51 protein-coding genes and 1 pseudogene (1 of these 52 running past the window's edge) are annotated in these 57,671 nt (G+C 63.0%); 26 read left to right on the top strand and 26 right to left on the bottom strand.

From position 1 onward, the window contains the following. The 3 genes in view from AWB80_RS19400 to AWB80_RS19390 are tightly spaced (at most 11 nt apart) and all read left to right on the top strand, a layout consistent with a single transcriptional unit that may run on beyond the window. On the top strand, nt 1-1,560 hold the final stretch of the coding sequence (locus AWB80_RS19400) for an efflux RND transporter permease subunit (RefSeq protein WP_061176288.1). The gene continues 1,632 nt to the left of window position 1, outside the view; 1,560 of the gene's 3,192 nt are visible here — the last part of the coding sequence; its start codon lies beyond the left edge, outside the window; the stop codon is at nt 1,558-1,560. A gap of 8 nt (nt 1,561-1,568) precedes the next feature. Further along, on the top strand, nt 1,569-2,750 hold the full coding sequence (locus AWB80_RS19395) for an efflux RND transporter periplasmic adaptor subunit (protein WP_061176287.1): 1,182 nt from the start codon (nt 1,569-1,571) through the stop codon (nt 2,748-2,750). 11 nt (nt 2,751-2,761) lie between these two features. Continuing rightward, a complete protein-coding gene (locus AWB80_RS19390) occupies nt 2,762-4,189 on the top strand; it encodes an efflux transporter outer membrane subunit (protein WP_061176286.1) in 1,428 nt (475 codons plus the stop codon). A gap of 69 nt (nt 4,190-4,258) precedes the next feature. On the opposite strand, the gene AWB80_RS19385 is transcribed toward AWB80_RS19390, so the two are convergent. The 6 genes from AWB80_RS19385 to AWB80_RS44940 form a co-directional block, all read right to left on the bottom strand. After that, nucleotides 4,259-5,089 (bottom strand): FTR1 family iron permease, encoded by an 831-nt coding sequence (locus AWB80_RS19385; protein WP_061176285.1) that lies wholly within the window; start codon nt 5,087-5,089, stop codon nt 4,259-4,261. 118 nt (nt 5,090-5,207) lie between these two features. Further along, nucleotides 5,208-5,477 (bottom strand): DUF4148 domain-containing protein, encoded by a 270-nt coding sequence (locus AWB80_RS19380; RefSeq protein WP_061176410.1) that lies wholly within the window; start codon nt 5,475-5,477, stop codon nt 5,208-5,210. 67 nt (nt 5,478-5,544) lie between these two features. Further along, nucleotides 5,545-5,817: a DUF4148 domain-containing protein gene (locus AWB80_RS19375; RefSeq protein ID WP_061176284.1), complete on the bottom strand. Its 273-nt coding sequence runs from the start codon at nt 5,815-5,817 to the stop codon at nt 5,545-5,547. 182 nt (nt 5,818-5,999) lie between these two features. Continuing rightward, nucleotides 6,000-7,436, bottom strand: a complete 1,437-nt coding sequence (locus tag AWB80_RS19370; RefSeq protein WP_061176409.1) for a heavy metal sensor histidine kinase — start codon at nt 7,434-7,436, stop codon at nt 6,000-6,002. Then, nucleotides 7,436-8,113: a heavy metal response regulator transcription factor gene (locus AWB80_RS19365; protein WP_061176283.1), complete on the bottom strand. Its 678-nt coding sequence runs from the start codon at nt 8,111-8,113 to the stop codon at nt 7,436-7,438. Before AWB80_RS19365 ends, AWB80_RS19370 begins: the two co-directional genes overlap by 1 nt. A 52-nt stretch (nt 8,114-8,165) precedes the next feature. After that, nucleotides 8,166-8,618 (bottom strand): hypothetical protein, encoded by a 453-nt coding sequence (locus tag AWB80_RS44940; protein ID WP_244206607.1) that lies wholly within the window; start codon nt 8,616-8,618, stop codon nt 8,166-8,168. On the opposite strand from AWB80_RS44940, the gene AWB80_RS19360 reads away from it, so the two are divergent. From AWB80_RS19360 to AWB80_RS19330, 7 genes are all read left to right on the top strand, one after another. Next, nucleotides 8,592-10,124, top strand: coding sequence for an alkaline phosphatase family protein (locus AWB80_RS19360; protein ID WP_244206604.1), 1,533 nt, complete (start codon nt 8,592-8,594; stop codon nt 10,122-10,124). The two genes, AWB80_RS44940 and AWB80_RS19360, sit on opposite strands and share 27 nt — an antisense overlap. A gap of 219 nt (nt 10,125-10,343) precedes the next feature. After that, nucleotides 10,344-11,072, top strand: coding sequence for an IclR family transcriptional regulator (locus tag AWB80_RS19355; RefSeq protein ID WP_061176281.1), 729 nt, complete (start codon nt 10,344-10,346; stop codon nt 11,070-11,072). A gap of 109 nt (nt 11,073-11,181) precedes the next feature. Then, entirely contained in the window at nt 11,182-12,762 is a 1,581-nt protein-coding gene (locus AWB80_RS19350) for an OPT/YSL family transporter (protein ID WP_061176408.1), read from the top strand. Nucleotides 12,763-12,795: 33 nt separating this feature from the next. Next, a complete protein-coding gene (locus tag AWB80_RS19345) occupies nt 12,796-13,980 on the top strand; it encodes an aminotransferase class V-fold PLP-dependent enzyme (protein ID WP_061176280.1) in 1,185 nt (394 codons plus the stop codon). A gap of 33 nt (nt 13,981-14,013) precedes the next feature. Next, on the top strand, nt 14,014-14,769 hold the full coding sequence (pepE, locus tag AWB80_RS19340; protein WP_061176279.1) for a dipeptidase PepE: 756 nt from the start codon (nt 14,014-14,016) through the stop codon (nt 14,767-14,769). 61 nt (nt 14,770-14,830) lie between these two features. Further along, nucleotides 14,831-15,976, top strand: a complete 1,146-nt coding sequence (locus AWB80_RS19335) for a porin (protein WP_425266869.1) — start codon at nt 14,831-14,833, stop codon at nt 15,974-15,976. 64 nt (nt 15,977-16,040) lie between these two features. Further along, the gene (locus AWB80_RS19330) at nt 16,041-17,006 is read left to right on the top strand and encodes a DUF1177 domain-containing protein (RefSeq protein WP_061176277.1); all 966 of its coding nucleotides are present in this window, start codon (nt 16,041-16,043) and stop codon (nt 17,004-17,006) included. Here the strand turns inward: AWB80_RS19330 and AWB80_RS19325 are convergent. Together AWB80_RS19325 and AWB80_RS19320 are read right to left on the bottom strand one after the other, a co-directional pair. Further along, nucleotides 16,997-17,566 (bottom strand): sugar O-acetyltransferase, encoded by a 570-nt coding sequence (locus AWB80_RS19325; RefSeq protein ID WP_061176276.1) that lies wholly within the window; start codon nt 17,564-17,566, stop codon nt 16,997-16,999. The two genes, AWB80_RS19330 and AWB80_RS19325, sit on opposite strands and share 10 nt — an antisense overlap. Before the next feature lie 90 nt (nt 17,567-17,656). Further along, entirely contained in the window at nt 17,657-18,559 is a 903-nt protein-coding gene (locus tag AWB80_RS19320) for a LysR family transcriptional regulator (RefSeq protein WP_061176275.1), read from the bottom strand. Nucleotides 18,560-18,654: 95 nt separating this feature from the next. Between AWB80_RS19320 and glaH the strand changes: the two genes are divergently transcribed. The 4 genes from glaH (at nt 18,655) to AWB80_RS19300 (ending at nt 22,994) form a co-directional block, all read left to right on the top strand. Beyond that, nucleotides 18,655-19,575, top strand: a complete 921-nt coding sequence (gene glaH / locus AWB80_RS19315) for a glutarate dioxygenase GlaH (RefSeq protein WP_061176407.1) — start codon at nt 18,655-18,657, stop codon at nt 19,573-19,575. After that, the gene (gene lhgO, locus AWB80_RS19310) at nt 19,572-20,822 is read left to right on the top strand and encodes an L-2-hydroxyglutarate oxidase (protein ID WP_061176274.1); all 1,251 of its coding nucleotides are present in this window, start codon (nt 19,572-19,574) and stop codon (nt 20,820-20,822) included. The genes glaH and lhgO overlap by 4 nt, the downstream gene beginning before the upstream one ends. Nucleotides 20,823-20,851: 29 nt before the next feature. After that, on the top strand, nt 20,852-22,060 hold the full coding sequence (gene pcaF / locus AWB80_RS19305) for a 3-oxoadipyl-CoA thiolase (protein ID WP_061176273.1): 1,209 nt from the start codon (nt 20,852-20,854) through the stop codon (nt 22,058-22,060). 91 nt (nt 22,061-22,151) lie between these two features. After that, on the top strand, nt 22,152-22,994 hold the full coding sequence (locus AWB80_RS19300) for a TauD/TfdA dioxygenase family protein (RefSeq protein WP_061176406.1): 843 nt from the start codon (nt 22,152-22,154) through the stop codon (nt 22,992-22,994). 95 nt (nt 22,995-23,089) lie between these two features. Here AWB80_RS19300 and AWB80_RS19295 read toward each other — a convergent pair whose 3' ends face one another. The 5 genes from AWB80_RS19295 to AWB80_RS19275 all read right to left on the bottom strand — a co-directional run bounded on the left by AWB80_RS19295 (nt 23,090) and on the right by AWB80_RS19275 (nt 28,496). Continuing rightward, a complete protein-coding gene (locus tag AWB80_RS19295; protein ID WP_061176272.1) occupies nt 23,090-24,148 on the bottom strand; it encodes a beta-keto acid cleavage family enzyme in 1,059 nt (352 codons plus the stop codon). A 111-nt stretch (nt 24,149-24,259) separates the two neighbouring features. Continuing rightward, entirely contained in the window at nt 24,260-24,841 is a 582-nt protein-coding gene (locus AWB80_RS19290) for an RBBP9/YdeN family alpha/beta hydrolase (RefSeq protein WP_244206603.1), read from the bottom strand. Further along, nucleotides 24,838-25,809: a quinone oxidoreductase family protein gene (locus AWB80_RS19285; protein WP_061176271.1), complete on the bottom strand. Its 972-nt coding sequence runs from the start codon at nt 25,807-25,809 to the stop codon at nt 24,838-24,840. Before AWB80_RS19285 ends, AWB80_RS19290 begins: the two co-directional genes overlap by 4 nt. 55 nt (nt 25,810-25,864) lie before the next feature. Continuing rightward, entirely contained in the window at nt 25,865-26,986 is a 1,122-nt protein-coding gene (locus AWB80_RS19280) for a porin (protein ID WP_061176270.1), read from the bottom strand. Nucleotides 26,987-27,179: 193 nt separating this feature from the next. Further along, a complete protein-coding gene (locus AWB80_RS19275; RefSeq protein ID WP_279628662.1) occupies nt 27,180-28,496 on the bottom strand; it encodes an acetyl-CoA C-acyltransferase family protein in 1,317 nt (438 codons plus the stop codon). A gap of 153 nt (nt 28,497-28,649) precedes the next feature. On the opposite strand from AWB80_RS19275, the gene AWB80_RS19270 reads away from it, so the two are divergent. The 3 genes from AWB80_RS19270 (at nt 28,650) to AWB80_RS19260 (ending at nt 32,152) form a co-directional block, all read left to right on the top strand. After that, the gene (locus tag AWB80_RS19270; RefSeq protein WP_061176268.1) at nt 28,650-29,492 is read left to right on the top strand and encodes a TauD/TfdA dioxygenase family protein; all 843 of its coding nucleotides are present in this window, start codon (nt 28,650-28,652) and stop codon (nt 29,490-29,492) included. Between the two features lie 35 nt (nt 29,493-29,527). Continuing rightward, nucleotides 29,528-30,877: an MFS transporter gene (locus AWB80_RS19265; protein ID WP_061176267.1), complete on the top strand. Its 1,350-nt coding sequence runs from the start codon at nt 29,528-29,530 to the stop codon at nt 30,875-30,877. 66 nt (nt 30,878-30,943) lie between these two features. Then, nucleotides 30,944-32,152, top strand: coding sequence for a CaiB/BaiF CoA transferase family protein (locus tag AWB80_RS19260; protein WP_061176266.1), 1,209 nt, complete (start codon nt 30,944-30,946; stop codon nt 32,150-32,152). A 10-nt stretch (nt 32,153-32,162) separates the two neighbouring features. On the opposite strand, the gene AWB80_RS19255 is transcribed toward AWB80_RS19260, so the two are convergent. Continuing rightward, entirely contained in the window at nt 32,163-33,185 is a 1,023-nt protein-coding gene (locus AWB80_RS19255) for an AraC family transcriptional regulator (protein ID WP_061176265.1), read from the bottom strand. Between the two features lie 225 nt (nt 33,186-33,410). Between AWB80_RS19255 and AWB80_RS19250 the strand changes: the two genes are divergently transcribed. The 3 genes from AWB80_RS19250 to AWB80_RS19240 all read left to right on the top strand — a co-directional run bounded on the left by AWB80_RS19250 (nt 33,411) and on the right by AWB80_RS19240 (nt 36,885). Then, a complete protein-coding gene (locus AWB80_RS19250) occupies nt 33,411-34,160 on the top strand; it encodes a GntR family transcriptional regulator (RefSeq protein WP_244206601.1) in 750 nt (249 codons plus the stop codon). Nucleotides 34,161-34,522: 362 nt separating this feature from the next. After that, entirely contained in the window at nt 34,523-35,728 is a 1,206-nt protein-coding gene (locus AWB80_RS19245) for an MFS transporter (RefSeq protein ID WP_061176404.1), read from the top strand. 98 nt (nt 35,729-35,826) lie between these two features. After that, nucleotides 35,827-36,885, top strand: coding sequence for a beta-keto acid cleavage family enzyme (locus AWB80_RS19240; RefSeq protein ID WP_061176263.1), 1,059 nt, complete (start codon nt 35,827-35,829; stop codon nt 36,883-36,885). Between the two features lie 51 nt (nt 36,886-36,936). Here AWB80_RS19240 and AWB80_RS19235 read toward each other — a convergent pair whose 3' ends face one another. From AWB80_RS19235 to AWB80_RS19205, 7 genes are all read right to left on the bottom strand, one after another. Continuing rightward, nucleotides 36,937-37,839, bottom strand: a complete 903-nt coding sequence (locus AWB80_RS19235) for a LysR family transcriptional regulator (protein WP_061176262.1) — start codon at nt 37,837-37,839, stop codon at nt 36,937-36,939. Nucleotides 37,840-37,868: 29 nt separating this feature from the next. Further along, the gene (locus AWB80_RS19230; protein ID WP_061176261.1) at nt 37,869-39,203 is read right to left on the bottom strand and encodes an MFS transporter; all 1,335 of its coding nucleotides are present in this window, start codon (nt 39,201-39,203) and stop codon (nt 37,869-37,871) included. A gap of 105 nt (nt 39,204-39,308) precedes the next feature. Continuing rightward, entirely contained in the window at nt 39,309-39,995 is a 687-nt protein-coding gene (locus AWB80_RS19225; protein WP_061176260.1) for an isochorismatase family protein, read from the bottom strand. Between the two features lie 197 nt (nt 39,996-40,192). Continuing rightward, the gene (locus AWB80_RS19220) at nt 40,193-41,200 is read right to left on the bottom strand and encodes a porin (protein WP_061176259.1); all 1,008 of its coding nucleotides are present in this window, start codon (nt 41,198-41,200) and stop codon (nt 40,193-40,195) included. A gap of 64 nt (nt 41,201-41,264) precedes the next feature. Next, nucleotides 41,265-42,563 (bottom strand): MFS transporter, encoded by a 1,299-nt coding sequence (locus AWB80_RS19215; protein WP_244206600.1) that lies wholly within the window; start codon nt 42,561-42,563, stop codon nt 41,265-41,267. 119 nt (nt 42,564-42,682) lie between these two features. Beyond that, nucleotides 42,683-44,437: a hydantoinase B/oxoprolinase family protein gene (locus AWB80_RS19210; RefSeq protein WP_061176258.1), complete on the bottom strand. Its 1,755-nt coding sequence runs from the start codon at nt 44,435-44,437 to the stop codon at nt 42,683-42,685. A 13-nt stretch (nt 44,438-44,450) separates the two neighbouring features. Continuing rightward, complete coding sequence (locus tag AWB80_RS19205; protein ID WP_061176403.1) at nt 44,451-46,544, bottom strand: hydantoinase/oxoprolinase family protein; 2,094 nt, start codon at nt 46,542-46,544, stop codon at nt 44,451-44,453. A 355-nt stretch (nt 46,545-46,899) separates the two neighbouring features. On the opposite strand from AWB80_RS19205, the gene AWB80_RS19200 reads away from it, so the two are divergent. After that, nucleotides 46,900-48,198, top strand: coding sequence for an MFS transporter (locus tag AWB80_RS19200; RefSeq protein ID WP_061176257.1), 1,299 nt, complete (start codon nt 46,900-46,902; stop codon nt 48,196-48,198). A 63-nt stretch (nt 48,199-48,261) separates the two neighbouring features. On the opposite strand, the gene AWB80_RS19195 is transcribed toward AWB80_RS19200, so the two are convergent. Both AWB80_RS19195 and AWB80_RS19190 read right to left on the bottom strand, forming a co-directional pair. Continuing rightward, nucleotides 48,262-48,669: a hypothetical protein gene (locus AWB80_RS19195; protein WP_143328085.1), complete on the bottom strand. Its 408-nt coding sequence runs from the start codon at nt 48,667-48,669 to the stop codon at nt 48,262-48,264. Between the two features lie 36 nt (nt 48,670-48,705). Then, nucleotides 48,706-49,629, bottom strand: coding sequence for a LysR family transcriptional regulator (locus tag AWB80_RS19190; RefSeq protein ID WP_061176255.1), 924 nt, complete (start codon nt 49,627-49,629; stop codon nt 48,706-48,708). Between the two features lie 144 nt (nt 49,630-49,773). Here AWB80_RS19190 and AWB80_RS19185 point away from each other — a divergent pair, with 144 nt between their 5' ends. From AWB80_RS19185 to AWB80_RS19165, 5 genes are read left to right on the top strand one after another with little or no spacing between them, the layout of a single operon-like run. Further along, nucleotides 49,774-50,949, top strand: coding sequence for an L-rhamnonate dehydratase (locus AWB80_RS19185; protein WP_061176254.1), 1,176 nt, complete (start codon nt 49,774-49,776; stop codon nt 50,947-50,949). A gap of 47 nt (nt 50,950-50,996) precedes the next feature. Then, nucleotides 50,997-52,295: an MFS transporter gene (locus tag AWB80_RS19180; protein ID WP_061176253.1), complete on the top strand. Its 1,299-nt coding sequence runs from the start codon at nt 50,997-50,999 to the stop codon at nt 52,293-52,295. 26 nt (nt 52,296-52,321) lie between these two features. Next, nucleotides 52,322-53,323 carry a 4-hydroxythreonine-4-phosphate dehydrogenase PdxA gene (locus AWB80_RS19175; protein ID WP_061176252.1) on the top strand — a complete coding sequence of 334 codons (1,002 nt, stop codon included), beginning with the start codon at nt 52,322-52,324 and terminating at the stop codon, nt 53,321-53,323. A gap of 4 nt (nt 53,324-53,327) precedes the next feature. Continuing rightward, nucleotides 53,328-54,284 (top strand): amidohydrolase family protein, encoded by a 957-nt coding sequence (locus AWB80_RS19170; RefSeq protein WP_061176251.1) that lies wholly within the window; start codon nt 53,328-53,330, stop codon nt 54,282-54,284. A gap of 24 nt (nt 54,285-54,308) precedes the next feature. Next, nucleotides 54,309-55,229: a dihydrodipicolinate synthase family protein gene (locus AWB80_RS19165; RefSeq protein ID WP_061176250.1), complete on the top strand. Its 921-nt coding sequence runs from the start codon at nt 54,309-54,311 to the stop codon at nt 55,227-55,229. A 19-nt stretch (nt 55,230-55,248) separates the two neighbouring features. Here AWB80_RS19165 and AWB80_RS45440 read toward each other — a convergent pair. The 3 genes and pseudogenes from AWB80_RS45440 to AWB80_RS19150 all read right to left on the bottom strand — a co-directional run. Next, nucleotides 55,249-55,445 (bottom strand): annotated as a pseudogene (locus tag AWB80_RS45440) (DUF1016 N-terminal domain-containing protein); the annotation flags it as partial. A 17-nt stretch (nt 55,446-55,462) separates the two neighbouring features. Further along, complete coding sequence (locus AWB80_RS19155; RefSeq protein WP_061176249.1) at nt 55,463-56,545, bottom strand: transglutaminase-like domain-containing protein; 1,083 nt, start codon at nt 56,543-56,545, stop codon at nt 55,463-55,465. A 210-nt stretch (nt 56,546-56,755) separates the two neighbouring features. Then, the gene (locus tag AWB80_RS19150) at nt 56,756-57,331 is read right to left on the bottom strand and encodes a Fic family protein (protein WP_244206598.1); all 576 of its coding nucleotides are present in this window, start codon (nt 57,329-57,331) and stop codon (nt 56,756-56,758) included. Nucleotides 57,332-57,671 lie beyond the last annotated feature (340 nt).

Here is a 57,671-nt window from a genome sequence, read left to right as displayed (position 1 = left end):
TGCGCGGGTTCGATGGCGCTGGTTCCTTTCACGGGACGCGACTTCTTTCCCAGTGTCGATACCGGCGAGATTCGCCTGCACATGCGAGCGCCGACGGGCACACGCATCGAAGAAACGGCGCGCCTCACCGACGAAGTCGAGGCGAAGATCCGCACCGTGATACCGAAGTCCGACGAGGCGTCGCTGCTCGATAACATCGGCCTGCCGGTGAGCGGCATCAACCTCACGTATTCGTCGTCGGCGCCGATCGGCTCGGAAGATGCCGACATCATGATCGCCCTCAAGCCCGGTCATGCGACCACCGCATCGTACGTCGCGAAACTGCGCGGCGTGCTGGCGGCCTCGTTTCCCGGCACCACGTTCTCATTCCTGCCCGCCGACATCACGAGCCAGATTCTCAACTTCGGCCAGCCCGCGCCGATCGACATACAGATCGTCGGCAGGAACCTCGCCGCCAATCGCGCGGTGGCCAACGATCTGCTCGCCCGGATACGCGGCGTCCACGGACTCGTCGATGCACGCATCCAGCAGCCCGCCGATGCCCCGGCGATCAACGTCCGTGTCGATCGCACCAAGGCCATGCTGGCCGGGCTCACGCAGAAGCAGATCGCGCAGGACATGCTGATCTCGCTCTCGGGCAGCTCGCAGACCACGCCGAATTTCTGGCTCGACCCGAAGAACGGCGTGAGTTATCCGCTCATGGCACAGGTGCCTCAGTACGACATCCACTCGTTGCAGACGCTCGCCAATCTGCCGCTCAGCCAGCACACGGCGTCGAGCGCGCCGCAGAGCATCCTGGCGTCGCTCGGCAGCATGCAGCGCGGCTCGCAGCAAGCGGTGGTGTCGCATTACAACGTGCAGCCCGTGATCGATATCTACGCCTCGGTGCAGGGCCGCGATCTGGGTGGCGTCGCCGCGGACGTGTCGCGCCTGATCGAGCAGAGCCGGGCGCATCTGCCGGGCGGCTCGACCATCGTCATGCGCGGGCAGGTCCAGTCGATGACGCAGTCGTTCAATGGACTCGGCTTCGGACTGATCTTCGCCATTGCGCTCGTCTACCTGCTGATGGTCGTGAACTTTCAGTCGTGGCTCGATCCGCTCATCATCATCGGCGGATTGCCTGCATCGCTTGCGGGTATCGCGTGGATGCTCTTCGCGACGGGCACCACGCTGAGCGTGCCGGCGCTGACCGGGACGATTCTCTGTATCGGCATCGCGACGGCCAACAGCATTCTGGTGGTCAACGCGGCGCGCGAACTGTTGAGCAATGGCATGGCGCCGGTGCAGGCCGCGATCGAAGCGGGCTTCTCACGCTTTCGCCCGGTGCTGATGACCGCGCTCGCGATGCTGATCGGCATGCTGCCGATGGCGCTCGGACTGGGCGATGGCGGCGAACAGAACGCGCCGCTCGGACGCGCGGTCATCGGCGGCCTGATGCTCGGAACGGTGTCCACGCTGTTTTTCGTCCCCGTGGTGTTCGGCGTCGTGCACGCCTGGCTCGCGCGCCGGCGCGCCGCGCGAGGCTCATCGGACCTCCATCCTTCCATCGACGCCAAATAACGACCTTCATGAGCCAGCAAGACGAACACACCACCAAGCCGCGCATGCCACGGCGCATGCTGCCTCCGCTGATCCTGCTCGGGATCGCCGCCGCACTGCTCGCCGGCGGCATCGTGCCGCGCCTGCACGCACAAAGCGCGCTGGCCGCGCAGGCCGACGTGCAGAGCGTGATGAACGTCTCGGTCATCGCGCCGCGTGCAGCGCCCGCCACGCAGGAACTGCTGCTGCCGGGCGCCGTGTCAGCGTTCTCGGACGCGTCCATCTACGCGCGCACCAGCGGCTATGTTCAGCACTGGTATGCCGACATCGGCGCGCACGTGAAGCAAGGGCAACTGCTCGCGGTGATCCAGACACCCGAAGTCGATGCGCAATTGCAGCAGGCACGCGCCGACGAAGCCACCGCGCGTGCGAACTATGTCTACGCCAGGGACACGGCCGCGCGCTGGCAGGACATGCTGAAGACGCAGTCGGTCTCGCAACAGGACGCCGACACGAAATCCGGCGACATGCTCGCGAAGCAGGCCATGCTGTCATCCGCGCAAGCCAACGTGCGCCGCCTCACTGAACTCGTGTCGTACGAAAAAGTGCTCGCGCCGTTCGACGGCGTGCTGAGCGCGCGCCGTGTCGATGTCGGCGCGCTCGTCACGGCAGGCGGCGCACCGGGACTCGCCGGCGCCACGGGCGAACTCTTCCATGAAGTGCAGAGCGACACCCTGCGCGTATTCATCGACGTGCCGCAGGGCGACGCGCCTTACGTGACCTCGACGACGCAGGCGTATCTCACCGTGCAGCAGTATCCCGGACGACGTTTCCCCGCGACGGTCGCGCGCAATGCCGGCGCGATGGACCCGGTAACGCGCACCCTGCGCGTCGAGCTGGATGTCGCGAACCGTGATGCCGCGCTGTTGCCGGGCGCGTACGCGCAGGCGCATCTGGAACTCGTCAGTCAGTCGCCGAAACTGGACCTTCCGGTCAGCGCCCTGCTCTTTCGGCCGAACGGCGTGACGGTGGCGACGGTCGATACATCGAATCGGGTCAGCCTCAGGACCGTGACGCTCGGTCGCGATTTCGGCACGCATGTCGAAGTCGTGACCGGCCTGCAGGCGTCGGACAAGGTGATCGACAATCCCGGCGACGCCATCACGAGCGGCGAAGCGGTGAAGATCGCGAAGACCGCCAGCGCGTCGTGAAGGAAAACAGAATGAATCGCATCCCTTTCGCCCTGCACCGTTGCGCCGCCGCCCTCGTCTGCGTGGCGTTGGCCGCCTGCTCGACGGTGCCGCCGTACCATCAACCCGAGGTCGCAGTTCCGGCGCATTTCGCGGGCTCACCACAATGGTCCGTTGCCCAACCTGCCGATTCGACACCGCGCGGCCCATGGTGGACGGCATACAAGGACCCGCAGCTCGATGCGCTCGAAACGCGCGTGAACGTCTCGAATCAGACGCTGAAGAAGGCCGTCTCTTCGTTGCAGGAAGCGCGCGCCATGGTCGACTATCAGCGCGCGGGCTTCTTGCCGACGGTGAGCGTCGGCGTTGCCCAGAGCCGCTACCGCACCTCGCAGAACCTGCTCGGCAAATCGCTGGCGGGACAGACCATCTCCGACTATTCGGCGGGCGTATCCGCGTCTTGGGAACCGGATCTCTTCGGGCGTATCCACGATGCCACCCTCGACGCGCAAGCCAGCGCCGAGGCAAGCGCCGCCGATGTCGAAGCATTGCGCCTCTCGCTCTCGAGTCAGCTCGCGGTGGACTACTTCAATCTCCGCTCGCTCGATACACAAAAGCAGCTTCTCGACGATTCCGTCACTGCCTACGACGCTGCCCTGCAACTGCTGAAGCGGCAACTTGCCAGCGGCGCAATCGACGCATCGGCGGTCGCTCAGGCGCAGGCGCAACTGGAAAGCACGCGCACGCAGGCAACCGAGGCCGCGTCTCAACGCGCCATGCTCGAACATGCGATCGCGACGCTCATCGGCGAACCGGCTTCGACGTTCTCGATTCCAGCGCGCAAGCAAACCTTCCTGTTGCCGGACATTCCGCATGCCGTGCCTTCGCAATTGCTCGAACGGCGGCCGGACATCGCCGCGGCCGAACGCCGCGTGTTCGCCGCCAACGCGCAAATCGGCGAAGCGCGCGCGGCTTTTTTCCCCAACCTGATCCTGAGCGCGAGCGCAGGTCTGGAGTCGAGCTTCTTTGCGCCCTGGCTGACCGCGCCGAGTCTCTTCTGGTCACTCGGTCCGCAGCTCGCGGGCACCTTGTTCGATGGCGGGCGTCGGAAGGCTTCGTTGGAAAGCGCGCATGCCCGCTATGACGGCTACGTCGCGGATTATCGGCAGACCGTGCTGACGTCGTTCCAGCAAGTCGAGGACAACCTCACAGCCCTGAACGCACTCGCCGACGAAGCGCACAGTCAGCGCGTCGCCTCGGACGCGGCGGCGCTCTCCCTGAAGCTCGTAAAGAATCGTTTCGATGCTGGCGCGGTGAGCTATCTGGATGTCGTGACCGCACAGACCATTGCGCTCACGAACGAACGCACCGCCGAGCAGATCGACGCGCGTCGGGCCGTCGCCTCCGTGGGGCTGCTGGTCGCGTTGGGCGGCGACTGGCGGGTCAGCGCCGATCAGTGATATCGGACTTGTGATTGAGGCGGCACGAGAGTCCGGCATTTCGACAAATGCCGGCGCACCCTGGACAACTCAGCGCGGCACGGCGTGCCCATGCGCTTCCCGCCCGGCCGCAAAGCGAGACAGCAGGACGATGGTAACGGCTGTAGCAACGTACGCGACGATTTGCGTACCCGCAGGACGCGCCGTGTAGCCGATGAGCGCATGCAGCATCTTGCCGATCAACGAGGTCTCGTCGAGCAGGCCGGAGGTGTCCCAGACGGCGTCGCCCCAGGTCGGCACGAAATCGGCCGAGATGAGGAAGCCGATACCCTGGCTTGCCATGCCCGCGGCAAGCAGGACAATCAGCGCGTTGGTCACGGTGAAGAGACGCTTCAGCGGAATCTGCAACAGGCCCGCATACATGGCATAGCCCAGGAATACGCCACCTGCGAGACCAAGCACCCCGCCAAGCGCCATTTCGGGCTTCTGACCCGGCGAACTGACGAGCACGCCGTAGAGAAACAGGACGGCCTCGGCACCCTCGCGCAGCACGGCCGCCCCAACCACGATGGCAAGGCCCGCCAGCGGCCGGGTTCCGCTGGCCACCGCCTTTCCGACTTCCGCGATCTGCCGCGCCATCTCGCGGCTATGCCGGCTCATCCAGATGCTGTGCCATCCGAGCATCGCGACCGCGACGAACATGACGGTGGCGTTGAAGTATTCCTGTCCGAATCCTGATGCAAGATTCGACAGCACATCCGCGAAGAGCGCGAGCAGCGCCGCGCCGGCCAAACCGCCAATCAGTCCGCCGCCGACCCACCATCCACGTCCCGCGACGCCTCTACTCGCCGCAAGGACGATGGAAATGATCAGCGATGCTTCGAGCACTTCCCGAAACACAATCAGAGCGGTGGGCAACATGGCGGAGGTTGGCAAACGAGGAAAAGCTACGAGCGTAAACAGATTGCAAGCAGAAAGGCTTAGCGTTTGCTTACGCGACGTGGCGTTATCGATGAAGCGATTCCCCGCGCGTCCGCGTTCAGTTCGACGTCTGACCGTCCGTTGCGCCGCCGTAACCCGTTGCCGAGGCATGCGCTTGCTCTCGTGCCTGGAAGGCAGCCTTGTTCCGTGCCATGGCGGCTGAACTCGGCGGATAGTCGACGCCGCTCGACGGCAACTGACCCTGCGCTTCGGCTTGAACCAGTTGTTGCCTGACCTCGGCGCGCGTCAATCCGCTGGTCTGCGCGGACGCCTGACCCGCCACACCGATAGCCAATGAAGCGAGAAGAAACATAGCAGTCTTTTTCATGATCCTTAAATCCATTAGGAATACGTAAATAAATTAATTGAGTTTCGCGGCGATGCCGCTTCAAACGCTATTGCGCAGCGGTGCCCGTTTGATGCGCGCCGCCCTGATCGCCGCCATACGCGCCGTTGTGACCTTGCATCGCTGCGACTTTCGCCTCGGCGGACATGAGCGCATTGGGATAATCCGCGTCATGCGTGCTCGGCCGATACCCGACCGCTTCCAACTGCGCGAGATCGGCGCGCACTTCCGCGCGTGTCACCTGGCTACCCGTGGTTTGCGCGAACGCGCTGAACGGCAGCAATGTGCTCGCTACCAGTACCGCACATGCCATGGCTTTCATGGTGTTCCCTCTCCGAAATAGAAGACGAGGGTCTTGCCCGAGTGCAATTTACCCTCCCGACACCGGCTTCAATGAATGCCGACGCTGGAGTCATTCTGGATTCGGAGCGCTGCCGAGAGTCTGACTGTGACGTTACAAGTTTGAAATCTGAGGGCGCAAAACCGCCGCGGCCTGTGGATCGCTTATTCCTGTCTCGCGGGCAAGCCAGGCGCTTCCACCACCGGGAAGGTCAGTATGAACCGCGTGCTGCGCGCATCGCTCTCGGCGTGCGCGCGGCCGCCGTGCAGGTCCATGATGGTGCGAACGATCGCAAGTCCGAGTCCGGCCGATCCTGCAGCCGTTCCTGACGCACCACGCGATGGATCGGCCCGGTAGAAGCGATCGAAAATCCGCTCGAGCAAGGAAGGATGAATGGGCGCGCCTTCGTTCTCCACGCATACGCGGATCATGTCTCCCGCGTCGTGGATCGACAGCGTGATCGCGCCTTGCGCCGGCGTGAATCGCATGGCGTTGGCGAGCAGGTTGCTGACCGCGCGCCTGAAGAGTTCCACGTCGACCCGCAACGTCGCGGACCCGCACACGACGATATGAACACCGGCATCGTCCGCCAATCCCTCGAAGTAATCGCCGATATGCTGCAATTCCTTGCCGCCGTCGATGACGCGCATGTTCTTCGAAAACTGCGGATGCTCGGCGCGCGCGAGAAACAGCACGTTTTCGATCATCCGCGAAAGCCGCTCGCACTCTTCGAGACTGGACTCGAGTGTCGCCTGATATTCCTCGACGGGGCGTGGCCGCGCGAGCGCCACCTCCATCGCGCCACGCATGTTGGACAGCGGCGTACGCATGTCGTGTGCGAGATCGGCGGTGAACTGCGAGAGTCGTTGAAAGCTGCTCTCCAGTCCGGCGAGCATCCCGTTCAGCGAGACGACGAGCGGTTCGAGTTCGGTGGGAATGCGCGACATTTCGATTCGGGTATGGAGCTTGTCCGAGGTGATGCTGGCCGCATCGGTAGCCATTTCACGCACCGGCCGCATGGCACGACGCACGAGAAAGTAGCCGATGCAGAACGCCAGCAGAACGCCTAGCATGCCCGCCACATTCAGCTTGTCGCGGTATCGATCCAGCAGTACCCAACGGTCATGCATGTTGCGCATGACGACGATGGTCGCAGTCGTTCCGTTCTGCAGCAAGGCATCGACCGCGAGCGCGCGAATCGGCTCGCCGGCGGCCGTGGCGAGCGGCAGGATCGATCGTTCCGTGATCTGTGCGTTGGCGGGCACCGCGGCGGCCGGACGCTCCAGTGCGGCGATCGCTGGATTGACGTTGTGTTGCACGAGCGTCTTTCCGGCCGAGTCCAGGATTCGCAGCGATAGTGCTTCGTTTCCGAGCACCTGGCTTTCGAGTCGTTCCTGATGCTGCAGAATATCCCCGTAGTCGGTCAATTCGTCGGCGAGGCGGCGTGTATGCCGGGCCGCGAGAACGATATCGAGATCATCCTGAACCTTGACCTGCTGTTCCAGCGCAAAGTAGACGAACGTGCCGACCAGCCCGAATACCGCCAGTGTGGTCGCCGCGAACGCCAGAGCAAGTGTGGTGGTAAGCGAACGTGGTCTGATCACGCAGAGTCTTCCAGCGCGATGACGTAACCCACACCGCGAACGGTCTGAATCAGTTTGGTGGCGAATTCGTCGTCGATCTTCGCGCGCAGTCTTCGAATGGCGACTTCCACGACATTGGTATCGCTGTCGAAGTTCATGTCCCAGACGTATGACGCTATCTGCGTGCGGCTCAATACTTCGCCGTGCCGCCTGGCGAGCAGTTGCAGCAACGCGAATTCGCGCGGCGTGAGGTCGATGCGCTTGCCCGCGCGCTTGACGCGCCGCCGCGTGACGTCGATTTCCAGATCTCCGAGAACGATGAGGTCGCTTTCCCGAGGGGGACCGCGGCGCGCAAGCGAGCGCACCCGGGCGAGCAGTTCGACGAAGGCGAAGGGCTTGACCAGATAGTCGTCGGCACCCAGTTCCAGGCCGCGCACGCGGTCGGAAACGTCGTCGCGGGCGGTCAGAAATAGAACGGGCGTCGACTTCGACTCGCGCAGGTTCTTGACCACGGACCAGCCGTCCATCGAGGGCAGCATGACGTCGAGAACGATCACATCGTAGTTCTCTTCTTTCGCGAGAATGAGGCCCTCGGCGCCATCGCCGACGACGTCGACAAGGTAACCCGCTTCCTCGAGGCCCTTTTTGATGTAGGCGCCCGCCTTCTGCTCGTCTTCGACAATGAGTACCCGCATCGTGGCCGTTCCGTTTGCTCAAAGTTCGTCTGCAGGCAATTTTACGCGCGCCTCACGCAAGCTGAATTACAAATCTGTTATCTGGGGATGGTTCAGCGAGGACGGGTTTTCCTGCAAATCCGGACGGAGAAAAAGCCCCGGCGATGGTCGGGCTCATCCTGCGACGCACACCGATCCTTATGACATCCTTAACAAAGCCTGCAATCAACGAAAATAAAGTACGCAGAAGACAGTCAATCGAAAGCGCTTGTTCATGGACACGCCCCAATCGCACCGCAAATTGATAGGCCTCTGAAAAGAGGTTCATCAATTGACAAAAAGGTGAGACATGAAGAAGACGAACAGGCGCACCCTCGCGCAAAACCCTTTCCTCGGCGCGATTCTCGCGGTGGTTGCTTGTCACGCGTCGCATGCGAAGGCGGACGACCGTGATCATCGCCGTCCGGATCATGACGACCGCGCTGTCGCCAGGCATGTATTGCTCATCAGCTTCGACGGTCTGCACGAACAGGACGTCGCGCGCTGCGTGGCGTCCAATGCGTGTCCCAACATCGCGCTGCTCGCGAAGGACGGCGTCACTTACACGAACGCTCACACGCCAGGGCTGTCCGATTCCTTTCCGGGTCTCGCCGCACTCGTGACCGGTGGCTCGCCCAAGACGACCGGACTCTTCTACGATGTGTCGTACGACCGCACCCTGTACGCACCGTCCGATGCCAACTGCAGCGGCGCGCAGGGCTGGAATGTAGTCTTCGACGAAACCACCGGCATCGATGGCCAGAACGGCGGAGCGCTCACACATCTCGACGGCGGCGGCGCATTCAATCCGCAGGCGATTCCACATGCGAAAGTCGATGGCGTCTGCAAGCCCGTTTATCCGCACGATTATGTGAAGACCAATACCGTCTTCGAAGTCGTCAAGGCGAGCGTGCCGCAAGCGCGCACGGCATGGGCCGACAAACACGCGTGGGGCTACGACTGGCTGAACGGACCGTCGGGCGCGGGCGTCGACGATCTGATGCGTACCGAGATCAACGCCATCGACCCGAAGACGAACTCGAACTACACGGATATCTACACGCATACCGAAGTTTTCGACGATCTCCATGTGCAGGCGCTCGTCAATCAGATCGACGGCAAGAGTTCGACAGGCGATGCCTCGCCTGGCGTGCCGACCCTCTTCGGCGCGAACTTCCAGACGCTGAGCGTCGCGCAGAAGGCCACAGTGGCGACGAACGGCGGCTATCTCGACGCCAGCTTCACGCCGGGTCCGCAGGTGAGCGCAGCGATCGCTTATGTCGACGCATCCCTTGGGCGTATCGTGTCGGAGCTGAAACAGCGCGGCCTGTATCGGTCCACCTCGATCATCGTGACGGCCAAGCACGGCCAGTCGCCGACCGATCACAGCAAGCTCGTCAAGAACGGCGATACCGTCGCGGCGCTGCTTCAGGCGAACAACTATCTCGATCCGAAGGGCAACTACGGCCAGAACGCGACGAAGACCGGCAACCTGAACGACGGCAGCGGGCTGGCCGACACCGGCTTCGTCCAGAGCGACGACGTCAGTCTCATCTGGCTGCGCGATCAGCATCAGCTTGCGCAGGTGGTCAAGTCGCTCAAGGACAATCTGAGCTGTAACGCGCCGGGCATCTGCGCGGACGGACCGTATGCCTATCTGCTTTACGGTCCGCGCATCGCAGCCGCGTTCGGCGATCCGAAACAGGGTCGCACGCCGGACATCATCGTGCAGCCGAATCCGGGCGTGATCTACACGTCGAGCGCGTCGAAGGATGAAGAGCACGGCGGCAACGCGCCAGATGACGGCCACCTCGGCCTGATCGTGTACGCGCCCGGCATGAAGCACGCGGGTCGCACCGTCGATGAACGTGTGCTGACCACGCAGGTCGCGCCGACCATGCTCAGGCTTCTGGGCGTGAACGCCAGACGCCTGCATTCCGTCGAGATCGAAGGCACGCAAGCGTTGCCCGGTTTCGACGGCGAGCGCTTCTAGTCGCGCGCACGCGCCGGGAGCTGGCGCGCTCCCGCCACCAATTGCTGTCGCCCTTTCGATTTGCCCGCCCGGATGGACGGGCATTTTTTTTGGTCGCGGAGCTTGTAGCGACACGTTACCCGACCTTTCCGTCGCGTAAACCCTTGATTGACTAAACCCACCCATCGCAAATATCATTTTTTCAAAGAGAGACACTGTCTCTCATAGAGAGACAAAGAAATGCTCAAAACACTCGATAGCGCATTGGCCTTGCTTACCCGATTCACACTTCAGGAACCCTCGTGGGGCGTCAGAGAACTAGCGAAAGCTACCGGCGTCCACTACGCCGTGGTTCATCGCGTGCTTGCGTCGTTCGCGGAGAATGGCTTTTTGAGGCAGGACAGCGCCGGCAGATATTCGCTGAGCTTGCGGCTGTTCGAGCTTGGTCAGGTCGCGCACCGTACCTTCGCACCGTCCGACGTCGTGCAACCCGCGCTCGATGCGCTGGCCCAGACGAGCGGCGAAACCGTGTTCCTTTCATTACTCGACGGCACCGACGCGGTTTGCACCGACATGGCGCAGAGTCAGCAGCAGTTGCGCTTCTCGATCGAACTGGGTCAACGGTTCGCGCTTGTCGCCGGCGCTCACGCAAAGGCAATCCTGGCTTTCCAGCCCGATGCGTTCCGCGCCACGATCTATCAACACACACAAACCGCAGGCGACGCGAAGCTGGAAGAACAACTCGCCAAGGTGCGGGCGGACGGCTGGTGCCACACCCGGGAAGAGGCGGCCGCGACGGTCGCCGGGCTTGCCGTCCCGCTATGGTCTCGCGACCGCCGCAGCGTCATCGGATCGCTGGGCATCGCCGGGCCGGTCCAGCGGCTGGATGGCGAGGCCATCCCGCGACTCATCGAAGCCCTGAAGAAGACCCGCGAAACGATCGAGCCCGTGGTCGGGCTGACCGGTTGACCCTTCCGACGACTCATCAAACTTATTCCCTGAGCCGCGCCACTCGAGCCGGCGGAGACACGACATCATGAAAGGATCAATCGACATGCCTGCCGATTTCGACACATCCATGCCAGCAGACGCGCCGCGCCCGCGCGTGTCCTTCTTCGAGCCTCTGTTGCTGGTCGTGTCGATGGGCCTCTCGGTGCTCGGCGCGATCATCGGCATGCAGCTCATCGTTTCGCTCGGCATATCGGCAAACACGTCGATCATCGGCGCGTTGATCGCGATCGTGTTCTCGCGCATTCCGCTGCAGGTCACGCGCCGCTTTCGGGTGCTCGAACGACAAAACCTCGTGCAGACGGCCATTTCGTCGGCTACCTTCGGCGCCGCCAATTCGCTGATGATCCCGCTCGGCGTGCCGTTCGCGATGGGCATGCCCGAGCTCGTCACGCCGATGCTTATCGGCGCCATTGCGGCGATGCTCGTCGATGGCGCGATGCTTTATCACCTCTTCGGCAGCAAGATCTTTCCGGCGACGGGTACGTGGCCGGCAGGCGTCGCGACCGCCGAAGCCATCTGGGCCGGCGATCAGGGTGGCCGCAAGGCCGCCTTCCTCGGACTCGGCGTTGCGGCTGGCGTGGCCGGCGCGATCATCGGCGTGCCGATGTCCGCCTTCGGCGCGGCCTTCCTCGGTAATCTCGCTGCGCTGACGATGTTCGGCCTGGGTCTGCTCATTCGCGGCTATTCGGTTCCGCTCCTCCATGTCGACATCGCGGCGGCCTACATTCCGCACGGGCTGATGATCGGCGCGGGCATCGTCGCGCTGTTTCAGGTGGCGCGCGAGATTCACCGCTCGCGTTCGAGCAACGACGCCGATCCGCGCAATCTGGAAATGTCGGGCGCGCGCGCAACGCGCGTGCTGTCCGGCGGATTCATCGCCTATATGCTCGTCGCGCTATTGATCTCGGTGCTTGCAGGTCACATCACCGAGTTGTCGCCGGGGATGCTGGTCGGCTTCATCATTTACGCCGCGCTCGCCGCTTACGCGCACGAACTGATCGTCGGCATCGCGGCGATGCATTCAGGCTGGTTCCCGGCGTTCGCCGTCGCGCTCATCACGTTGACGATCGGCATCGTGATCGGCTTTCCGCCCTCGGCGCTGGCCGTGCTGGCCGGCTTCTCGGCCGCGACGGGCCCGGCGTTCGCGGACATGGGCTACGACCTCAAGACCGGCTATCTGCTGCGCGGCGAAGGCCGCGACATGGACGCCGAACTGGCAGGGCGCCGGCAGCAGCTCATTGCTGCGATGGCAGGCTTCATCGTCGCGGCGATCGTCGTGATCGTGTTTCACGATCACTTCTTCTCGCGCAACATGGTGCCGCCGGTCGACCGCGTTTATGCGGCGTCGGTCAAGGCCGGCTCGTCGATGGAAATCGCACGCAATCTGGCCATCTGGGCGATTCCGGGCGCGCTCCTGCAATTGCTCGGCGGCGCGAAGCGCCAACTCGGCATTCTTCTGTCGACCGGCATGCTGATCGCTTCCCCGCTTGCTGGCTGGGCCGTGCTTGCCGGACTCGCGATCCGCTTCGTCGTCACGCGCCTTCGCGGCGAGCGCCATACCGCCGAGATGAGCGCGTTCGCGGGCGGCGTGATCGCCGGAGACGCCCTGTTCAGCTTCGGCGGTTCCGTCAGCCGTCTGCACAAGTAATCCGCTTCCCTTCTTCTGGACTTGAAACACAGCATGAATATCGAAGCCATCCGCGCAGCCACGCCGCTGACCGCCACCACCGTCTACATGGACACGGCCGCCGCGTCCCTGCCGCCCGATTCCGTGCTCGAAGAAGCGCGTCGCTATCTGCTCGACACGGGGCACGTGGGCATCTACCTGCCCTCGTTCCGCAAGGAAACCTATGCCCGCGTGGACGCCGTGCGCGGCGAGCTCGCCGCGTTCATCGAGGCGGGCCCGCATGAGATCGCCTTCACCAAGAACGCGACGGAAGCCATCTCGCTCGTCGCGCACGGCATTCGCTGGCAACCGGGCGACGAGATTCTCGTCGCCGATACCGAAATGCTCAGCAACCTGCTGCCCTGGCGCCGCCTGGAACACACGCACGGCGTAGTGGTGAAGATGATCGCGGCTGACGCGGCTGGCATGCTCGCGCCGGAATCGTTCGCCGACGCCATCACGCCACGCACGCGGCTCGTCACGTTCTCTCACGTGCCGAATTCGACCGGCGCGGTTCAGCCCGCCGCGAGCATCTGCAAGGTAGCGCGCGAGCACGGCGTGATGTCGCTCGTGAATGCATCGCAGAGCGTCGGCATGTTGCCGGTCAGCGTCGCGCAGCTCGACTGCGACTTTCTCGCGGCATGTGGGCGCAAGGCACTGCGCGCGACTGAAGGCTCGGGCTTCCTTTACGTGCGGGAGGCGCTTATCGACAAGCTGGAGCCGGTGCTCGCGGGCTGGTGGAACGGCGCATACGACCGCACGACGGGCGCGCTCTCGTTCGTGGCGGGCGCGCGCCGCTTCGAAGCCGGATGCCCCGTCGTGCCGGCCATTCTCGCGCTCGGCGCGGCGGTGCGTTACGCCCGGGAAATCGGCATCGATGCGATCGCCGAACGCGTGCGGGACTTGACTGCATACGCGGTCGACCGGTTCTCGACGCTGCCCGGCTTCGAGCTTTACGGGCCAACGGATGTCGCGCAACGCATCGGCATCGTGCCGTTCAACCTGCGCGGTGTCGACCCTGCCACGCTGGTGTCGGCGCTGGAGGCGCAGCACTGCATCATCGAGGCAGGCGGCTTCATGGCCGACACGATCCTCGCGCGATACGGCGTGAGCACGATGGCCCGCGTGTCGCTGCACTACTTCAATACGCACGACGAGATCGACCGCGTCGTGCAAATCATCCGCACGACGCTCGCCTGAGCGCCGGCATCCGATTCGATCAAGGAATACGCCATGACCCAACGCATCCTGCTGATGAGCAGCTCCCGAAAGGACCAGCTCGGTTATCTCGAACACGCCACCGCGCAGATCCACGCGCTCCTCCAGCACGAACCTCGCAAGGTGCTTTTCGTGCCGTTCGCGGGCGTGACCTTCAGCTTCGAGAGCTACGAGGCAATCGTCAAGCCGGTGTTCGAACGTCTCGGCTACGCGCTCGAATCGATTCATCACAGCGCGGACCCGCTGGCTGCGATCGAGGCGGCGCAGGCCATCGCTGTCGGCGGCGGCAATACGTTCGCGCTTCTCAAGCGCATGTATGACGCGGGCATCGTCGATGCGATCCGCGCGAAGGTCGCGGCTGGCACCCCGTACATCGGCTGGAGCGCGGGAAGCAACGTTGCGTGCCCCACGATCCGCACCACCAACGATATGCCGATCGTGCAGCCGCCGACGCTGCGCGCGCTCGGGCTCGTGCCGTTTCAGATCAACCCGCATTTCATCAGCGGCAAGCCGGCCGGGCACAACGGCGAGAGCCGTGAGGAACGGCTTGCCGAGTTCCTTGACATCAATGCGCCGGAACAGGTATTCGCGTTGCCGGAAGGCTCCGCATTGCTGTCCGACGGCGCCACCGGCACGGTCCTCGGCGAACGCGGCGCGCTGCATTTCGTCAGCAAGACTCAGGTCGAGACGTTGGGCGAACACGCGACCTTCCCGTTGAGCTCGATCACGGGTCCGTCGGATATCGATCAGTGGCCGATGTTCCGGCGTTGATTGCCCGCCGCCTTTCTTTCAGAGGCGGCAATTTTTGCCGTTAACGATTAGGATGTCTAAATTGAAGACAAAGATCATTGCGCTCGCCGTGCTTACGGGCTTCGCGGCTGGCGCGCAGGCCCAATCGAGCGTGACGCTGTACGGCGTCATGGACGTTGCATTGAGCTATCAGACGCACACTAACCCGTCCGGCGATTCGACGATCGGGTTGCAGCAGGGCAACGAGGGCTTTCTCTCGGGCAGCCGCTTCGGGCTGAAAGGTGACGAGTCGCTCGGCGACGGCTGGCGGGCCGGCTTCACGCTCGAAAACGGCTTTCTTGCGAATACCGGCAAACTGGATCAGCAAGGACAGCTATTCGGACGCCAGGCGTTCGTCAAGCTTGGCCGTGAGCGCTGGGGCGACCTCGCGCTCGGACGTCAGTACACCACCGCGAATACCATGCTGTACTACGTCGATCCGCTGGGCGTCGGCGCCGCACCGAGCAACTCGTGGCAGGTGTATCTGGTTGGCCAGCGCTACGACAACGCGATCAGCTACACCGGCGCGTGGGGGCCGATGCAGGTGATCGCGGAATTCGCGGCAGGCGGCATTGCCGGCGAAACGCGCGCGCGTTCGTCGATGTCGCTCGGCGTCAAATACGCGTCCGGACCGATTACCCTGATCGGTGACGCGCAACAGACGAACGACACGCAGAGCCGTCGTGCGCGCATTTATCTCGGCGGTGTCAAGGCGACGATCGGCAATGCGAGTCTGTATGCGAACTACCTGCATAGCAATCGCGACGCGGGCTTCGATTCGTCCAACGGCGGCACCGATACGGCGTCCATCACCAGCATGGCCTCGGGCTCACCGACCGCGGCTGTCGCGATCAACTCGGTGTTCAACCAGCGGCGCAGCGACGATTTCTTCACGCTCGGCGCAAGCTACCGCGCCACGCCGAGCTGGCTCTTCACCATCGGCGGGATGCAAGACCGCACCCACGCCGACGGCTTCGATGGCACTCGCACGACCACCTACGGCGTAGCGGACTACAGCCTGAGCAAGCGCACCGATGTCTATCTGGCCACCGCCTACGAGTGGACGAGTGGCGGATGGTCGGGGCTGTTCGGTAACACGACCACGAATGCATCGGCGGCCAAGGGCGCCACCCTCAACGGCCGCAGCGAGCAACTCTCCGTCATGCTCGGTCTTCGGCATTTGTTCTGACTCCCAACAAACTATCGATGCGGCCCAATGGGCGCCGCGTCAGTTCTCTATTGAGGTACTTCACATGGCATTGAAACAGACCCTCGTCATCTTCGACGCGCTCGACAGCGCTACCGTTACTGGTCACTCCATCGCCGAGATTTTCGAGCCCTATGCCGGCCACGGCGTAACGGTGGAAGTCAGGTCCGTCAAAAACGAACCGCCCGGCAATCCCGCGAAAAGCACCGACTTCATCACGATCGTGATTCCGGGCACGCACGGCAAAAAGGCTGGTGGCCAGGCACGCACGCTCGGCGTGATCGGCAGGAATGGCGCGATCGGCGCGCGGCCGGCGAAGCTCGGCATGGTATCGGACGCGGACGGCCCGATCGGTGCCCTTGCCGCAGCGCTCAAGCTCGCGCACATGAAAGCGAACGGCGACGCGCTGCCCGGCGACGTGATCGTGACGACTCACCTGTCGACCGACGCACCCATGAGCGAGAACAACGGCGTGCCGTTCATGGGAATGCCCGTCTCCTCGGCCACGATGAACGAATACGAGGTGTCGGCGGAGATGGATGCGATTCTGTCGCTCGACGCGTCCAAGGGCAACCGCATCGTCAAGCATCGTGGCTTCGCGCTGTCGCCGACCGCGATGCAGGGCTACATCCTGCGCATGGCGCCCGATCTCGTGACGATCATGGAATCGACCACAGGGCAACCGGCTGTTACGTTCCCGATTTCGCTGCAGGACATCACGCCCTATGACAACGGGCTGTCCCATTTCAACAGCATCATGCAGCCGCACGTTGCCACCGACAAACCCGTGGTCGGCGTGGCGATCACCGCGCGATCGGTGGTGGGCGGCAGCGATTCAAGCGCCAGTCACGAAGTCGATCTTGCGGAAGCAGTGCGCTTCACGACCGAAGTCGCAAAACGTTATACCGGCAGTGCGTGCGAATTCTTCGATGCCAGCGAGTGGCAAAAGATTCGCAGCATGTACCCGGATTTGACCGCGTTTCAGGGGCGTGGAAAAGCGGTTCACGCCTGATCCTTCGCAGCCGGACGCACGCGCGCAGGATTGCCGACAGCAGTGGCGCCCGCTGGCACGTCGCGCGTGACGATGCTGCCTGCGCCGATCAATGCGTCGTCGCCAATCGTCACGCCCGGCAGAATGATCGCGCCCGCGCCGATCCACACGTTACGCCCGATCCGCACCGGGCGCCCGAATTCCAGGCCGGCCGCGCGAACGGCCGGATCGCGGGGATGATCGGCGGTCAGAATCTGCACGCCGGTTGCAATCTGCGTCATGTCGCCGATCTCGACCTGAACGACGTCGAGAATGATGCAGTTGTAATTGAGGAACACCCCGGCGCCCAGACTGATGTTGAAGCCATAATCACAATGAAACGGCGGCCGGATCATGGAGTCCGTTCCAATCGTGGCGAGTCGCTCTTGCAAGAGCGAATATCGCTCGGAGAGCGGCATGTCGATGGCGCCGTTGAAGCGCGCCATCCATGCCCGCGCTGCAGCCTGATCGGCCTGAATCTCAGGCGAGTTAGCCGTGTACAGTTCTCCGGCAAGCATCTTTTCTTTCTCGGTTCTGCTCATGATCCGCTCTCCAGTGATCCCGCTCCGGGTACATGGCGTCTGACCCATCGAATGCTCAAACGTTCGGACTGAGGCCATGCAACGAATTCATCAGACGCCGACGCCCGCGAACAGCGCGACTGTGGTCTCGACGAATCGCTTCACCGATGGCGCATTCTCCCGCGTCCGGTAAGCGATGGCGAGTTCGGCTTCCTCGTGATAACCCGCAACCCGCAGGAACGCGACATCAGCCGGCGCGAGCGACTTCATCGATTCCGGAACCAGCACGACCCCGTAGCCCGCCGCGGCCATGCAAAGCGCCGTCATGAAATCGGCGACGCGATGGCGCGGCGAAGCGTCGAAGCCGCCGAGCCGGCCGAGATTCGACAGGTTCTCCGCGAAGCCTTCGCTCTCGCTGAACTGCGGAACGATGAACGCGGCGTCGCGCAATGCCTGCGGACGCACGATCCCGGACGCCGCGAGCGGATGATCCGACGCCAGCGCGATCATCAGCGGCTCGCGCTTCACGACGGTCGCCGCGACGCCGTCCGGATACCGCGATCTGGAACGCAGAAACCCGGCATCGAGCCGGCCGTCATACAGACATTCGAGCTGCCGCGGCGTCTCCATGGCCGTGATCTCCATGTCGACATGAGGACAATTCACGCGAAAGCGCTTGAGCGCCGCCGGCAGCAGGCCCGTGGAGACGGCGGAACCGATGTAGCCCAGCGAAACGTTGCCGATTTCCCCTCGCGCCGCGAGCTTGCCGACCGACTCGGCGCGTTCGAGCTGGCGAAGCGCCAGCACCGCTTCCCGGAGAAATACCGCGCCCGCGTCCGTCAGGGTGACGGCCGAACGCTTGTTGCGGTTCAGCAGCCTGACGCCGAGCGCAGTCTCGAGCTTCTTCAGTTGATCGCTGAGCACGGACTGCGCGACGTTCAGCCGGTCCGCCGTCCGCGCGAAGTGAAGATCCTCGGCCAGCGCCACGAAAGCCTTCAACAGGCGGCTATCCATTTAATCGACTTTCCAGATTAAAAATGAGGTTCCTGGCAGTTTAACCGAACACAGTATCGACGTGAAATAGCGGCATCTCTCACATGGAGCAATTGATGAACGCGCCCGTCGAAGCCAGCGTCGTCCAGACGCATTTCCGCATTCACGCCCATCCGCAGCACGATCGTCTGCGCCGCATCGAACTCGACGAGGACGGGCTCACGCGCTTTTTCGAAGCCGTGAAGGATGTCGATGTACAGAACCTGCAATACGTGCCCTTCATGCGCTTCATGCTGGCGCACGAACTGGACCGCGCGTTCGGTGGCGCGCTCGGTCCGACGCTCACGCAGATCGCGCGCGATCGCTCGAGCGGTGGGTTCACGACCGGCGTGCAAGGCGTGACGTCCGATAGCGACGATTTCGTCCGCTTCGGCACGGCCGTCGCGCATCTGCTCGGACCGGGCAATCACGACGCGATGTCGGGAACCTACTATGCCCGCTTCCTCGTAAAAGACACCGATGCGAGCGATTCCTACCTGCGCCAGGCCTATCGCCTGTTCTCGCTTCACACGGACGGCACCTACGTCGAGGAGGAGACGCACTGGCTGCTCATGATGAAGTTCGACGAGACCAACGCGCGCGGCGGCGAATCGCGTCTCATGCATCTCGACGACTGGACCGAACGCGACCAGTTCGCGCTCGATCCGATGGGCGCGCTGCCGTTCGTCTACAAGGCGCCCGGTTCGAAGAACGTCAGCGCTGCGGTCGAGCGCCCGCTCTTCTTCCATTCGGAATTCGGTCTGTCGATGGCCTTCATCGACCAGTTCGTGCAGCCGCGCACGCTCGCCGAGGCGCGCTTCCTGCATGCCATGTCGAATTCGATGGAAACGTCAGCCGCGACGCGCGAAATCTCGTTGCCCGTGGGCGAGCTGATCGTCGCCAATAACTATTTCTGGCTGCATGGACGCGCGCCGTTCGAGAGGCATCCGCAACTGCATCGTGAATTGATGCGCCAGCGCGGGACCTTTGCCCAATGACCGCCCGCGTCTCCTTCCGCGATGCCGACGCGGACGTGATCGTGATCGGCGGCGGCATCATCGGCGCGTCCACCGCGATGCAGCTCACGCAGCGCTATCCCGCGCTCAAGGTGATTGTGCTCGAAAAGGAGGACGCGCTCGCCGTGCATCAGTCCGGCCATAACAGCGGCGTGATCCACGCTGGCGTCTATTACGCGCCCGGCAGTCTGAAGGCGGAGTTCTGCCGTCGCGGCGCTGCCGCGACCTATGCGTTTTCGCGCCGCCACGACATCCGCTTCGAGCAGTGCGGCAAGCTCATCGTCGCGACGAACAGGATCGAAGTCGAACGGCTCAAGGATCTGTTCGAACGATGCCGCCAGAATCAGTTGGAGCCGCAATGGCTCGACCAGAACGAACTGACGCGCGAGGAGCCGCGCATCGTGGGCGAAGCGGCGATACGCGTCGCGTCGAGCGGCATCGCCGATTATCCCGCCATCACGCGGGTCATGGCGCGCGTCGCGCAGGAGAACGGCGTCGAGATCATGCTCGGCCAGCGAGTCGTCGGCATGAGCGAGGATGACGACGGCGTCGTCGTGACGACCGCGAGCGGACGCTTTCGCGCGAAGCACGCGATCGTCTGCGCGGGCCTCATGGCCGATCGCCTCGCGCGCATGTGCAAGCTCGACGTCGACTTCCGCATCGTGCCGTTTCGCGGCGAGTACTACCGGCTGCCCGCATCGAAGAACGATATCGTGCGGCATCTCGTGTATCCGGTGCCAGACCCCGCGCTGCCGTTCCTCGGCGTGCACCTGACGCGCATGATCGGCGGCTACGTGACCGTGGGCCCGAACGCGGTGCTCGCGATGGCGCGCGAAGGCTATCGCTGGCGCGACATCGACGTCTCCGATCTCGCCGAGATGGCGTCCTTCGGCGGATTCTGGAAGATGCTCAGGACCTACGGTCCGTCGGGCATCTCGGAGATGCGCAATTCGCTCTGGAAGCGCGGCTATCTCGCGCAGTGCCGCAAGTATTGTCCCGAGCTTACGCTCGAAGACCTCGAACCTTATCCCGCGGGCGTTCGTGCGCAGGCCGTGTCATCAAGAGGCGCATTGATTCATGACTTCCTGATTCGTCCTTCGAAGCGAAGCCTGCATGTCTGCAATGCCCCGTCCCCTGCCGCGACCTCGGCGCTTCCCATCGGCGAACATCTCGTCGACGCCTTCGCCAAGGCATTCGATTTCGCGCCGCGACCCGCAGTCGCTGCGTAACGCTCAAGTCTGTCGATACAAGGAAACTCATGCAAGACGTATTCATTTGCGACGCCGTTCGCACACCCATCGGGCGCTATGGCGGCGCGCTTTCGTCCGTGCGCACGGACGATCTCGGTGCAATTCCACTTCGCGCGCTCATGCGGCGCAACGCCGATGTCGACTGGCATGCGCTCGACGATGTCCTGTACGGCTGCGCGAACCAGGCCGGCGAAGACAACCGTAACGTCGCGCGCATGAGCGCGCTGCTCGCCGGCTTGCCGGACTCGGCGCCAGGCGCGACGATCAACCGGCTGTGCGGCTCGGGCATGGATGCCGTTGGCACGGCCGCGCGGGCCATCGCGTGCTCGGAAGCGGAGCTGATCATCGCCGGCGGCGTGGAGAGCATGAGCCGCGCGCCGTTCATCGTGCCCAAGGCCGCGACGCCGTTCTCACGCGACGCCCAGATCTACGACACCACGATCGGTTGGCGTCTCGTCAATCCGCTTCTGCGCGAGCAATACGGCATCGACTCGATGCCTGAAACAGCCGAGAACGTCGCGCAGGAGTTCGGCGTCAGCCGGCACGAACAGGATCTGTTCGCGCTTCGAAGTCAGGAGAAGGCACTGCGCGCACAGCGCGACGGCGTCTTCGTAACGGAAATCGAGCCCGTGGCGATCGCGCAAAGGAAGGGCGAAGCGCTCGTGGTGGACAAGGACGAGCATCCGCGGCAAACGAGCCTTGAGGCGCTCGGCCGTCTGAAAGGCGTGGTCCGGCCTGACGGCACCGTCACCGCGGGCAATGCGTCGGGCGTCAACGACGGCGCAGCGGCCTTGCTGCTCGCCAGTCAAGCCGCGGCAGCGCGTCATGGACTGCGGCCGAAGGCGCGCGTTCTCGGCATGGCAACGGCGGGTGTCGCGCCGCGCATCATGGGCATCGGACCGGCGCCCGCCACGCGCAAGCTGCTCGCGAGGCTCGGCATGGAGATGGCCGACTTCGGCGTCATCGAATTGAACGAGGCATTCGCTTCGCAAGGCATCGCCGTGCTGCGCATGCTCGGACTGCAACCCGACGACGAACGCGTGAATCCGAACGGCGGCGCCATCGCGCTGGGCCATCCGCTCGGCATGAGCGGCGCGCGGCTCATCGCGACGGCGACGTATCAGCTCGAACGATCCCGCGCCCGTTACGCGCTTTGCACGATGTGCATCGGCGTCGGGCAAGGCATTGCGATCGCCCTGGAGCGCGTGGTGGCATAGTCCTCCATGTTGCTACGTTATTTATGTCGACATGAATAACGTGAGCGTCTATGATGGAAACGCCGTCAGAAAACTAGGAGACATGCAGATGATCAAGATTGAAAAGCTCACCGCCTGCATCGGCGCTGAACTGTCAGGCGTCAGCCTGGGCGACGCATCGCGCGATGCGTCCTTGTTTGCGGAGATCAAGGCGCTGTTGCTGCAGCATCGCGTGCTCTTCTTCCGCGACCAGAACATCTCCCGCGAGGAACATGTCGCGTTCGCCCGCAAGTTCGGCGATCTCGAAGATCATCCGGTTGCGGGAAGCGATCCGGAGCATCCGGGGCTCGTGCGGATTTATCGATCGGATGCGAAAAACCCCTACGAAAACAACTTTCACACCGACGGTCTGTGGCGGCCGGAGCCTTCCATGGGCGCCGTGCTTCGCTGCATCGAATGTCCAGAAACAGGCGGCGACACGATCTGGGTCAATATGGTCGAGGCCTACAGGCAGTTGCCGGAAGAGATCAAGCATCGCATCGCGGGCCTTCGGGCGAAGAGCAGCATCGAGCATTCGTTCGGTGCCGCGATGGATCCCGACGAACGCAGGAAGCTCGCTGCGCAAAATCCGGACGTGGAGCATCCCGTCGTGCGCACGCACCCGGAAACCGGCGAGAAAGTCCTGTACGTGGGAAGTTTCACGACGCACTTCGTCAACTTCCATACGCCCGAGAATGTCCGCTACGGCCTCGACAAGACACCGGGCGCGAGCCTTCTGCTCAACTATCTGCAAAGCCAGGCGCTGATCCCCGAGTATCAGGTACGCTTCAGATGGAAGCCGAACAGCATCGCCGTCTGGGACAATCGCTCCACTCAACACTACGCAGTCATGGACTACTGGCCGGCTCCTCGCAAGATGGAACGCGCGGGCATCATCGGTGAAAGGCCTTATTGAAGCGTCGCGGCGCGTCCTGAACAGCAACGCGGCCAGCGTATCCGGTTAATTCATCGGATACCGCTGGCCGTGTTCTTTCTATTTCGCTCGCGGCCTCAGGCGGTTTTGCGCAGGAACCCCTGATTGCCGCCGTTGCGATTCGGCGCGAAACCGTTGGCTTGCAGGGATTCTTCAACGGTTTCGTAGAACACGCCGATGCGCGAGATCTCGCGCGCCTGCCGCGCCGTCGCGATCTCACGGCCGAATTCCCGCGACATGCGCACCAGTTGCTCGATCTGCTTCACGGTACTCATCTTCTCCGTGCGCGACTGATTCCAGAGGCAATCTTCCGTACCGCAGCGCACATGCAAGCCCATGGAGATGCCCCACATGTTCACCGGCAACACGTTGCGCACGTTGCTTTCCACCGTGACCACCGCGCCATCGGGAACCGCACGAATGAAGTTGGCGAGGCTGTAGACGTTCGGCGTATCCATGCCGCCGGCAATCGCGACCCAGTTCATCACCAGCGGGCCTTTGTAGAAGCCGCGTCGCATCAGTCGCTCGACCGACTCGAAACTGTTGAGGTTGTAGCACTGGAAGGCACTCTGGATGCCCTTGGCCGTCAGACGCCGCACGTGTTCCTCGACCCATCCGGGCTGCGCGGGAACGGTCATTTCCTTGTACGCATTGAACAGCGCGGGCTGCTCGCGCGACGTGCCTTTGAAGTCCGCGTCTTCGGCCTGATCGGTGACGTTCATCTGCGACGTATTCACTGTCACTGTCACCTGATCCGGCTTCGGTTCGAGTTCGGCCAGCATGTGGCGCGTATCGTCGGACAGCCATTTGGCGGCCTGCCCTTCATCCTCGGGCGCGAACGAAATCGAACCGCCGACCTGGATGATCATTTCGGGCACTGCCTTGCGCACGCCTGCGATCAACTGATTGAACATGGACAGCCGCTTGCTGCCCTTGCCGTCCAGTTCGCGCACGTGCAGATGCAATACGGTGGCGCCCGCGTTGTAGCAGTCCACCGCTTTCTGAATCTGGTCGTCCATCGTGACCGGAATGTCTTCGGGGAAGTCGCCGGGCAACCAACCGGGCGCATACGGCGCGGCCGTGATGATCAGCGGTTGCTGGTTTTCGGGAAAGAGATGACCGTCGAGAAAATTCATGTTGATTTTCAGGTGAGAGGCAGATTCCCTTGCGACAGGTAGACAGCGCAAAGGGGTTGATTGCGTCCGCCGTGGCGAGCGGACGTGGACGATGCGGCACGGCGCGTGACGCTAGCGCGGCGTGGCAAGCTGGCTGATGAATTCCTCGGCCATGGGCCATTCGCCATGACCCGACGCAGGATTCAGATGACCGACATCGCCGAGCTCGACGAAGCGGCTTCCCCACGACCGCGCAAATTCGCGGGCGCGATCCAGCCCCGTCAAAGGGTCGTTGCTGCTGCCCGCGACGATGCTCGGAAATGGCAGGACGTCACGCGGAACCGGCAACCATCCGTGTGCGTCCAATGCGTCGATCGTCGGATAGCCGGGCGGCATGGGCGTTTCGAGATCGGCTGGCGCCGCGAGCAACGCACCGTGAATCGCCCGCGATTTGCAGCGGCTCGCCCAATGCGCGAGCATCATCACGCCCGCACTGTGCGCGACGACGATGACCGGACCGTCGATCGATGCCAGCGCTCGATCGATCGCAGCAACGCGTTCAGCGCAACTAAGCTTGTCATGCTCGAGCGGCGCGACGCTTCGCACGCGCGGCAGCTTCCGCGCGAGCAGCGTCTGCCAATGGTCCGCCACGTGTTCGCGCAAGCCCGGAACGATGAGCACGGTCGCCGATATGATGTCTGTCTGCGCCGTCACGGCACGAGCACCGTGGAACCCACCGTCTTGCGCGATTCGAGCGCGCGATGTGCATCGGCGGCTTGATCGAGCGCGAACATCTGTCCGGGTTCGCTCTTGATCTTGCCGGCCAGCACGAGATCGAAAAGCTCGCGAGCCATCGACAGCATGTGCGAGCGCGGCGTCGCGTAATGCACCATCGCGGGACGCGTCACCCAGAGCGATCCCTTGCGAGCCAGTACGCGCGTGTCGATCTGCACGGGACCGGACGACGTGCCATTGCTTACCAGGGTGCCGCGCACCTGCAGGCTGTCCAGCGACGCCTCCAGCGTGTCCTTGCCCACCGAATCGAATACCACTTCGACGCCCTTGCCATCGGTGAGCTCGCGCACGCGCTCGGCGATGTTTTCCCGCGACGTCACGATGGTATGCGTGCAGCCATTCGCCCTTGCCACTTCGGCCTTTGCATCCGAGCTGACCGTGCCGATCATCGTGACGCCCAACGCGCGCGCCCACTGACAGGCGATGAGTCCGACCCCGCCCGCGGCAGCGTGATACAGAATGGTCTCGTGACCCTTGAGCGGGTAGACCTGGCGAAACAGGTACTGCGCAGTCATGCCCTTCATGATCAGCGTCGCGGCCGTTTTGTCGCTGATGCCATCGGGCAAGGGAATCAGCACTGCAGCGGGCATCACGCGGACGTCCGAATAAGCGCCCTGCGGCCCCAGCAGATAGCCGACGCGGTCGCCCACCTTGATATCTTCGACGCCATCGCCGACGGCTTCGACCACGCCTACCGCATCGGAGCCGAGGCCATTGGGCAGCGCAAGCGGATATTGCCCCGTGCGGAAATAGATGTCGATGAAATTCACCGCCACGAAGGTGTGACGCACGCGCGCCTCGCCAGGGCCGGGTTCGCCGACCGCAACGGTTTCGAGACGAAGGACCTCGGGGCCACCGATTTCATCAAAGCGAATCGCTTTTGCCATGTTCAACTTTCCTTGGTGAATGATTCCGGGATGGTGCGAAGCGATGTAGGGATCGTCAGAACATCTGACGAATGCCGAGTTCGAAGCCCATCTGATTCGAGCCTCCGAACGGCGCGGCAGGAACAGCGGTGCCCGCCGATACCGAGTAGATCGCGCCCTTGCCATGATTTTTCATATACCCCGCGACGCCGTACACCGACGTGCGCTTGCTCAGGAAGTAGTTCGCCCTGAGCATGCCGAGCGTGCCATCGGCGTCGTCGGCGGCGTTGCCGATGTGCGAAAGCTGGGCGTCGAACTGCCACGCGCCATAAAGAACCGACGCGCCGAGGTATTCGACATCCGTCTTGACCGAACGCACGTCGCCGTGCAGGAGGCGATGTATCCAGCCCATGCCCAAACGCACCGGTCCGACGGTGAGATGACCGTTCACCTGATAGCGGCGATCGGTATCGCCGGAGTTCGTGAACGCGACACCGGGCGCGCCCGGCACGACCGTATTCGGCGCGGAGCCCTGCCCGCCCCTCAGCTCTTCGAAGGACGTCGCGACGCCCCAGTTGCTCGCGTCGTACTTGATCATGGCGGACAAGCCGCGGCAGGCCACGAAGTCGCCTGCAACCTGACCGCCGCAATTGCCGGCCGTCGATGCATCGCGGCCGAATGAATAGCTTGCGCCGATGGTGAATCCGTAGAACGTGCCCATATAGGCGACGGCATTGTCGAACCGGTCGGCCAGCAACGCGCTGTCGAGCGATCCCAGACTCCCGATGCCGGCCGGACCGACGATGTTCGCGTCGGACATCGCCCATGTCTGCATGCTGTACTGGCGCCCGAAGGTAAGCTGTCCCCAGCCGTTCTTCAAGCCGACATAAGCCTGACGCCCGAATAGACGACCGGCTTGCTGCAGCGCGCCGTTGGAGAGAGAGAAGCCATTTTCCAGCGTGAAAATCGCTTTCAGTCCTCGGCCCAGATCTTCCGATCCCTTCAGACCCCATCGCGAAGGCAGGTCTCCGCCGCCGATCACCGGCATGCGCGCAACCGATCCGCCGGTCGGCGTCGCGTGCGTCAGATATTCGACGCCTGTATCGACGATTCCATATAACGTGACCGAACTTTGCGCGAATGCAGGTGCACACGCCAATGGCGCCATCACAGCAATCGCAAGTCGTGCTTTCCTCATTTCGTCTCCGCTCGTTATTTATTGTGCATACCGAATCGTTATTGATGTGATCTGCGCGGCTGTTCAACCACGATTCCCATGCGTGCCCCGGCGACGTCGAGGATCGGCGCGCGAGGACACGCAGCATCATGTTGAACTCAGTCTATCAGCCAAAAATATTAAAGTCGACAACAATCACGAAAAACCCGCGACTTTACAGCCTCTCGAACACCGCGGCGATGCCCTGACCGCCTCCGACGCACATCGTCACGAGCGCGTATCGGCCCGCGATGCGCTGCAATTCGTAGATCGCCTTGGTCGCGAGAAAAGCGCCTGAACAGCCGATCGGATGCCCCAGCGCTATCGCGCCGCCGTTCGGATTGGTCTTCTGCCGGTCGAGTTCGAGGCCTCGTTCGACCGCGATCGCCTGCGCCGCGAACGCTTCGTTGCTTTCGATCACGTCCATCTGATCGAGGGTCAGGTTGCCCTTCCGAAGCGCGAGTTTCGTGGCGGGAATCGGGCCCTCGCCCATGATCTCGTTGGACACGCCCGCGACTGCGTACGACACGAGCCGCGCGATCGGCTTGTGTCCTGCAGCCGTCGCGACGGCTGCGTCGGCGAGCACGAAGAACGCAGCGCCGTCGTTGATGCCGGAAGCGTTCCCGGCGGTCACCGTGCCGCCTTTCCTGAACGCGGGCGTGAGCCTGGCGAGCGACTCCATCGTCGTCGCGGGCTTGACGTGTTCGTCGGTGTCGAACACGACCTCGCCCTTGCGCGTCTCTTTCACGATCGGGACGATCTGCGATCTGAAGCGTCCCTCGGCAATCGCGTACGCCGCTCTGCGATGCGATTCCACGGCGAGCGCATCCTGCTGTTCGCGCGTGATGTTCCACTTGCGCGCGAGGTTCTCCGCCGTCACGCCCATGTGCCCGACACCGAACGGATCGGTCAGCGTCGCGATCATCATGTCGGTGAGCACGGCGTCGCCCATGCGCACGCCGTTACGCATCGTGGCCAGCAGATGTCCACTGCGGCTCATCACCTCGACGCCTCCGCCGACCCCATAGTCGCAATCGCCGAGAAGGATGTTCTGCGCGGTCGTGACGATGCCTTGCAGCCCCGAGGAACACAGCCGGTTCACGGACATCGCCACCGATTGCATCGGCAGGCCGGCGCGCACTGCCGCCACGCGCGCCACGTAGGCAAAGCGGCTCTCGGTGGGAATCGTGTTGCCGACCGTCACGTAGTTGATCGTCTGCGGGTCGACGCCCGAGCGCGTCACCGCTTCTTTCATGACGATGCCCGCGAGCTCCGCCGGTTCGAGATCGGAAAGAGACCCGCCGAATGCTCCGATTGCAGAGCGTGCCGCACCCAGAACCACCACTTCGCGTGTACTCGTCATTGCCGTCCTCGCCAAACAGGCAAACGCCTGATCGTCTGATTCCATTGCTTCCGAATGAAGCAATCCACCGGGCCAGTCTAGTTTTGTCCCGGACAGCCGACTTGACAGATCGAGCCACCTGCTTGGCATTTGCTGACACTGCGGGTAAACGCGGAAGCCCGTCGCACGCGCATTCCGAATGACAAACCGTGACGCGATCAGTCAAGCGCGCGAATCGCGTCGTCAAGACAATCGAACCCGTAACGATTTCACCGACCTCATGATTTCAAGGAAAGCGCAACCATGCGAATCAAACCGCTTACATGCTCGATCGGGGCCGAACTCACGGACGTGAACGTCGCGGACGTCGCCCGAAGCGAATCATTGTTCGCCGAGATCAAGGCGCTGCTGCTGAAACATCGCGTGCTGTTCTTTCGCGATCAGGAGATTTCGCGCGCCGACCATGTCGCCTTCGCGCGCTGTTTCGGCGATCTCGAAGATCATCCCGTCGCCAACACGGTGCCCGGCTATCCCGGCCTGATCGAGATCTACAAGAGCGAGAAGCGCGATCACTTCGAGAACACGTATCACAGCGACGCCTCATGGCGCGCCAATCCGCCCGGAGCCGCGGTATTGCGCTGCATCTCGTGTCCCGAAGTCGGCGGCGACACCATCTGGGTGAACATGGTGGAGGCCTACAACAGCCTGCCGGAAGAGATCAAGACGAAGATCGCGGACTTGCGCGCCAAGCACGGCATCGAGCATTCGTTCGGCGCGATCCTGACGGCCGAGGAGCGCGAGGAACTGGTCAGGAAGAACCCGCTGGTGGATCATCCGGTGGTCCGGACGCATCCGGAGACAGGCGAAAAGGTCCTGTACGTGGGGCCGTTCTCGACTCACTTCATCAACTATCACACGCCCGCGAATGTGCGCTTCGGACAGGACAAGACGCCGGGCGCGAGCCTGCTTCTCAACTATCTGATCAGTCAGGCGGCCATTCCGGAGTATCAGGTGCGCTTTCGCTGGGAGCCGAATAGCCTGGCGATCTGGGACAACATGGCGACCCAGCACTACGCGGTGAGCGATTACTGGCCGGCGCCGCGTCGCATGGAGCGCGCCACCGTTCGCGGCGACCGGCCGTTCTGAACGCCGATAAAAAAAATTCCAGGAGACAAGCAAGCATGAACGTGATTCCCGATGCGCTTTCGGCCAGCCAACACGACGGCTACGTGACAGGCCGGCGGCAAGCATGGTTTGCCTTCGCGATGACCTTCGCGCTCATGTTGTTCGACTTCATCGATCGACAGGTGATCGTTTCGCTCTTCCCGCACATCAAGAGCGAATGGGGTCTCAGCGACAAGCAACTCGGCTCGCTGGTGTCGATCGTCTCGATCGTGGTGGCGGCAGGCGGCATTCCCGTCGCGCTCATCGCCGACCGGAAGGGGCGCGTGAAAAGCATCATCGTGATGGCGATCGCGTGGAGCCTCGCGACGATATCGTGCATGTTCACCGGCAACTACGGCCAGTTGTTCGCGGCGCGCGCGGTCGTGGGCCTCGGGGAAACGGGCTACGGCTCGGTCGGCGCGGCGCTCATCTCGACGTTGTTTCCGCGGCGACTGCGAAGCGCGGCGCTCGGTGCGTTCTTCGCGGCGCCGTCGCTGGGCTCGGTGCTGGGCGTGTTCCTCGGCGGCATCATTGCGGCGCACTGGGGCTGGAAGGCTGCGTTCGGCGTCGTGGGTGTGCCCGGACTCGTGCTCGCGCTCATCTACCTGCGCGTGCGCGACTACGACTCCGTGCCGCTGACATCGGATACGAGCCGCGCGCCGCAACGGCTGGGTGAAACGCTCAGCCATATCTTCGGCACGCTGGCGCGCACGCCGACCTTGCTGTTCGTCTGCGCGGGCGCGGCGGCGCAACTGATCACGGTGTCCGCCATCTGGTCGTGGCTGCCCAGCTATCTCAACCGTTATCACGCCATGAGCGCAGAGTCGGCGTCCAGAGCGGCGGCGGCGGTCGTGCTGATCGGCGCGTTGAGTTGCACGTTCTGGGGCATCGCGGTGGGACGCGCGGCGCAACGCAAGCCGCGCAACAAGCTGCCGGCGTTGTCGGTGCTTTGCGTGACGACATCCGTGATCTTCATCACCGCGTTCGGCGGACATTACACGGGCGATGTGCAGTTCAGATGGATCGTCGTGGGCGCGTTCTTCATGAACTGCACGGTCGGCGTGGTGGCCGGCGTCGCGATGGACGTCATTCATCCCGGCATGCGCTCGACGGGCGCCGCCGTGCTGTCCCTGTTCCAGAACATGTTCGGGCTGGCCGTCGGACCGTTTCTGGCCGGCATCCTGTCCGATCGCTGGGGCCTGCAGCACGCGCTCGCGCTCACGCCGCTGTTCAGTCTGGTGGCGGCAGTGTTCTTCGTCGTCGCGATGCGCAGTTATGACCGGGACGTTGCGCGTATCGCCGCGGCCGAGCGCGACGTGGCGCCCGCCGTCACCGAAGATCGCGTGCCCGAACCGCAAACCGAATGACGATAGCGCGCGCTATCGAGCCGATGAATCACGCCAGTCCCGATAACTTTTCCTTCAGGAATCTCGATGTCGAATCATATTGCTGCGCTGCCGCTCGCTGGCGTGCGCGTACTCGATCTTTCTCGCGTGTTGGCGGGCCCGTGGTGCGGCATGGTGCTCGGCGATCTCGGCGCGGAGGTGATCAAGGTGGAGCATCCGCAACGCGGCGACGACACGCGAGACTGGGGCTTGCGCGCCGGTTCGTCGGGGACGTCCTATTTCAACAGCGCGAACCGCAACAAGCGCTCGGTCACGATCGACCTGCAAAGCAGCGAAGGACAGGACATCGCGCGAGCGCTCGCGCGGCAGTGCGATGTCGTGGTGCAAAACTTCAAGCAGGGCGGCGCCGATAAATTCGGGCTCGGCTACGCGCAACTGAAACAGGACAATGAGGCGCTCATCTACTGTTCGATCTCGGGCTACGATCCGACCGGAACGGAAGCCGAACGTCCTGGCTACGACCTGCTCGTGCAAGGCGAAGCCGGGCTGATGACGTTGAATGGCGAAGCCAGCCAGCCGCCGCTCAAGTTCGGCGTGGCCGCCGTCGATCTGTTCACCGGCATGTACGCGGCACAGGCGGTGCTCGCGGCGTTGTTCGAACGCCAGAAGACGGGACGCGGGCGGCACATCGAAATGGCGCTATTCGATTGCGGGCTCATGATCACGTCGTATTACGGACTCGAAGCGCTGATGACAGGCAAAGACCCTTTGCGCTACGGCAATGCGCATCCGTCGATCGTTCCGTATGGCGTCTTCGAGGCGGAAGACGGCGCACTCGTCATCACTGTCGGCAACAACGCGCAGTTCGTCCGGTTCTGCTGCGACGTCATCGATCGACCCGACCTCGCCGAGGACGACCGCTTTCGCACCAACATAGCCCGGGCGCAAAACCGGTCGGCGTTATTGCCCGAGATCGATCGCGAACTTGCCCGGCGCAAACGCGCCGTGTTGCTGGAGCGCCTGAAGCTGGCGAGCATTCCGTGTGGCGAAGTGCTCGGTCTGCATGAAGCGTTGTCGTCGGAACGGGCGACTGGGCGCGGTCTCGTCACGAACGTGCCTCATCCGGAAACCGGCACTATGCAGGTGCTTTCGCCGCCGTATCGCTTCGATGGCGCGCGTCCGCCGGTGCGGCGCGCGCCGCCGTCGCTGGGCGAAGGCACGCGTGAAGTGCTTCAGTCGCTGCTCGACATGAGCGACGCGCAGATCACGCAACTCGAAGCGGACGGAATCGTGTGACCACGGTGCGTCAGTGTGCTTCTTTCGCGTTGTCGGCAAGGTACTCGGTTCTCCAGCGCGTCGGCGGTTTGCCGAACTCTGCGCTGAACCATCGCGAGAACGCGCTGACTTCGGAGAAGCCTACGAGAATCGCGATGTCCGAGACCGCATGGCGGCGATTGCCGAGATATCGCATCGCCAGTTCGCCGCGCACCTCGTTGACGAGTGCGGAGAAGCTCTGTCCGGCCTGCTCCAACTGCCGCTGCAGCGTGCGGGGCGCGAAGCCGAGCCGCTGTCCGACGCGTTCGATGGCGCCGTGCCCTTGCGGCAGCAGAATATGGAGCGCGCGCCGCACCTCGTCAGTTATCGATGCGGCTCGCGCGGGAAGCCGCAAATCGAGCAGTTCTTTCGCGTAGCGTGCGAGCGTGGCATCGCCGAGCGGATTGGGCCGATCCAGTTCCTCGCGCGTGAGCGCGATGGCGTCGAACTCGGAATCGAATTCGACATTCGGCCCCAGAAATGGCCGATGAAACCGCATGCTCTCAGGCGCGGCATGCGCGAAATACACGCCGCGCGCCTTCCACTGCGCGCCCAGAATGCCGCGAATGAGATTGAACACCGCGCCGACAGTCAGCTCGACGATATCGCGCCCGGGATCGGGCCGCCCAGTGACCAGCACCACATGCACGAGCGACATCTCGCCGAAGTCGGCCACGCGGATCGAAACCGAATCGCTCAGCATGTGACGATACTGCTCGATCTGTTCGAGCACATGCCGCAGCGTCGGCTGATGCTGAAGATAGAGACTCACCGCGCCGAAGTCCGACAGCCGCCATGCTTCGCCGATGCGCACGCCGAGCGATCGAAGCTCCGACGATCGCGCCGATTCCTCGAACACGCTCGCGAGCCCGGATTCCGGAATGCGCAGATCGGGCGCGCTCAGACACACCGGGTCGAGCCCGGCTTCACGCACCTTGCAGACCGGATCGATGCCGACGGCACGGGCGATGGTGGAATACTTGATCAGCGATGCGCTGCGAACGAAGATAGCCATGTCGAGGTCGTCAAATTCAACCGGTAAAGCTATCGGAAAGAGGTTGCGGCGTCTGCACGGAATAACCACTATGGCCTTCGTTATATTTTTGTCGACATTAGACATGACGCGTTCTAGAATCGGTGTGTTAAAAACCGACGTGGATCGCCCCGACTCGTCATGGCCCGACCCAAAACGCAGAATGTTCCCGACCTTTCGGCACTTCTGACGCCGAAAAATCCATTGATGCTGGCTGTCGAGCGCGCCGTGCTTCGCGGGCAGGACTCGGGGTATGCGTCCGCACCGATAGCGGAGCAGATCGCGGCACGCCTGGCCGGTGTCATCACGCTCGATCTGCTCAAATCAGGACAACGCCTGCTCGAAAAGGACATCAGCGAGGTGCTTCACGTGAGCCGCGCCCCGGTTCGCGAAGCGCTGCGCATCCTGGAGCGGGACCGACTGGTCGAATTTCAGGTGAGACGAGGTGCGATCGTCACCGCGCCTGATGAAAGCGAGCTTCGTGACATTTTCCGCGTCCGCAGCGTGCTCTATCTGACCATGCTGGAACAGGTCGCCAACGAGAGCCCGGCCGAACTCGAAGCGCTCATGTCTGAGCGCTTGCCGAGACTTGTCAAGGCAGCCGATGAATCGCCGGACGCTTACGCGGTGGAAAGCTTCCTGCTGAACTTCGCGACGGTCGATCTCTGCCGCAACCGGCTTCTGGTGGATATTCTGCAATCCATTTCGCTGCGCACGCTGCGTTATCTGCGGCTGAGCATGGTGGCGGACCCGCAGTCCATTCGCGTTTCGCTCAAGCGCTGGCGCGCGTTGCACAAGGCAATCGTCGGCCGCGACGGTGAAACGCTGCTTTCGTTGGCTGCCCAGCGTCTCGACGAAGCGCGGGATGCCGCGGTTCAGGCGATCGCGCCCGTATCACCGACGCGCCGCGCCGGGAAGTCGCAGAAGCAGAAGACGTCAGCAGCCTCGCTGGACTGAGCCAGCCAGAGCATTTCCCGCATCCCTTCAAGTTCTTGAAGCGGCCTGCTCGCCGCACCCGCATGCCCGCTGCTCGCCGGGCGTGAATCCCTCCCTTCTCGCTGCCGCCCGACGGTTCCGGCTCTGCCGACTGTCGGATCGCCTATGCTTCCTCAATGCTCGACACGCGACATGAGGTTTAACCCCGATCCGTTTAATGTCGACATAAATTAGATGCAGTGATAGTCTTCCATCGTGGTGAAGAAGTTTGTCAATCACATGAGGAGACACCAGTGAGTCTGTCGGCCACCAACGAAATGCCAGCCTCAACCATAGCGACTCGCGCTTGCGCCCGCCCCTACGCCTGGGTGGTGTTCGCGCTGATGTTTTGCCTCCTGCTTTCCGACTACATGTCGAGGCAGGCGCTGAATGCCCTCTTTCCGATTCTGAAAGTCCAGTGGCAAATGTCCGACACGCACCTCGGTTCGATCAGCAGTGTCGTGCCGCTCACGGTCGGTGTTCTGACGCTGCCGTTCTCCATCTTCGCCGACCGCTGGGGGCGCGTGAAAAGCATCGCACTGATGGTCGCGCTGTGGAGCATCGCCACACTGGGATGCGCGATTGCCAGCAACTACCAGGAAATGCTCGTCGCGCGCTTCTTCGTGGGCGTCGGCGAGGCGGCGTATGGCAGCGTCGGAATCGCGATACTCGTGAACATCTTCCCGAAACACATGCGCTCCGGCATTGCCGGCGGCTTCACTTCGGCAGCCGCGTTCGGGTCGGTGCTCGGCGTCTCGCTTTCCGGTATCGTCGCGACACACTTCGGCTGGCGCTGGTCCATGAGTGTCATGGCGATCTTCGGATTCGTGCTGCTCATCGTCTATTGCTGCGTCGTCACGGAGAAAAGGCTCGCACGCGCGCATCCGGAAGATGCCGAACCGGTCACATACGGTTCCGCCAGGCTGACATTGCGCGAACTGATTGCAGGTATCTTCCCGAACCGATCGGTGTTCTGCGCCTATCTCGGATGTGCGCTTCAGGTATTCATCCAGGGAACGCTCTTCGTGTGGCTGCCGAGCTATCTGAATCGATACTGGGGCATGTCGGTCAGTCAGGCGGCGTTGACGGCGGCCGGCCTCGTGCTGGTCAGCGGCGTGGGGCAACTCATGTGCGGCGTGATCACGGACCGGATCAGCGGGGGCTCTTCCCTCAAGCGATGGAACATGGCGATTGCCTACTGCCTCGCGCTCGGCACGCTGCTGACGATTGCGTTTCTCGTGCCACAGGGCATCCTGCAACTCGTTCTGCTCGCGCTCGCGGTGTTCTTCCTTGCGAGTTCGTTCGGCACATGCAGCCCGATCATTGCCAGCGCGACGTCATCAGCCATTCATGGTTCGGTATTCGCAACGCTTACGCTCTTCAACAATATCCTGGGTCTCGCGGCCGGCCCGTTCCTGACCGGCGCGGCTGCCGACGCAGTCGGCCTCAAGGTCGCCTTGCATTGCCTGCCGCTGCTGGCTGTTCTTCCGTTCATCGTGTTCATCGTCGGCAGGCGGTGCAGCATGGCGGAAACGTCACGTTCGAAGTGAAGAGATTAAATGATGCATATCGATTAGTTATACAAATTTAATCGCCACGGCGAGCTTGAAGCCAACCATTTCAACTTTTGATTTTTAAGTCCACCACCATGAATTTCCTCGACGGTCATCTTTACCCCGAAAATCAACAGCCCCTGATCATTACAGCCGCTCCCTACGCGCCTGGCTGGATTCCCTCCGACTTCCCGGAAGACATCCCTGTCACGATGGAGGAGCAGATTCAGAAGGCGGTCGATTGCTATGAAGCCGGCGCCACCGTGCTGCACCTGCATGTGCGCGAACCCGACGGCCGTGGCAGCAAACGGCTCTCCATGTTCAACGAGCTGATTGCCGGCGTGCGCGCCCGCGTGCCTGAAATGGTCATTCAGGTCGGCGGCTCCATCAGCTTCGCTCCCGAATCGGACGGTGAAGCGGCCAAATGGCTGAGCGACGACACACGACACATGCTGGCCGAACTCGATCCGAAGCCCGACCAGGTGACCGTGACCGTCAACACCACGCAAATGAATGTGACGGAGCATGCCGGTCTGGATGACTTCAAGGGCGTCTCGCGAGGATTTCCGCATCTGTACGCGACTTACAAGGACATGATCGTGCCGTCGAATCCGAGTTGGGTCGAAGAGCACATCCGACGCCTGACGGCAGCCGGCATCCAGAGCGAGTTTCAGTGCTACAACATCAATAGCTTCGAAACCATCGAGCGGATGATTCGTCGCGGCGTCTACAAAGGTCCGCTAGTGATGAACTGGGTCGCCATCAGCGGCGGGATGGATCAGGCGAATATCTACAACCTGGCCAACTTCCTGCGGGCCGCACCCGACGGCGCGGTGATAACGGTCGAAAGTTCGGTCCTGAACGTATTGCCGGTGAATATGATCGGAATCGCCTTGGGCCTGCACGTGCGATGCGGCATCGAAGACGTTCTCTGGAATCAGACTCGCACGGGCAAGATGAGCTCCGTCGAACAGATCAGGCAACTCGTGCGTATCGCCGGCGAATTTGGCCGCCCCATCGCAACGGCGCAGCAGGCACGAGAAATCATGCAGATCGGCGTATTTTACGAGACCGCAGACGAAACGCTTCTGGCCAACGGCTTCGCGCCGAACCGGAATGGCGGCAACCAGGGTTTTCTGAGGAAGCCGGTCTGAGGAGCTTTCGCTGAATGGAGCGCTGTTCCCGCGAAGGCTTCTGACGCGCCCTCACTTCACGCCAGCCTCGGATTTCGATACCGTCAATTCGGCAATGAACGTGTCAACGGACGGGTTGCGCGTGTCGCCGCGCCAGCACACGACCATGTCGATTGCGGTGTCCCGGTCCGAGAGCGGACGGATGCACAACCCATTGCGCTGAATGTTGCGAATGCACTCGGGATAAATGCTCACTCCCGTGTTCGCAGCGACCAGGCCGATGATGCCGTCGCTCGTCGAAGCCTCCTGAGCGATCATCGGAGCGAAGCCCGCGCGATGGCAGATCGAGAAGAAGTGATGGCGGAACGCTTCCCACGAATGAGGTGTGCCGAGCACGAAACGCTCGTTCGCGAGGTCCGTGAGCTTCAGCGCTTTTTTCTGCGCCAACGGATGCGCGCTCGGCAAGAGCGCGACCATCGGCTCCCGGCCGAACACGCGCGTCTGAACGCCGGGCGCCGCGAACGGCCCGATCATGAAACCGACGTCGATGGTGGAATCGAGCATCGCCTCTTTCTGCATCGCGCTCGGCATGTGCACGAGATCGATATTGATCGACGGAAACTTCTTGCCGAACGCCTCGATGATCGCGGGCAGCGCGCCGTTGATCGCAAAGTCCATGTAAGCGATGCGCAAGTGGCCGATATTGCCGGCCTCCGCGCGTCGCGCGAGCGTGATCGCCTGATCGATATGCGTGAGCGCGAGCTGACAATGCTCCGCGAACACGCGGCCCGCATCGGTCAATTCGACGCGCCGCGTCGTGCGCGCGAGCAGCGCCGCGCCCACCGATTCCTCCAGCGCCTTGATGATGCGACTCAATGCAGGCTGCGTCATGTGCAGCCGCTCGGCCGCCACGTTGAACTGCAGCGCGTCGGCGACCGCCAGAAAGGCTCGGATGTGGTGAACGTCGATGCGCATGTCGCGTCATGATCCTCTGGGCAAGGGCTCTATCTTACCGGTCGCCCGGCCGAGCGAAGCGCGATCAACGCTCCGGCCACGAGCAAGGCCGACACCACGTACAGCCCGTTGTTCAGGCTCCCCGTCACGGTTTTGACGAAGCCCAGCATGCTCGGGCTCGCGAATCCGCCGAGCAGGCCCAGACTGTTGATGAACGCGATCGTGCCCGCTGCCGCGCGCGTGCCCCCGAGGAAATCGGTGGCGATCGCCCAGAACAGCGGCTGCAACGTGAAGATGCTCGCCGTCGCGACGCTGATGCACACGAGCGCGAGTGTCAGGTCCGAACCCGTCCTGGCGATGGCCGAGAGCGCCACCGCTCCAATCAGCGCGCAACCAGCCGTATGCCAACGCCGCTCGCGCGTGCGGTCCGAGTGACGGCTCACGAGCACCATGGTGAGCGCCGCCGCGCCGTACGGAATCGCGGAGAGCATGCCGATCGAGTAGGCGTCGGTGACGCCTGCGTTGCGGATGAGCGTGGGCAGCCAGAAGCTGATTGCGTACACGCCGCAGATGAAGGTGAACCAGGCCAAGGCTAGTGCATAGATGCGCGCGCTCTTCAACGCGCCGCCGAAACCGTGTCGTTCGAAGAGGGATGACGCATCGCGCTCGCGATCGAGCCGATCGAGCACGACGGCCTTTTCGGCGTTGCTCAGCCAGCGCGCGTCGCGCGGATTGTCGTCGAGATAGAAGAACGCCGCGATGCCGAGCACGCACGACGGCAGTCCTTCCACCAGAAAAAGCCATTGCCAGCCGTGCAGCCCATGCACACCGTCGAGACGGTTCAGGGCCCATCCCGACACCGGGCCGCCCAGCACGCCCGCCATCGCGACGGCGGTGAGAAAGAGCGCCATCACGCGTCCGCGCCGCTCTGCCGGATACCAGCAGGTGAGGTAGAAGATCATGCCCGGAAAGAATCCTGCCTCGAAGACGCCGAGCATGAAACGCATGATGTAGAACGCAGTCGGCGTCTTCACGAACATCATGCCCGCCGATGTGAGTCCCCAGAGCAGCATGATTCGAATCAGCGTCTTTCGCGCGCCGATGCGCTCGAGAATGAGATTGCTCGGCACCTCGAAAAGAAAGTACCCGGCGAAGAAGATGCCGGCTCCGAGTCCATACACGGCATCGCTGAAGCCGAGATCGCTGCGCATCTGGATCTGCGCGAAGCCGATGTTGATGCGATCCAGATACGCCGCGACGTAGCACACGAAGAGAAACGGTATCAGCCGCCACGTAATGCGGCGATAGGTGGCGTTCACCATCGCGGAGGAATGCGGAGCCGCGTCCTCGGCGAATGCTGCGCCCGGTAATGCACCTTCGTTCATTGCGCTCTCCAAAGATGTGCGAAAAAATGGCGAAGCGATGACCCTTCGGATGTTCGTCGCGGCATGTGGCGTGTGGCTGCGGGCCGCCTGCGGCCCGCGCAACAATCAGCCCTTCACGGATTGAAGATAGTCGACACAGCGATCGACCGATTCGACATCCGCGAACTTCGCATCGATGTCGAACAGATTCCATTCGACAGCACCCGGTACGCGATCGCCGATGCACTCGCGCACCGCGATCGTGCGAAAGCCTTCCGCGAGGCCGTCGCACAGCGTCGTGCGTACGCAGGCCGAAGCCGTCACGCCGGTCACGAGAATCGTGTCGACGCCCGCCGCGCGCAGAAAGCCCGCGAGGTACGTGCCGTGAAACGAGCTTGCGCGCTTCTTGATCAGCACCTGCTCGCCTTCGATCGGCGCGATGCGCGAGTCGATCGCCCAGAGCTCCTCGTTCGATTGCGCGACCACGTCGACGGGAATCTTGTTGTGCCACAGGCCCATGTCGGTGTGCGGATTCTTGCGGTCGGTGACCTGATAGCACGTCGTCACGTGGATGACCGGATGACCATTCGCGCGGCATGCGGCGAGCAGACGCTGCACGCCCGGAATGATCTGGTCATCGATGTGCTCGCACGTGAACGGATTGCCCGGCCGCGTCCAGGCATTCGCGAGATCGACGTTGATCAGCGCGGGCTTCTTGCCAAAGCCCACGCGCCGCTGAAACCCACGCTCCTGATAAAGCTTCGTTGATTCTGCGAAGGCTTGCGCCAACATTTCGTTCAATCCTGCATTCATGTCTTCAATCTCCGAAAGTTAGTCTGGGACGCTCGTGCCTTGTGTGTCGGCAGAGAAACTATAGGATCGCCATTAATGATCGTCTAATTCATATTTAGCTTCGTTTAATATCGATTTTGGTACTAATAACCCGCCTTCCGAACAAGCAGGAAAAGCCCGGGACACGCCCGGGTCATGACGGCATCGATCATCGTGAATCAGAACCGGCTGCGAATTCCCACGCCGTAGGTAAGGCCCGACGACAGCGTGCTCGCGCGATCCGCGAGCACGGCGGCGTACAGGTCCGTTCGTCGCGACACGTTGTAGTCGAAGCCGACCGCGAGCGTGCTACGGCTTGCCTGTGACGCGCCCGAGGACTTCGAATACATGTACGACGCGAGCGCCTTGGCGTCGCCGATCGGCACGGCGACGCCAAGCTGCACACCGTTGACCGTCGTGTCCGCGCCGCTGATGTCGTTGGACAGGTGCTGATATTGACCGTAGAAGCGCACCACGTTCAGATCGCACAGCGCGCCGACCATCACGGCTGTCTGCTTCGAATAGCCTGGCGCGATCGCATCGAGGTCGCCCGGCGTCGTGTCGAAGGGCTGGCTCTGGAACGCGACGCTTATGGAGAAAATGCCGCCTGCATAGCCGGCCGATCCTCCCCATTTGTGCGCATTGCCCGGTTGATTGCCGAGCGCATAGATCGCGTCCGCGCTGAAGCCCGAAAGGACCGGGGTGCGATATAGCACTGCGTTGTTCCAGGCATATCCGCCGATGAGTCCCTGCCCGTTCACGCCCAGATAGGTTTGCAATACAGTCGGCGAGAACGTGTAAGAGTCGATGAACGGATTGGACAGCACCGCCGTCACGAAATAGGGCGTGACGATGCGTCCGAGGTGCACCGATCCGTAAGGACCGCCGATCGAAACCTCCGCACTGCGTCCGAAGAACGGCTCGCCGTCGAAGCTCCCCGCGCGCCCGTTCTGTGGGCGAAAGAAGTCTTCCAGCACGAACTTCGCGTGCCATCCGCCGCCCAGATCGTCGGTGCCGCGCAAGCCCCAGTACGATGTCGACATGCCACCGCCGCCGACCGTCCATGCCTGCCCGCTGCCCAGCGTTTTCGATGAGCCCAGCCACGCATCGACCAGTCCGTACAGCTGGACCGACGACTGCGCATGCGCCCCCTGCGCCTGCCACGCCACGATGAGCGCGGCGGCCATTCTTGTGATTGTCTTTGCGCGTTTCAATTGTCCGATACCTCGCCGCTCTTGCGCGCGAACACCATCAGCAGCGCGGATGCGAAGCACGGCAGCGCGCCGAAATAGAGCGCGCCCTCTTTCCACGAGCCACCGTGTTCGAGCAGCGCAGTGACGCCCGCGCTCGCGATGACCGCGCCGATCGGTCCCATCGCGGTGACGATCGCGCCACCGGTCGCGCGAATGGACGTCGGATAGCTTTCGCCGATGAAGAACAGGGCTGCGGCATAGGTCCGATCAGGAAGAAGAGCCCGAGGCTGTACAGCGCAACGACGACCGAGAAGTCGCTGGGCGCATAGAGCATCGCGAGAAACGAGAGCGCACCGAGCGTCCATCCAGCGACGATGGTATTGCGCCTGCCCAGCCGATCGCCGATGAACCCATGCGCGACGTACCCCAGATAGCCCACCACGTTCGACAGCACGAGCACGACGAGCGAACTCTCGAACGACAACGCGTGAACCTTGGTGATGACCGTCGTGCCGAGCACGCTGAAGACCTGGATCGTCGACCAGTTGAGCATGAAGCTCAGACCCAGAACCAGCGTCGAGCACAGCGCCCGCCCACGAAATGCCGCGCCGATTCCCCGGCCGCTCTTCGTATGGTCGAGGCCATGCGCCTGCGCGAGTTCGCGTGCCTCGTCCGTGTCTCCGGCGCGCTCTGTCTCGACGATGCGCCGGTGCAGCAGGAACTGCGGGCTCTCCTTGAGCCGCCGGGTCATGAACAGAATGGCGACGGCCGGGAATGCCGCGAAGATGAAGCAGCCCTGCCAGCCGATCAGAGGCAGCAGAACTGCCGTCAGGCCCGCGGCAATCAGTGCGCCGATCGGCCAGCCGCCCTGCACGAGGCTGAAGAAAAAGCCCTTGCGACGGTCCATGCGCGGGTCATCGAGCGCCGCGTACATCTCGTTCAGATAGGTTGCATTGACCGTCTGCTCGGCGTAGCCGAGCCCCGCCAGCGAACGCACGAGCACGAGCACGGTCTGCCCCGCGTTACCCGCCGCCGCGGTGAGCCCCGAGCAGAGCGCGGCGCCTGCAACCGTCGTGATCATGCCGGTGCGCCGCCCGAAGCGATCGACGATCGGGCCGACGAGAAACGCCACGATCGCCGAGCCGATCGCCACCAGGGTCGCAATCTGCGCCTGCTGCGCCTCGCTCCACTGATAATGCCGACCGATCTCGGGCAGCAACGTCCCGAACAGGATGAAGTCATACACCGCGCAAATCCAGGCGAAAAAGGCTGTCCAGCTCGCGCGGCTTACGTCGCGGGCATCGACGGATGGCGGCGCCCAGAATCTCTGCGATACGGCGTCTTCTCGTTTCATCATGGCTCTCCTTGGATCGTATCGACGACTGAATGTCTGATATGGATTCCTCAATATCAGACATAAAATGGAAGCGGGAAAAGTGGTTGCGGGCCGGAGAACCCGGCCCGCCATTCGATGCGTCAGCTACGGGTCTTGGCTCGCAGCGCCTCGGTCGCCGGCAGATCGAGCGTCAGATCGGAGTTGATCACGACGCGGTAGACATCGCGTGCGTGGGCGATCGTGCAGAAGTCGTCGAGCACGTCGTCGAGTACCTGCTGCGCGGGTCTTTCCAGCGGGTCGCCATAACCACCGCCGCACGGCGCGTAGTACGCCATCGCCTCGCCTGCTTCGAGCGCGATGTTGGAAAACTTCGCGGGCATCGGCTTGACGCCGCCGTCGCGCCCGACGATCTCCACCTTGCCGACCTGTCCCTCGCCGCCGCCGAACGCGCCCCAGGGCACATCCTCATGACGTTCCGATTCGTGCGTGACCGTACCGCCTTCCAGCAAGCGCTGCGTCTTCACGACACCGATGCCGCCGCGATACTTCCCCGCACCGGGCAGCACGTCGTCGCGCAACTCGTAGCGGTCGCACACCATCGGCAGATGCATGCCGAGGTCCTCGATCGGGTTATTGCGCGTGTTCGCCATCAGATTGTCGATGCAGTCGGGACCATCCGATGCGGGCCGACCGCCGTACGCGCCCTCGTTCACTTCGAGAAACACCCAGTAATCGCCCGCCGGACGAATGCCCGAGTACGCGGCGAAGGACAGCGTCGCCGAATTGCCGGCCGTCGTACGTTCCGGCAGCACCGGCGAGAGCGCCTTGATGATCAGGTCGATCATGCGGTTGCACTGCGTGAAGCGCGCTTCGGCCGCTGCCGGGAACTTCGGATTGAAGATCGAGCCTTCGGGCGCCGTCACGCTGATCGGCCGGAACGATCCTTCGTTCGGCGGCAGCTTCACGTCCATCAGCGCGGTGTCGGTCAACAGCGCGCGGAACGCACAGTAGCAGGCGGGCTTGGTCGATCCTTCGAACGGCACGTTGAAGCCCGTCGGCACCTGATCCGCTGAGCCGGTCAGATCGACTTCGACGCTGTCGCCGCGCACCTTCACGCACACCCTGATCGGCAGACGCTTGTCGCGATTGAGCCCGTCGTCATCGAGAAAACCCTCGGCGGTGTAATCGCCGTCGGGAATCTCGGCGATGCGATTGCGCATCATCGTTTCGGTGTAATCCATCAGCTGATTGGCGGCGCCGAACACCGTGTCGCGCCCGTATTCGTCGAGCAGTTCCTGCATCCGCCGCGCGCCGAGTTGCGCCGAGGCGATCTGCGCGTCGATGTCGTCTTTCGTCTGACGCGCGGTGCGGCTGTTGTAGCCGATGAACTGCCACAGTCCGTCGTTGCGCCTGCCTTGCTCGTAGAGCTTGATGCCCGCGAAGAGCATGCCTTCGGCGTACACATCGGGAATGTCGATGATGAGCCCGGGCGTCGCCGCACCGATATCGACGTGGTGCGCCGTGTTGGCCGCGAACGCCACCAGTTCGCCGCGCCAGAACACCGGCACGACGATGCACAGATCCGGGCTATGGCTCGATCCGTAGTAGGGGTGATTGTGGATGACCACATCGCCCTCTTCCCACTTGCCGCCCTGCAGGCAGCGCGAAATCCCGCGCAGATACGCGGGAATCGAGCCGATATGCAGCGGCGAGCCTTCCGATTCGGTCAGCGTGTTGAAGTGCAGATCGAAGAGACCGGCTCCGATGTCCTGCGATTCGCGGATGATCGACGAGAACGACATGCGGTACAGCACGTGCCCCATCTCTTCCGCGATCGTGTGCAGCGCTCCGCTCATCACCTGCAAGGTAACGGGATCGACGCGTCCGTTTTCCATGGTTGCTCTCCTCTTACGCCGCCAGACGGTTGATATGGATGTTGCCGTTCGCGACGACGCGCGCGCGATAACCCGGCGGCACGAGCGTCGTCGAGTCGCGCTGCACGACGATCGCGGGACCGTCGAGCGTATTGCCGGCCAGCAGGCGGCTGCGGTCGTAACGCGGTGTGTCGTAGGTCTCGCCGTCGTCGAAGGTCGTGCGGCGCACGAACATGAGCGCGCGGTCGTCGGGCCGCACTGAACCCGTCGGCAAGGGCGGCCACTGCAGGGCCGGCGTACTCGCCACGCCGATCACACGCAAGGTGACGATCTCCACGTCGACGTCGTCGAAAGCCCAGCCGTAGTCGCGCTTGTGCTGCGCGTGAAAGTTCGCCTCGATCTGCCCGATGTTCTTGAGGCTGACGGCGCCGTCGGGAATGTCGGCGCGCAACTCGAAGCCCTGACCGTGGTAGCGGCATTCCGCCACGCGCACGTAGTGCTGGCGGTGCGACGGCACGCCGTCCGCTTCGAGGCGCACACGGCATTGCGCGGTCAGGTCGTCGATCACGCCGTTGATCCTGTCGATGTCCTGTTCGGTAACGTTATCGAGCACGGTCATCACCGAGCGCGTGAACTCGTACTGCATGTCGGTGACGAGCAGGCCGATGGCGGCCGTTATGCCCGGCGCGGGCGGCACGATCACTTCGCGCGCGCTGACGGCTTCGGCGAGCGCGACGCCGTTCAGCGGCCCCGCTCCACCAAACGGAAGCAGTGCGAAACGACGCGGATCGAAACCCTTCGCGACGGAATTCGCGCGTATCGCGAGCGACATGTTGGAGTTGAGAATGCGGATGATACCGAGCGCCGCTTCCGTCACGCTCATGCCGAGCGGCCGTGCGATCTTCTGTTCGATCGCGCGATGCGCGAGCTCCGGATCGATCTTCACGCCGCCGCCGAGAAACTGGTCGGGATCGAGTCGGCCGAGCACGACCTGTGCATCGGTGACCGTAGGCTCCGAGCCGCCGCGCCCGTAGCAGGCCGGGCCCGGATCGGCGCCCGCCGAGCGCGGTCCCACGCGAAACGCGCCGCCCTCGTCGATGTACGCGATCGATCCGCCGCCCGCGCCCATCGTCGCCATGTCGATCATCGGCGCGAGCACCGGATACGCGCCCACATAGGTATCGCGCGGATTCATGATCTTGACCTGGCCATCGGGGATCGTGCTGAAATCCGCCGACGTACCGCCGATATCGACCGTGATCACGTCGCGCGCATCGGACATCGCGCCTGCCCAGCGCCCGCCCATGACACCGCCGGCAAGTCCCGACATGAGGATCGACACAGGGCGCTGCGCACACATTTCGACGGTCGACACGCCGCCGTTCGACTGCATGATGCGCAGATGCGCGTGGATGCCCGCGTCGCGCAGCTTGCCTTCGAGGTTGTTCAGATACAGCGCGGTCTTCGGTCCGACGAAGGCGTTCATCGCGGTCGTCGAAAAGCGCTCGTACTCGCGGATCACGTTCACCACTTCGGACGAACACGACACGTACGCGTCCGGCAGCACCGACTGGACCAGCGCCTTGGCGCGGCGCTCGTGCGTATCGTTGAGAAACGAGTACAGGAAGCACACGATCACGGACTCGATGCCACGCGCCTTGAACACGTGCGCCGCTTCGAGCACTTCGTTCTCGTCCAGTTCCGCGGCGATCTCGCCGTTCGGCGGCATGACGCGCTCGGTGATCGCGATGCGATTGCGGCGCTTCACGAGCGGATGCGATTGCCACGGCACGTCGAACTGCAGCGAAAAGTTATGCGGCCGCTTGTGACGGCCGATATGCAGGATGTCCCGAAAGCCGCGCGTCGTCAGCATGCCGACGTCGGCGCCGTTGTGCTCGATGGTGATATTGGTGGCGACGGTCGTGCCATGCACGATCATCGATACATCGGCGGGCTTTACGCCTGCGAGTTCACACAGCTCGAGCACACCGCGCAGCACACCCACCGACTGATCGTGCGGCGTGCTCGGGACCTTGTGGACGAACACGCTCGATCGATCGTTCTTGTCCATTTTTTCGAGGACCAGATCGGTGAACGTGCCGCCTACGTCGACTCCTATTCTTGCCATGGCCATTTCCTCATTGAACCCTGATGAAGCGCTCCCGTCTCGATTGAGCCTGATCGAACGCGAAGCGCACGTCCGTGCCGCCGACAGCGATAAAGGTGGAAGCAACAAGAGGAATTTGGCCCGCCCAATATTCACATGTCTATTGATATTTCGGGCTCGATTGATATCACGTCCGGCATGAATCGGTTTGCATGTCCGCCAATGCGAGGGGTGGAAGCCATAACCGCCGGTAATCACCTCATGAGGCGAATTCAATAGACGGCTATCGCTGATTTCGCGAGACTGCGGGACGCCGGATCGACATGCGGTCCGTCCTCGAACAAGAGCGCAACGAGCCTCAGAGGAGACACCAGAGATGCTGCAACGCCCCAGAGTCACCCGCTCCGTTCTCGCGCTGATGTGCGCGATGTCGTTCATCATGTATCTCGATCGCGTCAACCTGTCCGCTGCGGCAGGTCTGATACGCGACGACCTTCATCTCACCAATACCGATGTCGGCCTCGTGTTCGGCGCTTTCGCTTATACGTACGCGATCTGCCAGGTCATCGGCGGATGGTTCAGCGACCGCTTCGGCGCCAAGACGACGCTCGTGCTGTGCGCGTCGATCTGGATCGTCGCGTCGGTCGCGACGGGCTTCGCGGGCGGGGTCGTCTCGCTGTTCTGCGCGCGCATGCTGCTCGGCGTCGGCGAAGGCGCGGCGCTGCCCGCGCAGGCGCGCGCGCTGGTCAACTGGTATCCGGCGAGCAAGCGCGGCTTCGTGCAAGGGCTCACGCATTCGTTCTCGCGCCTCGGCAACGCGCTCACACCGCCTTTGATCGCATTGCTGGTCGCGTTTGCTTCGTGGCGTGCTTCGTTCGTGCTCGTCGGCGCGCTGACGGCCGTGTGGGTCATCGCCTACGCGTGGTACTTCGCCGATAACCCGCGCAAGCATCGGCACATGACGGCCGAGGAGGAAGCGGAGTTGCCGCCCGAGAACAAGGTCGCCGTCGACAAGACCCGCGAGCCGACGCCCTGGGGCCGCCTGCTCAAGCGCATCTCGCCGACGATGGTCGTGTACTTCTGCTATGGCTGGACCGGCTGGCTCTTCTTCACCTGGCTGCCGACCTTCTTCATGCATGGACGCGGTCTCGACCTGAAGAGCTCGGCGCTGTTTTCCGCGGGCGTGTTTCTGTCGGGTGTCGTCGGCAATACCGCGGGCGGCGTGATTTCGGATCGCATCCTCAAGCGCACCGGAAGCGTGGTTTCGGCGCGGCGGAACATGATCATCGTCGCGTTTCTCGGTGCGCTCGTGTTTCTCGCGCCGGTGATGGTCGTGAAGTCGCTGCCGGTCATGGCCGCTTCGTTGAGCCTGTCGTTCTTCTTCCTGGAGATGACCATCGGGCCGATCTGGGCCGTGCCGATGGACATTACGCCGAAGCACGTCGGGATTGCGAGCGGGCTCGTGAATGCGGGATCAGCTATCGCAGGGATCTTTTCGCCGATCGTGTTCGGGTTCGTCGTCGATCGGACTGGAAGCTGGACCTTGCCTTTTGCGGGGTCGCTCGGGTTGCTCGCGGTGGGGATCGTGATGACGTTTTTCATGCGGCCGGATATCGCGCTGGATCATGCTTCGGCGAAGGATGATGCTTTGGATGGGGAGTTGGTCGGGCGGTGAATGCCGGCTTTCGCCAGACCGCAGAGAACGCCCGCGAATGCGGGCGTGGACAAGCGAGCCTATCTATCCAGTGTATGGCCCGGTGTACGTGATCGAGCCGAGCATGAGCCCCATTCCAGCACCATCGATAAGACCCTCGCCCATGCCACGCAGAACCATAAACGCTTTGGTGCTTGCACCGATTAAGTTTGCGAATAGGGCAGGATTGAATAGCCAAGGAATCATTGCCTTCGCATCGATGCCAGTGATAAAGCCAGAAACGCCTTCGGAAACGAGCAAGCCGGCACTCGCGTCTACATACATAGTCATACCGGCAAAATCAGCAGGTTTCAATTCACTCTTGTGCATGCGATAAATGACTCCGCCGCCTTGAAAATCAGTAGTAGACCCTGAAGCGCTAAGCGTGGTGCCTCTGCTGCGCGATATCACGATATCAGTCAAGCGCAAATTTTTTGGTACGCGAAAGTTCATGCCGACGCCAGGGCCTATTCACCGCGTATCGATTCTTCAAGCCCGTCGAATCGCATCGATGACCAGTTGCGTCGCCGGACTGATCCGCCGGTTCTTCCTGAGAATCAACCCATAAGGCGCGAGCCGCCCGCGCAACGCCGTGGGCAGCGAAGCGATCGTATCGAGCGCGGAATAATAGTCGGCGACTGAGCTCGGCAACACCGCCAGCATGTCCGAGTCCCGCAACAGCGACAACGTGGTGAGAATGGAAGACGTCTCGACCGTACTCACCGGCGGCGCAACACGCGATTCGCGAAACGTCTGATCGATGATCTGCCGCATCGGACTCGGATGCGGCTGCACGATCCACGGATACTTCGCGAGATCGGCAAGCTTCGGCTTCCCCGCCATGCCGACCGCCGGATGATCCGGCCGCGCGACGATCGCCAGCGCCTCTTCCGACAAGGTCTCGAACGTCAGATCGAGCGCGGAAAAGCCGTAGGGAATGCGCCCCACCACGATATCCAGCTGATCCTGCTGCAACGCCTGCACGAGCACATCGCTCGTATCGATCTGCACGCTGATCTGCAGGCGCGGATGCGCTTCCTTCAATTGCACGATCACCTTCGTCAGCAGATCCGGCGCCGGCGCCATCACCGCGCCGATGCGTACCTTGCCGATATCGCCCGCCTCGATCGCCGCCAGTTCCTCGCGCAGCTCATCGAGATCCTCGAAGACGACGCGCGCGTAACGCATCACCGCTTCGCCGTAGATCGTCGGCTCCATCCCGCGCGCATGACGCACGAACAGCGTCGCCCCGATGGTGTCCTCCAGTTCCTTCAACGCCTTGGTCGCGGCGGGCTGCGTCATCGCGAGTTCGTCGGCGGCGCTTCTGAGCGATTCGGTTTCCGAAAGCGCGGTCATCAATTGCAGATGACGCAGGCGCAGGCGTTTGCGTATGGTCGCGGCGGGCGAGATCATGCGAGCGATAACTCCAGGAAATAGCCTGATGCAAATAATTCAATGGTCAGTTATCGCGGAGTTTCGCACACTAGCGCTACCCGATACAGCCGCGCAAACCCTCGTTTCAGCGGCTCCACCCGAATAGAACCGGAGACACCGAAGATGAAGATCAAGCATGTCCGCGCGCGCGTTTTCGAATGGAAAGGCAAGGTCGTGCCGCCGCAATCGCACTTCTGCACCAACGCCGTCGACGTTCTCTACGAACGCGGCGACGCGATGGGCTCGTTCCGTTTCCACGGCTGGCTCGTCGTCGAGATCGAATGTGACGACGGCACGGTCGGCATCGGCAATTGCGCGCTCGCGCCACGCGTCGCGAAGCAGATCGTCGATGAATATCTCGCGCCGATCGCCATCGGCGAGGATCCGTTCGATCACGAATACATCTGGCAAAAGATGTATCGGCGCACCCTCGCATGGGGCCGCAAGGGCATCGGCATGGCGGCGATCTCAGCAGTGGACATCGCGCTGTGGGACATCATGGGCAAGGCGGTGAAAAAGCCCGTCTTCAAGCTGCTCGGCGGCCGCACGAAAGAGAAGATCTGGTGCTATGCGTCGAAGCTCTATAACAACGACGACCGCGACGCCTTTCTCGCGGAAGCCCAGGGCTATCTCGACCAGGGCTTCACCGCGATGAAGATGCGCTTCGGCTATGGCCCGAAAGATGGTCCGAAAGGCATGGCGAAGAATCTGGAACAGGTCCGCCTGTTACGCGAACTCGCAGGCGACGATGTGGACATCATGCTGGAATGCTACATGGGCTGGACGCTGGAATACGCGCGCCGCATGCTGCCGCGTCTTGCCGAATTCAATCCGCGCTGGCTCGAAGAGCCCGTGATCGGCGACGACGTCGAAGGCTATCAGGAGCTGAAGAAGATGAACATCGTGCCGATTTCCGGCGGCGAGCACGAGTTCACGAGCTACGGCTTCAAGGATCTGCTGGAACGCCGCGCCGTGGACGTGATCCAGTACGACACCAACCGCGTGGGCGGCATCACCGCCGCGCGCAAGATCAACGCAATGGCCGAAGCCTGGTCCGTGCCCGTGATTCCGCATGCGGGCCAGATGCATAACTATCACCTGACGATGGCGAGCACCGCGAGCCCGATGTCCGAGTTCTTCCCCGTGTTCGATGTGGAAGTGGGCAACGAACTCTTCTACTACATCTTCGATGGCGAGCCGCAACCGGAGAACGGTTATCTGCAACTCTCCGATGAAACGCCGGGCCTCGGCATCACGCTGTCCGACAAGCATCTGAGCGATTTCGACATCATCGAATGACCCAATGATGCAGGGCCGATGCAGCCCGCACATTTCAGGAGACAGACATGGAGAGCAGGATCGAATCACCCGCGGCGCACGACGCCGCTGCATCCGCACACGCGACGAGCGTACGCTGGCGCATCTTCGGCGTGGTGTTCCTCATCACGCTGATCAACCTCGTGGACCGCATCTCGCTTTCCATCGCGATGCCCACCATCGCGAAGGAGTTCGCGCTCTCGCCCGCGATGCAGGGGCTCGTGCTCTCGAGCTTCTTCTGGTCGTATGCGCTATTGCAGATTCCGGGCGGCTGGCTCATCGACAAACTGGGACCGCGCAAGGTCGTTGCGGGCGCAACAGTGTTGTGGGGTCTCTTTCAGACCTTGATGGGAGCCGCCACCGGTGGCCTGTCGATGCTGTTTCTGCGCGTCGGTCTCGGCGGCGCGGAAGCGCCGCTCTTTCCCGCCGGCAGCAAGCTCAACGCGCTCTGGCTGTCGCGCAGCGAACGCGCGCGCGGCGCGGTGCTGATGGATGCGGGCTCGCCGCTCGGCGCGGCGATCGGCGGCCTCGCGATCTCGAATCTGATCCTCATGTTCGGCTCGTGGCGCACCGCGTTCGTCGTCGCGGGGCTTGCCACGATCGCGTGTGGCTGGCTCGCATGGCGCTATCTGCGCGACGATCCCGCGAAGCATCCGGGCGTGAACGGCGCGGAACTCGCGCATATCCGCGACGGCGCGCCGTCCGTGTCCAGCGCCGCGCGCGCGGTCCATGACGATGCGCCGCTGCCGCTGCGCTCGACCATCGCGATGTGCGTCGGCCGCATGAGCTGGGCGATGATCTTCTTCGGCCTGCTCACGTGGGGCCCGAGCTATCTGACGCAGGCGCGGGGCCTGAGCCTGTCGCAGATCGGCGCGGCGACCTTCTTCATCTTTCTCGCGGGCGCGCTCGGCTCGCTGTCGGGCGGCTTTCTGTGCGATGCGCTGTGCGCGATGAACTTCTCGCGCGGCAAGGTCGTGAAGAGCATGATCGCCGTATCGGGCGCGGCGACGCTCGCCGTGTTCGCCGCGCTGCCGACGATCACGTCGCCCGTCGTCGCGGTCGCGGTGCTGTGCGGCGCATCGTTCCTGCTGATGTGGGGCAGCCTCTACTGGAGCCTGCCTTCGCTGCTCGCAAGCCCCGGGCGCGTCGGTCTGCTCGGTGCGTGCATGAATTGCGCGGGCAGCGTCGGCGGCATTTCGATTCCGCTCATCACCGGCTTCATTCTTCAGCGCACCGGTTCCTTCGATGCGGTGCTGCACTTTTACGGCGCGTGCGCGCTGGTGTATATCTTCGGTTCGATCGCAATCGATCTGCGCCGCACACGCTGATCACAGACCCAACAGACCCTACGAACATGAAACCTCGCATTGCAGTTCTTCTCGGCGATCCCGCCGGCATCGGTCCCGAACTCATCGCGCGTCTCATCGCAAAGCCTGAAAATCGCGCGCGCGCGGATCTGCTCATCATCGGCGACAGGCGTGAGCTCGATCACGGCATGGAGATCGCGCAGCAACGCTTCGAGTATCGCGTAATAGACGATGAATCCGCCGCCACGCGCGACACCGACGTGCCTTCGCTCATCGACTTCCGCCTGCCCGACGACGCGCCGTACGAACGCGCCGCAGCGACGGAGCGCGGCGGCCGCTACAGCCTCGAAGCCTTCAAACAGGCACTCGCGCTGACGCGTGCGAACCGCACGCAGGCGATGCTCTTCGCGCCCGTCAACAAGACCTCGCTGCATATGGCCGGCATGGAGACGAACGACGAAATGGAATGGTTCGCGCGCCAGCTCGATTACAGCGGCGCGTTCTGCGAGTTCAACGTACTCGACGAGCTGTGGACCTCGCGCGTGACCTCGCATATCGCGTTGAAGGATGTGAGCGCGAAGCTCACGCCGGAACGCGTCATCGGCGCGGTGCAACTGATTCACGATGGATTGAAGCGCGCGGGCGTGCACGAGCCGCGCATCGCGGTATGCGGTTTCAATCCGCATAACGGCGATAACGGCGCGTTCGGCCGCGAGGAAATCGACGTGATCGCGCCAGCCGTCGAACAGGCGCGCGCGCAGGGTTACGACGCGCAAGGCCCCTTTCCCGCCGACACCATCTTCGTGCGCGCGCGCGATCAGAAGGTCTTCGACGGCGTGGTCACGATGTATCACGACCAAGGTCAGATCGCGATGAAGCTGATGGGCTTCTGGCGCGGCGTCACGGTGCACGGCGGCCTGCCCGTGCCGGTCACGACGCCCGCGCACGGCACCGCGTTCGATATACACGGCCAGAGTCGTGCCGATGTGGGCGCGACGCAGAAAGCGTTCGATATCGCCGTGCGCATGGCGCAGGACCGTCTGAGCTGATGCCATGATGCAAGAGCGCATCGAAGCCTTGCGCGAACGCTTCCTGGAAAGCGGCGACGACGCGGACCTGCCCATCGTCGATGCACATCATCACTTCTGGGACGTGACGCGCAACTATCATCCGTGGCTGCGCGATCTGCCGCGCATTCCGTTTCGCTATGGCGACTACGCGGCGATCTGCAGGAACTTCCTGCCCGATGATTACTTCGCGCAGGCGGGCAATCACCGCGTCGTGAAGACGGTCATGATGGAGGGCGAATGGGACCCGCGCGACGCGCTCGGCGAAGCGCGCTGGGCCACCGCGTTGCACGAACGCACCGGCCTGCCGAACGCGATGGCCGCGCAGATCTGGCTCGATCGCGACGATGTCGCCGATGTGATCGACGCCTATCGCGAGATGCCGCTCGCGCGCAGCGTGCGCCACAAGCCGAAGACCGTTGCGCGCGCGGCGCATCGCGCGGATTTCGATGCGCCCGGCTCGATGCGGTGCGCGCGCTGGCGACGTGGCTATGCATTGCTCGCACAAAGCGGCCTGATGTTCGAATTGCAGGCGCCGTGGTGGCATTTCGGCGAAGCGGCGGAACTGGCGCGCGACTTTCCGCAGATGAAGATCATCGTGAATCACACGGGGCTGCCCGCGGATCGCAGCGACGAAGCACTCGCTGCATGGCGCGCCGCGCTCGATGCGCTCGCGCGATGGCCGAACGTATGGCTCAAGATATCGGGCATCGGCGAAGCGGGTGTAAGCTGGAGCGTCGCGCGCAACGGACGCGTCGTGCGCGATGCGATCGAGAACTTCGGCGTCGAGCGGTGCATGTTCGCGAGCAACTTTCCGGTCGATAGTCTCGTCGTCACGCTCGATGAGCTTTTCACGGGCTTCAAGAATATCGTCGCGCAGCGCACGCGTGAAGAACGCCTCGCGCTCTTTTTCGACAACGCGAGCGCGCTGTACCGGATTTAGACATATCAAAGGAGACACACTTCAATGTCTGCACCTGTTTATCGCGGCGTATTTCCCGTCGCCCCGACCATCTTCGACGATCAGGGCCGCCTCGATCTCGAAGGCCAGAAGCGCGCGATCGATTTCATGATCGATGCCGGTTCGCACGGCATCTGCATACTCGCGAACTTCTCCGAGCAGTTCGCGCTGTCCGATGCCGAGCGCGACACCGTGCAACGCACCGTGCTCGAACATGTCGCGGGCCGCGTGCCGGTCATCGTCACGACCACGCATTTCAGCTCGCGCGTCTGTGCCGAGCGCAGCCGGGCGGCGCAGGACGCGGGCGCCGCGATGGTCATGATCATGCCGCCGTATCACGGCGCGACGATTCGCGTCGGCGAGCGCGGCATTCACGAGTTCTATCGCGACGTATCGGATGCGATCGACATTCCGATCATGATTCAGGACGCGCCCGTCGCGGGCACGCCGCTTTCGGCATCGTTTCTCGCGAAGCTCGCGCGCGATGTGGAACACGTGTCGTACTTCAAGATCGAAACGGCGCAAGCGGCATCGAAGCTTCGCGAACTGATCGAACTCGGCGGCGACGCGATCATCGGTCCGTGGGACGGCGAAGAAGCCATCACGCTGATGCCCGACTTCGATGCAGGCGCGACCGGCGCGATGACCGGCGGCGGCTATCCGGACGGCATCCGCAAGATCGTCGACGCCTATTTCGCGGGCGATACCGGCAAGGCCGCGGAGTTGTATCAGCAATGGCTTCCGCTCATCAACTACGAGAACCGGCAATGCGGTCTCGCCGCGTGCAAGACTTTGATGAAGGAAGGCGGCGTGATTCGTTCGGATGCGGTGCGTCATCCGCTGGCGGCGATGCATCCTGCTGTGCGCGACGGCTTGTTGAAAGTCGCGCGCGGACTCGATCCGCTCGTGCTGCGCTGGGGGCGTTGAGCAGCATGGAGAGCGGGCTGTCGCGCCGAACTATTCGTCGGATCGGTTTTGATCGCTCGAATAGCATGGACTGGATCCGTTCATGCAACTGGCGCGACGACCACTGCTCCAGCCGGCAAAGCTCGATGTAATAGTCGCGCTCGAGCGGATCGTCGATATGCATCAGCGTCTTGAGGTGGGTCCAGCTCAATATTCTCTCCGCAGTGCGGAGAGAATTCCGTCGCATGCTTCAGTCAACGCACCGCCACGCGGATCATTTTTCCCGCTGCATCCGCCTGATCAGCAGCAACGCGCCACTTCGGAAACGTTCCGGATCTGTCGACTTTCCACGGATCGCCCATTTCGTCGACATACATCGCGCTCGCGCTTCGCCCGGCCGCCGACGCGCGTCGGAGCGCGCCCGGCGCGGCGCGCTCGAACGAACGGCTGCCCTGTTCGTTGAACACGGTCGCGAGCGGCCGCTGCGCCTGGCCCGACAGGCTGAGCGGCGCGGCAAGCGGTCCCGTTGGCGCGCGCAGCACTGCGTCGGCGGGCTTGCGGCCGGCGAGGATCGCGCCGAGCAGCGCGGACGGACCGTTAGAAACAACTGATGTTTCGTGATCCGTATCATCTGCACGCTTTGCGATCGGCGCGCTCGGTGAATCGAGTGCGAGCGGTTCGCTCGCGCCGTCGATCTGCACGACGAGGATGACGTGCCAGTCGTCCGGCGTGTTGTTGTAGCGCGGCGCGAGCGACACGAGACGCAGTCGCGCGATGTCGAAACCCGCGTCGCGCAGCAGCAGATACTTGGCGACGGCGAAATCCTTGCACACGCCGCTTTCGACAAAGAACCGGGCCGGCGCGTAGTAGCTGCCGTCGGTTCCGTCGCGGTAGCGGACTTCGTTGACGAGGGCATCGGCGAGCAGCACGGCCGACATATCGCCGGCTTTCACGCGCTCTGCCCGCACCTGCGCGACGAGGCGGGACCAGCCGGCGGGTTCGCGCGTCTGGTGGCTGCGCAGCGCTTCGCGCAGGCGCTGCACGCGGCCGATCGCATCCGACGATGGTTCGAGATTCTTGTCGGCAAGCGGCAGGAGGAACATCAGGTCGCCGACCTGCGCGAGTTCCGGGCGGATCTTCCGGTTGGCTTCCCACCACGTCCCGGCGCGCAGACGTTCGATGCCGCTTCTCAGCGCGTGAGGCGTGGCCGAATGGCTGGAGTCCTCATAACTTTGCGATGCGGCTGGCAGGCTCGCGGCGCCCGCGATCACGGGCAACAGCATCGCCGCAGCGAACGTGCACTGGACAAAGCAGAGAAGCAGTCGAGCGAGCGGCATGGGTTGGCTCCCTGTGTTTCAAAGCCTCCCGATGCCGTACCCGCCGTTCGGCGCAAGACAACGCTGGCTTCAAACCAACATTGCATGCGGCGTGCCAATTCGTCGTATCGCTCTATGCGATTGATTAAATGCGAAATTGTCCTTGCGGGCCGGGTGGAGCGAAGGCCGCGTGACGCCCCCGACCCAACAGATGCGCGATATCTGTCGGCGTTAGCCGCACGCTTTGAGCGCGTCGAGATAGATGTTCAGCGACCGCTGAACCGATCCGGCGATCAGCCGGACAATGCCCGTGTAGTCGTCGCTCACGCAAGCGTCATCCAGCGAATCGCAATAGCCTGCGCGATCCTCGTCCCGGATAACGGCCGGGGGATAACCGGATTTCATCAATTCGACATTCAGAAGCAGGCGCCCCGTTCTGCCGTTTCCGTCCACGAACGGATGGATTTTGACGAACCGAGTATGAAGTTCCGCCGCACGCGCGAGAGGATGCATGATCCCTCCTCTCGCATGCCGCTCGACGAGCGCAGCCAGTTCGACAGGTACATCGAGAAAATCCGGCGGAGTCGTACGCGCGCCGGCTATCGCCACGTTCACATGCCGATAGCGGCAGGCTTCTTCACCGGCACGGCCTTTCAGCACCACGTTGTGGATGTTCCTGATCTGCCATGCGGTCAGAGGCTCGTTCGTCGCGATGATCTCATCGAGAAAACGCATCGCGTCGGGACGGCCCATGCTCTCGCAGTGCTGCGGCAGCGCTTTGCCGTCCATCGTCATGCTGTCGAGCACGACCTGAGTCTCGCGAAACGACCCTGCACCGTGCTCGATTCCATGCGCTTCAGGCCTCCACCATTCGCGCCGCAGTCGTCGATGCAGCGAAGCCAGAGCCCGATGCGAAAACGGACGCATCGCGTCCAGTTTCGCCTTGTCGGCATCGATCGTTTCCAGCATCCGTTGCAGAGACGCGTCCATCGCCTTCGTACCTGATTCGTCTATCCGTTCCGATCCAAGTCTACTCACTCATTGGATGAAAAAAAACGCCAACCCGCATGTGAACTGACCCCACGAAGTTGGACGGTTAAATTCTAGCGGGTAGCCGAGGCCTGAGTTCTGTATTGCACGGGACTCA

The sequence above is a fragment of the Caballeronia pedi genome (genome assembly GCF_001544915.2).
GTDB classification, from domain to species: domain Bacteria; phylum Pseudomonadota; class Gammaproteobacteria; order Burkholderiales; family Burkholderiaceae; genus Caballeronia; species Caballeronia pedi.
The sequence above is the reverse complement of the archived record's forward strand: the minus strand, read 5'-3'. Positions and strand labels throughout refer to the sequence as shown.

Coding starts and splice junctions, on each gene's coding strand:
- AWB80_RS19240 (WP_061176263.1), top strand. CDS start 35,827: ATGAATTTCCTCGACGGTCATCTTTACCCCGAAAATCAACAGCCCCTG.
- AWB80_RS19380 (WP_061176410.1), bottom strand. CDS start 5,477: ATGAAAAAGACTGCTATGTTTCTTCTCGCTTCATTGGCTATCGGTGTG.
- AWB80_RS19190 (WP_061176255.1), bottom strand. CDS start 49,629: ATGATCTCGCCCGCCGCGACCATACGCAAACGCCTGCGCCTGCGTCAT.
- AWB80_RS19180 (WP_061176253.1), top strand. CDS start 50,997: ATGGAGAGCAGGATCGAATCACCCGCGGCGCACGACGCCGCTGCATCC.
- AWB80_RS19345 (WP_061176280.1), top strand. CDS start 12,796: ATGAATATCGAAGCCATCCGCGCAGCCACGCCGCTGACCGCCACCACC.
- pcaF (WP_061176273.1), top strand. CDS start 20,852: ATGCAAGACGTATTCATTTGCGACGCCGTTCGCACACCCATCGGGCGC.
- AWB80_RS19225 (WP_061176260.1), bottom strand. CDS start 39,995: ATGAATGCAGGATTGAACGAAATGTTGGCGCAAGCCTTCGCAGAATCA.
- AWB80_RS19350 (WP_061176408.1), top strand. CDS start 11,182: ATGCCAGCAGACGCGCCGCGCCCGCGCGTGTCCTTCTTCGAGCCTCTG.
- AWB80_RS19155 (WP_061176249.1), bottom strand. CDS start 56,545: ATGCCGCTCGCTCGACTGCTTCTCTGCTTTGTCCAGTGCACGTTCGCT.
- AWB80_RS19215 (WP_244206600.1), bottom strand. CDS start 42,563: ATGATGAAACGAGAAGACGCCGTATCGCAGAGATTCTGGGCGCCGCCA.
- AWB80_RS19280 (WP_061176270.1), bottom strand. CDS start 26,986: ATGAGGAAAGCACGACTTGCGATTGCTGTGATGGCGCCATTGGCGTGT.
- AWB80_RS19245 (WP_061176404.1), top strand. CDS start 34,523: ATGTTTTGCCTCCTGCTTTCCGACTACATGTCGAGGCAGGCGCTGAAT.
- AWB80_RS19165 (WP_061176250.1), top strand. CDS start 54,309: ATGTCTGCACCTGTTTATCGCGGCGTATTTCCCGTCGCCCCGACCATC.
- AWB80_RS19385 (WP_061176285.1), bottom strand. CDS start 5,089: ATGTTGCCCACCGCTCTGATTGTGTTTCGGGAAGTGCTCGAAGCATCG.
- lhgO (WP_061176274.1), top strand. CDS start 19,572: ATGACCGCCCGCGTCTCCTTCCGCGATGCCGACGCGGACGTGATCGTG.
- AWB80_RS19330 (WP_061176277.1), top strand. CDS start 16,041: ATGGCATTGAAACAGACCCTCGTCATCTTCGACGCGCTCGACAGCGCT.
- AWB80_RS19185 (WP_061176254.1), top strand. CDS start 49,774: ATGAAGATCAAGCATGTCCGCGCGCGCGTTTTCGAATGGAAAGGCAAG.
- AWB80_RS19255 (WP_061176265.1), bottom strand. CDS start 33,185: ATGGCTATCTTCGTTCGCAGCGCATCGCTGATCAAGTATTCCACCATC.
- AWB80_RS19395 (WP_061176287.1), top strand. CDS start 1,569: ATGAGCCAGCAAGACGAACACACCACCAAGCCGCGCATGCCACGGCGC.
- AWB80_RS19265 (WP_061176267.1), top strand. CDS start 29,528: ATGAACGTGATTCCCGATGCGCTTTCGGCCAGCCAACACGACGGCTAC.
- AWB80_RS19390 (WP_061176286.1), top strand. CDS start 2,762: ATGAATCGCATCCCTTTCGCCCTGCACCGTTGCGCCGCCGCCCTCGTC.
- pepE (WP_061176279.1), top strand. CDS start 14,014: ATGACCCAACGCATCCTGCTGATGAGCAGCTCCCGAAAGGACCAGCTC.
- AWB80_RS19235 (WP_061176262.1), bottom strand. CDS start 37,839: ATGCGCATCGACGTTCACCACATCCGAGCCTTTCTGGCGGTCGCCGAC.
- AWB80_RS19205 (WP_061176403.1), bottom strand. CDS start 46,544: ATGGCAAGAATAGGAGTCGACGTAGGCGGCACGTTCACCGATCTGGTC.
- AWB80_RS19250 (WP_244206601.1), top strand. CDS start 33,411: ATGCTGGCTGTCGAGCGCGCCGTGCTTCGCGGGCAGGACTCGGGGTAT.
- AWB80_RS19355 (WP_061176281.1), top strand. CDS start 10,344: ATGCTCAAAACACTCGATAGCGCATTGGCCTTGCTTACCCGATTCACA.
- AWB80_RS19285 (WP_061176271.1), bottom strand. CDS start 25,809: ATGGCAAAAGCGATTCGCTTTGATGAAATCGGTGGCCCCGAGGTCCTT.
- AWB80_RS19320 (WP_061176275.1), bottom strand. CDS start 18,559: ATGGATAGCCGCCTGTTGAAGGCTTTCGTGGCGCTGGCCGAGGATCTT.
- AWB80_RS19200 (WP_061176257.1), top strand. CDS start 46,900: ATGCTGCAACGCCCCAGAGTCACCCGCTCCGTTCTCGCGCTGATGTGC.
- AWB80_RS19260 (WP_061176266.1), top strand. CDS start 30,944: ATGTCGAATCATATTGCTGCGCTGCCGCTCGCTGGCGTGCGCGTACTC.
- AWB80_RS19230 (WP_061176261.1), bottom strand. CDS start 39,203: ATGAACGAAGGTGCATTACCGGGCGCAGCATTCGCCGAGGACGCGGCT.
- AWB80_RS19365 (WP_061176283.1), bottom strand. CDS start 8,113: ATGCGGGTACTCATTGTCGAAGACGAGCAGAAGGCGGGCGCCTACATC.
- AWB80_RS19175 (WP_061176252.1), top strand. CDS start 52,322: ATGAAACCTCGCATTGCAGTTCTTCTCGGCGATCCCGCCGGCATCGGT.
- AWB80_RS19275 (WP_279628662.1), bottom strand. CDS start 28,496: ATGCCAAGCAGGTGGCTCGATCTGTCAAGTCGGCTGTCCGGGACAAAA.
- AWB80_RS19170 (WP_061176251.1), top strand. CDS start 53,328: ATGATGCAAGAGCGCATCGAAGCCTTGCGCGAACGCTTCCTGGAAAGC.
- glaH (WP_061176407.1), top strand. CDS start 18,655: ATGAACGCGCCCGTCGAAGCCAGCGTCGTCCAGACGCATTTCCGCATT.
- AWB80_RS19220 (WP_061176259.1), bottom strand. CDS start 41,200: ATGGCCGCCGCGCTCATCGTGGCGTGGCAGGCGCAGGGGGCGCATGCG.
- AWB80_RS19195 (WP_143328085.1), bottom strand. CDS start 48,669: ATGAACTTTCGCGTACCAAAAAATTTGCGCTTGACTGATATCGTGATA.
- AWB80_RS19325 (WP_061176276.1), bottom strand. CDS start 17,566: ATGAGCAGAACCGAGAAAGAAAAGATGCTTGCCGGAGAACTGTACACG.
- AWB80_RS19270 (WP_061176268.1), top strand. CDS start 28,650: ATGCGAATCAAACCGCTTACATGCTCGATCGGGGCCGAACTCACGGAC.
- AWB80_RS19375 (WP_061176284.1), bottom strand. CDS start 5,817: ATGAAAGCCATGGCATGTGCGGTACTGGTAGCGAGCACATTGCTGCCG.
- AWB80_RS19210 (WP_061176258.1), bottom strand. CDS start 44,437: ATGGAAAACGGACGCGTCGATCCCGTTACCTTGCAGGTGATGAGCGGA.
- AWB80_RS19295 (WP_061176272.1), bottom strand. CDS start 24,148: ATGAATTTTCTCGACGGTCATCTCTTTCCCGAAAACCAGCAACCGCTG.